37 protein-coding genes are annotated in these 47,044 nt (G+C 69.3%); 17 read left to right on the forward strand and 20 right to left on the reverse strand.

Features of this window, described 5'->3' with window-relative positions; all coding sequences use genetic code 11:
* Positions 1-187: 187 nt before the first annotated feature.
* On the reverse strand, positions 188-1,234 hold the full coding sequence (locus GF068_RS41400) for an AraC family transcriptional regulator (RefSeq protein WP_153825088.1): 1,047 nt from the start codon (positions 1,232-1,234) through the stop codon (positions 188-190).
* On the opposite strand from GF068_RS41400, the gene GF068_RS41405 reads away from it, so the two are divergent.
* The 5 genes from GF068_RS41405 to GF068_RS41425 all read left to right on the forward strand — a co-directional run bounded on the left by GF068_RS41405 (position 1,222) and on the right by GF068_RS41425 (position 9,307).
* Positions 1,222-2,292, forward strand: coding sequence for an aromatic ring-hydroxylating oxygenase subunit alpha (locus tag GF068_RS41405; RefSeq protein WP_240808179.1), 1,071 nt, complete (start codon positions 1,222-1,224; stop codon positions 2,290-2,292). The two genes, GF068_RS41400 and GF068_RS41405, sit on opposite strands and share 13 nt — an antisense overlap.
* A 519-nt stretch (positions 2,293-2,811) precedes the next feature.
* On the forward strand, positions 2,812-3,126 hold the full coding sequence (locus GF068_RS41410; protein ID WP_153825089.1) for a hypothetical protein: 315 nt from the start codon (positions 2,812-2,814) through the stop codon (positions 3,124-3,126).
* Positions 3,105-3,395: a hypothetical protein gene (locus GF068_RS41415; protein ID WP_153825090.1), complete on the forward strand. Its 291-nt coding sequence runs from the start codon at positions 3,105-3,107 to the stop codon at positions 3,393-3,395. The genes GF068_RS41410 and GF068_RS41415 overlap by 22 nt, the downstream gene beginning before the upstream one ends.
* A 151-nt stretch (positions 3,396-3,546) precedes the next feature.
* Positions 3,547-4,317: a hypothetical protein gene (locus tag GF068_RS41420; protein WP_153825091.1), complete on the forward strand. Its 771-nt coding sequence runs from the start codon at positions 3,547-3,549 to the stop codon at positions 4,315-4,317.
* Between the two features lie 100 nt (positions 4,318-4,417).
* Positions 4,418-9,307: an AAA family ATPase gene (locus tag GF068_RS41425; RefSeq protein WP_153825092.1), complete on the forward strand. Its 4,890-nt coding sequence runs from the start codon at positions 4,418-4,420 to the stop codon at positions 9,305-9,307.
* A gap of 55 nt (positions 9,308-9,362) precedes the next feature.
* Here GF068_RS41425 and GF068_RS41430 read toward each other — a convergent pair whose 3' ends face one another.
* Genes GF068_RS41430 through GF068_RS41440 form a run of 3 tightly spaced genes read right to left on the reverse strand, consistent with a single transcriptional unit; the run spans position 9,363 to position 12,948 of the window.
* A complete protein-coding gene (locus GF068_RS41430; protein ID WP_240808181.1) occupies positions 9,363-10,319 on the reverse strand; it encodes a formylglycine-generating enzyme family protein in 957 nt (318 codons plus the stop codon).
* A gap of 23 nt (positions 10,320-10,342) precedes the next feature.
* A complete protein-coding gene (locus GF068_RS41435) occupies positions 10,343-10,831 on the reverse strand; it encodes a hypothetical protein (RefSeq protein WP_153825093.1) in 489 nt (162 codons plus the stop codon).
* The gene (locus GF068_RS41440) at positions 10,828-12,948 is read right to left on the reverse strand and encodes a hypothetical protein (RefSeq protein ID WP_206079665.1); all 2,121 of its coding nucleotides are present in this window, start codon (positions 12,946-12,948) and stop codon (positions 10,828-10,830) included. The genes GF068_RS41435 and GF068_RS41440 overlap by 4 nt, the downstream gene beginning before the upstream one ends.
* A 143-nt stretch (positions 12,949-13,091) precedes the next feature.
* On the opposite strand from GF068_RS41440, the gene GF068_RS41445 reads away from it, so the two are divergent.
* Positions 13,092-14,324 (forward strand): cytochrome P450, encoded by a 1,233-nt coding sequence (locus tag GF068_RS41445; protein ID WP_170319996.1) that lies wholly within the window; start codon positions 13,092-13,094, stop codon positions 14,322-14,324.
* Between the two features lie 146 nt (positions 14,325-14,470).
* On the opposite strand, the gene GF068_RS47300 is transcribed toward GF068_RS41445, so the two are convergent.
* Positions 14,471-14,596, reverse strand: a complete 126-nt coding sequence (locus GF068_RS47300; RefSeq protein WP_338046778.1) for a hypothetical protein — start codon at positions 14,594-14,596, stop codon at positions 14,471-14,473.
* Between GF068_RS47300 and GF068_RS41450 the strand changes: the two genes are divergently transcribed.
* Positions 14,585-16,063: a PAS domain S-box protein gene (locus GF068_RS41450; protein WP_338046779.1), complete on the forward strand. Its 1,479-nt coding sequence runs from the start codon at positions 14,585-14,587 to the stop codon at positions 16,061-16,063. The genes GF068_RS47300 and GF068_RS41450 overlap by 12 nt on opposite strands.
* A gap of 38 nt (positions 16,064-16,101) precedes the next feature.
* Here the strand turns inward: GF068_RS41450 and GF068_RS41455 are convergent, their stop codons facing one another.
* The gene (locus GF068_RS41455; RefSeq protein ID WP_338046780.1) at positions 16,102-18,870 is read right to left on the reverse strand and encodes a YncE family protein; all 2,769 of its coding nucleotides are present in this window, start codon (positions 18,868-18,870) and stop codon (positions 16,102-16,104) included.
* Between the two features lie 231 nt (positions 18,871-19,101).
* On the opposite strand from GF068_RS41455, the gene GF068_RS41460 reads away from it, so the two are divergent.
* Both GF068_RS41460 and GF068_RS41465 read left to right on the forward strand, forming a co-directional pair.
* On the forward strand, positions 19,102-19,875 hold the full coding sequence (locus GF068_RS41460; protein WP_153825096.1) for an ABC transporter ATP-binding protein: 774 nt from the start codon (positions 19,102-19,104) through the stop codon (positions 19,873-19,875).
* Positions 19,872-22,007 carry an ABC transporter permease subunit/CPBP intramembrane protease gene (locus GF068_RS41465; RefSeq protein WP_170319998.1) on the forward strand — a complete coding sequence of 712 codons (2,136 nt, stop codon included), beginning with the start codon at positions 19,872-19,874 and terminating at the stop codon, positions 22,005-22,007. The genes GF068_RS41460 and GF068_RS41465 overlap by 4 nt, the downstream gene beginning before the upstream one ends.
* On the opposite strand, the gene GF068_RS41470 is transcribed toward GF068_RS41465, so the two are convergent.
* On the reverse strand, positions 22,008-22,913 hold the full coding sequence (locus GF068_RS41470) for a bile acid:sodium symporter family protein (RefSeq protein ID WP_153825098.1): 906 nt from the start codon (positions 22,911-22,913) through the stop codon (positions 22,008-22,010).
* Positions 22,914-23,036: 123 nt separating this feature from the next.
* Here GF068_RS41470 and GF068_RS41475 point away from each other — a divergent pair, with 123 nt between their 5' ends.
* On the forward strand, positions 23,037-24,014 hold the full coding sequence (locus GF068_RS41475) for a PAS domain-containing protein (RefSeq protein ID WP_153825099.1): 978 nt from the start codon (positions 23,037-23,039) through the stop codon (positions 24,012-24,014).
* Between the two features lie 9 nt (positions 24,015-24,023).
* Here the strand turns inward: GF068_RS41475 and GF068_RS41480 are convergent, their stop codons facing one another.
* Entirely contained in the window at positions 24,024-25,229 is a 1,206-nt protein-coding gene (locus tag GF068_RS41480; protein ID WP_240808182.1) for a cytochrome P450 family protein, read from the reverse strand.
* Here GF068_RS41480 and GF068_RS46755 point away from each other — a divergent pair.
* On the forward strand, positions 25,224-25,355 hold the full coding sequence (locus GF068_RS46755; protein WP_275939355.1) for a hypothetical protein: 132 nt from the start codon (positions 25,224-25,226) through the stop codon (positions 25,353-25,355). The genes GF068_RS41480 and GF068_RS46755 overlap by 6 nt on opposite strands.
* 49 nt (positions 25,356-25,404) lie before the next feature.
* Positions 25,405-26,535, forward strand: a complete 1,131-nt coding sequence (locus GF068_RS41485) for a sterol desaturase family protein (RefSeq protein ID WP_153825101.1) — start codon at positions 25,405-25,407, stop codon at positions 26,533-26,535.
* On the opposite strand, the gene GF068_RS41490 is transcribed toward GF068_RS41485, so the two are convergent.
* From GF068_RS41490 to GF068_RS41505, 4 genes are all read right to left on the reverse strand, one after another.
* On the reverse strand, positions 26,516-27,535 hold the full coding sequence (locus tag GF068_RS41490; RefSeq protein WP_153825102.1) for a radical SAM/SPASM domain-containing protein: 1,020 nt from the start codon (positions 27,533-27,535) through the stop codon (positions 26,516-26,518). The genes GF068_RS41485 and GF068_RS41490 overlap by 20 nt on opposite strands.
* Positions 27,532-28,908, reverse strand: coding sequence for an aspartate aminotransferase family protein (locus tag GF068_RS41495; RefSeq protein ID WP_153825103.1), 1,377 nt, complete (start codon positions 28,906-28,908; stop codon positions 27,532-27,534). The genes GF068_RS41490 and GF068_RS41495 overlap by 4 nt, the downstream gene beginning before the upstream one ends.
* A gap of 41 nt (positions 28,909-28,949) precedes the next feature.
* A complete protein-coding gene (locus GF068_RS41500; RefSeq protein WP_206079666.1) occupies positions 28,950-29,915 on the reverse strand; it encodes a bestrophin family protein in 966 nt (321 codons plus the stop codon).
* Positions 29,916-29,980: 65 nt separating this feature from the next.
* Positions 29,981-30,319: a hypothetical protein gene (locus GF068_RS41505; RefSeq protein WP_153825104.1), complete on the reverse strand. Its 339-nt coding sequence runs from the start codon at positions 30,317-30,319 to the stop codon at positions 29,981-29,983.
* Between the two features lie 92 nt (positions 30,320-30,411).
* On the opposite strand from GF068_RS41505, the gene GF068_RS41510 reads away from it, so the two are divergent.
* Complete coding sequence (locus tag GF068_RS41510; RefSeq protein WP_153825105.1) at positions 30,412-31,173, forward strand: YkgJ family cysteine cluster protein; 762 nt, start codon at positions 30,412-30,414, stop codon at positions 31,171-31,173.
* Here GF068_RS41510 and GF068_RS41515 read toward each other — a convergent pair whose 3' ends face one another.
* Positions 31,174-32,244 carry an alpha/beta hydrolase gene (locus GF068_RS41515; protein ID WP_153825106.1) on the reverse strand — a complete coding sequence of 357 codons (1,071 nt, stop codon included), beginning with the start codon at positions 32,242-32,244 and terminating at the stop codon, positions 31,174-31,176.
* A gap of 69 nt (positions 32,245-32,313) precedes the next feature.
* Here GF068_RS41515 and GF068_RS41520 point away from each other — a divergent pair, with 69 nt between their 5' ends.
* Positions 32,314-33,903 carry a thioredoxin family protein gene (locus GF068_RS41520; protein WP_153825107.1) on the forward strand — a complete coding sequence of 530 codons (1,590 nt, stop codon included), beginning with the start codon at positions 32,314-32,316 and terminating at the stop codon, positions 33,901-33,903.
* 24 nt (positions 33,904-33,927) lie between these two features.
* Here GF068_RS41520 and GF068_RS45945 read toward each other — a convergent pair whose 3' ends face one another.
* From GF068_RS45945 to GF068_RS41540, 3 genes are all read right to left on the reverse strand, one after another.
* Entirely contained in the window at positions 33,928-35,082 is a 1,155-nt protein-coding gene (locus GF068_RS45945; RefSeq protein ID WP_240808184.1) for a DUF4215 domain-containing protein, read from the reverse strand.
* Positions 35,079-38,402 (reverse strand): vWA domain-containing protein, encoded by a 3,324-nt coding sequence (locus GF068_RS41535; RefSeq protein ID WP_170319999.1) that lies wholly within the window; start codon positions 38,400-38,402, stop codon positions 35,079-35,081. Before GF068_RS41535 ends, GF068_RS45945 begins: the two co-directional genes overlap by 4 nt.
* A gap of 212 nt (positions 38,403-38,614) precedes the next feature.
* The gene (locus GF068_RS41540; protein ID WP_338046781.1) at positions 38,615-39,457 is read right to left on the reverse strand and encodes an NAD-dependent protein deacetylase; all 843 of its coding nucleotides are present in this window, start codon (positions 39,455-39,457) and stop codon (positions 38,615-38,617) included.
* A 72-nt stretch (positions 39,458-39,529) separates the two neighbouring features.
* On the opposite strand from GF068_RS41540, the gene GF068_RS41545 reads away from it, so the two are divergent.
* Positions 39,530-39,859, forward strand: a complete 330-nt coding sequence (locus GF068_RS41545) for an ATP-dependent Clp protease adaptor ClpS (RefSeq protein ID WP_153825110.1) — start codon at positions 39,530-39,532, stop codon at positions 39,857-39,859.
* A 3-nt stretch (positions 39,860-39,862) separates the two neighbouring features.
* Here the strand turns inward: GF068_RS41545 and GF068_RS41550 are convergent, their stop codons facing one another.
* The 4 genes from GF068_RS41550 to GF068_RS45960 form a co-directional block, all read right to left on the reverse strand.
* The gene (locus GF068_RS41550; RefSeq protein ID WP_153825111.1) at positions 39,863-40,588 is read right to left on the reverse strand and encodes a PAAR domain-containing protein; all 726 of its coding nucleotides are present in this window, start codon (positions 40,586-40,588) and stop codon (positions 39,863-39,865) included.
* A 10-nt stretch (positions 40,589-40,598) separates the two neighbouring features.
* A complete protein-coding gene (locus GF068_RS41555) occupies positions 40,599-41,045 on the reverse strand; it encodes a DcrB-related protein (protein ID WP_153825112.1) in 447 nt (148 codons plus the stop codon).
* An 11-nt stretch (positions 41,046-41,056) separates the two neighbouring features.
* A complete protein-coding gene (locus tag GF068_RS46760; protein ID WP_153825113.1) occupies positions 41,057-44,947 on the reverse strand; it encodes a type VI secretion system Vgr family protein in 3,891 nt (1,296 codons plus the stop codon).
* Positions 44,948-45,067: 120 nt separating this feature from the next.
* On the reverse strand, positions 45,068-46,051 hold the full coding sequence (locus GF068_RS45960) for a hypothetical protein (protein ID WP_170319995.1): 984 nt from the start codon (positions 46,049-46,051) through the stop codon (positions 45,068-45,070).
* 129 nt (positions 46,052-46,180) lie between these two features.
* Here GF068_RS45960 and GF068_RS46765 point away from each other — a divergent pair, with 129 nt between their 5' ends.
* A complete protein-coding gene (locus tag GF068_RS46765) occupies positions 46,181-46,600 on the forward strand; it encodes a DUF1801 domain-containing protein (RefSeq protein ID WP_338046782.1) in 420 nt (139 codons plus the stop codon).
* Between the two features lie 115 nt (positions 46,601-46,715).
* Positions 46,716-47,044, forward strand: a 329-nt coding sequence (locus GF068_RS41575) for a hypothetical protein (protein ID WP_420814160.1), incomplete at its 3' end; no start/stop codon positions are given.

Genomic DNA, 47,044 nt, shown 5'->3' on the forward strand with positions numbered 1-47,044 from the left:
AGCCGCGCGGCTGTTTTGGCTGGCAGGGTCGTCGCCGGTCTTGACCGGGCCTGCTCGATGAACTGCGCGGAGCGCAGTTCATCGACGTTGGGTCCAGCCCCTGGCTGGTCCGGGTCCAGGGGCGGACAGCCCCTGGTGGGGCCTGGGGCAACGCCCCAGCGAATCGCTTGCCCGATGAGACCAATGCTCAGCCGCGTGACGCGTGGGCCCGCCACGCTTCGGGGGGCATGCCGGTCCAGCGCTTGAATGCGCGGTGAAACACGCTCTGCTCTGCGTACCCGAGCAGATGCGCGACCTCTGCGAGCGTGAGGCGCGCGTCGAGGTACACCATGGCGCGGCCGCGGCGCACGTCGTCGACGAGGTCTTCATAAGACGTGCTTTCGGCGCGCAGGCGCCGCTGGAGCGTCCGCGCGCTCATGCGTAACGAGGCGGCGGCGGCGGCGAGCGAGAGGTCCCTCTCGGGCAGGTGATCGGAGACGAACGTGCGCACCCGATCCGTGAGCGAGGAAGAGGGGCCGAGCCGCGCGAGGGCCGCGTCGGCGTGGCGCTGGAAATACGCGTGCATGGCCTCGTTGGCGAGGGGCATGCGCTGGTCGAAGAGGTCCGCGGGCAGGACCACCTCGTCGACCGGGGAGGCGAAGCTCACGGGCGCCTGGAAGATCACCTCGTACGCTGCGCGGTCGGGCGGCGGCTCGCCTCGAAATCGTATGGCGACGGCGGAGGCCGGCTCGGCGACGAGCCGGGGCGCGTTGACGCCGACGTCGAAGGCGAACATCTGCGCCATGAGGTGGTGCGCCGGCCTCTCGGGGCCAAACGGCTCGTAACGGAGGTGCGCGCGCCCCTCCTCGACGACGAGCGAATACCGCTCGCCGTCGTTCCAGAGGCGCTGGTATTGCATGGTGCGCCCCATGGCCGCGCCGAAGGTGGGGCTCGTGAGAATGAGGAAGCCGAGCACGTCGAACACGTCGACCTCGACGCCGGACGCGACCTTCACGCCGAAGAGCGGGTCGTCCGCCATCACCCGCGCGGCCTCCACGAGCGTGTAGATCGCGGTGAGGGGCACGCGTTCTCCCGGTGATTGGAGGTCTCTGCCGGAGAGGCCCGCCGCGTGGCAGAGGGCCGCCGTGTCGACCCCGCTCGCCCGCGCGACCTCGACGATCCGGCCTGCGAGGCGCGCGTCGTGGGTCGGCTGTCGCTTGAAGTCATCGTTTCTGTCGTCCGATGTCACTGACATTCGTCCTCGGGGGGCGCATCCTCGGCGTCGAGGTCTCGAGGAACATGCCACAACGGACACGCGGCGCGAACCATCCCCTTCCCCTGCTCGAGGGCGCGGCGCCACCGCTGCCGCGTGATTGCTGGTATCCGATCGCGTCCGCGCGTCGTGTCCGCGAGCGTCCGCTCACCGTCCGGCGGCTCGGCCGGGCCCTCGTGCTCTGGCGCGACGCGGCCGGCGCGCTCGTGGCGCATGACGCGCGATGCCCGCATCGCGGGGCGGATCTCGGCCTCGGGCGCGTGGTGTCGGGCGAGCTCGCGTGCCCGTATCACGGGTTTCGTTTCGGCGCCGACGGCGCGTGCACGGCAATGCCCTGCGAGCCCGACGGCAAGCCGAGCCGGCGGGATCTCTCGATTCGAAGGTACGAGGTCCGCGAGTTTCGTGGCCTCGTATGGCTCTGGCACGGGGACGACGCTGGAGATCGGCCGCCGCTGCCGTGGTTCGAGGAGCTGCCCGCGTCGGATCGGCATGGCTGGGACCACGAGGAGGAGTGGCCGCTCCCGCAGCTCCGGGTGATGGAGGGGATGCTCGATTTGCACCACGCGCCGTTCGCGCACAGCCGTTTTCTGGGCGGCGTCGGGACGGTGCTCGATCCGTACGAGGTGACGGTCGAGGGGGACACGGTGCGCACGTTCGGCACGCTGCGCAGGCCCGGGGACGGCGCGGGGCGAGGGTTCTCTGCGGGTATGGACGCGCGGCTGCCCGGCGTGTTGCGGATCCGCTTCGGGAAACGGATGATGGGTATCGTCGCGGCCACGCCGATCGACCACGACTCGACGTGGATCTTCGCGCGGTATTTCGTCGAGGTGCCGATCCTGGGCAAGCTCTTCGCGGCGCTCTCCTTGTGGGCCGAGTTCGGCCTGGTGCAGCCCGAGGATCAGCGCATGTTGCTGTCGACGTCGCCGCGCGAGCCCGACGTGCGCGACCACAAGCTCGTCCGCGCGGATCTAGGGATCGCGCAATGGCACAAGCTGTTCTCGCGGGCGGCGCGGGGGGAGGTGCGCGAGCGCGCCTCGTGACGGGCGACGTGCGCGGGGAGGTGGAGGGGGGCTACCGGGAGAGACGCCGGACTGCGCCGGGAGGGGTCGGCGGGGGCGGGCGACTTCGGCGAGAGCGCGCGGGGAGGGGTCGACGCGAGGTTTCGGCGACACGCGAGGGCGCGGGGAGGGGTCCCCGCGGGATTTTCTTGGCGGCGAGGTCGAGGGGAGGGGGTCGCGCCCGGAAAACGGGGCGTGGTTTTTTGGGCGGGGAGGGGTCCCCGCGGGATTTTCTTGGCGGCGAGGTCGAGGGGAGGGGGTCGCGCCCGGAAAACGGGGCGTGGTTTTTTGGGCGGGGAGGGGTCCCCGCGGAGACTTGGGGCGTGGTTTTTTGGGCGGGGAGTGGTCCCCGCGAGGACGCGCGCGCGAAATTTTCGGCGGGGAGGCCTCCCCGAGGCGCGCCGCTTCGGCTCGGCGTCCTCGCGGAGGCATCGCGGCGCGTTTGTGAAGGGGCTTTCGGCAGGGTTCGGACCTCCGGTATCGTCCGTGCGGGAGAAACGTATGCGCCGTGGGCTGCTCGCTCCGATCTTGCTGCCGCTTGCCCTCGGGATGTGCGCCTCACCTGCGCGCGCGGACGCGCCGCCGAAGAAGACGCCCTGGGTCGTCGCGGCGTGTATGCGTCCGCATGGGCCGGGGATCGTTCGGTGGACGTACGATCATGCGGGCAAGCCGGTCACCGAGGAGCCTTGGATCACGCTGATTGCGGAGAGCAGCGCGCACCATCCGATCTTCGTCTTCAATCCGCGGGTGGGGTCGAAGACCCGGTACATGATCCCGACCGAATGGAGGCGGGCGTGGTCGGGCCGTTCCGGGTGATGCGGCACTTCACGGCGAAGTACAAGCGGGCGTGGCAAGCTCATCACATCTACGAGACGGCGAAGATGGAGAAGATCGGCCTCGACGCCCTGGATGGGCCGTCGGTGATCCTCTCCAGCGAGCAGCACACGCTGATGACGAACAGGCTGCGCGAGGCTACGGGAAGGATTGACCCCACGAAGCTGAAGGAACTATGGGAGGCGTACAAGAAAGTCTACGAGCTGAACCCCCACTGGCTCAAGGCGATTGCTCACTACTTCGGGGAATGAGCGCCTCAGCAGGACCACGATGCAAACCAAAAGTAAAATCATATTCAACGCGCACGATATTCCGGGGCGAGAGCAGTCCATCCTTTCGGCGGCAGGCTGTGGCCCCGATGTGTCCGTCGTCAGCGACATCGAATTGTACGGCAAACGCTCGGTGACCGTATTTGTCACCCTCGACGTCGTGGACCCTCGCTTTGCACTGCTGCAAAAGCTCCTCCTTTCATACAAAGTCGACTGGCTGGATCAGCGCTGGGACGACTACACGGACGAGGAGTACGAGGCCGCACCCTTGATCGTCGTGCAGGCGCTGTCGGAGCACCACGTCGTCGGAGGCCCTCGCTTCCACACGGAGTACGATCTCTCGAAGGCCTGCCCGGCATGCGGCGCGGGGATGCGACAGACCGGCGCGTACACGATCGACGGCGCCGGCGCGACAGCCGTGGGGCTCGGCCAATCCCGCGTCGTGCACAGCTACAGCGAGCTCCTCGTCGACCAGCCGCTCGCGGAGACGCTCGCCCGCGCGAACCTCTCCGGGCTCTCCTTCCGGAGCGTGTACGCGTATCAGCCGGACGAGGTACCCATGGAGCTGATCTGGAAGCAGTTATGGGCGCATTCCACGCTCCCCCCGATGTCGCCACGCTCGACCGGGGTCGACTTCGACAGCGCATGCAAGACCTGCAGGCGCGGTAAAATCGAGACGACGAGCCCCATGCGTATCGCCTACCGGACCCGGGACCTGGAAGGAGCCCAGGACGTCAACCGCATGTGGGAGCACTTCGGTTACGTCCGCTGGAACGGCGACCTGAAGACGGCCGTCTTGTGGCAACCGTTCTTCGTCGTCTCCCCCAAGGTCTGGCGCATCTTCCGCGACGCAGGCGTGAGCGGCTTCCGTTGGCTGCCCATCCGCGTCGTCGACGACGAATGAAGGGCTGACAAGCCTGCCCACACGCGCGATGCTGCGCTCTCCTGAGCCGCTGTCACCCCGCATGTCATGCGAGGCGTCGGACCCACAGAGCTTCTCCCGAATGATCGACATCCTCGGATACACGGCCTTCGAGCGGATCGAAGAGACCCCCTTCGTCAGCACCTTCCGCGCGCGGCGCGTCCATGATGGTCTCCCGGTCGTCCTCCAGGTCCTCTCGGCCGAGGGCGCCCGGACAGCCGAGATCGCGCGCTTCAAGCACCAGTACGAGCGGCTCTCGCGGGTCGCCTCGCCGCGCCTCGTCGCGGTGCTCGGCGTCGAGGAGCGCCCAGGCTCCCTCGTCGTCGCGCGCGCGGATTTTCCCAGCCGCGACCTCGCGCGCGTGCTCGCCGCCCGCCCCGGCCGGAAGATGCCCGCGCACGAGGCCCTCGCCGTCGCCGCGGCGATCGCCGAAGCCCTCGCGGCGCTCCATCGGGCCGGCCTCGTCCACCGCGACCTGCGCCCGCAGAACGTCCTCGTCGGCGAGCGCGGCGCCGTCAAGGTCACGGGCTCGGGCGTCGACGCCGACGTCACGCGCGCCCACGAGCAGCTCTACGCGGAGGCCGTGCTCGAGGGCGTCCTGCCCTACGTCGCCCCCGAGCAGACCGGCCGCATGAACCGCGGCGTCGACCATCGGGCCGATCTCTACGCGCTCGGCGTGATCCTCTACCAGGCCCTCACCGGTCGCCGCCCCTTCGAGGCCGCCGATCCGATGGAGCTCATCCACGCGCACCTCGCCCTCGCGCCCGAGCCGCCGTCTCGCCTCGATCCGACGGTCCCCGAGGCCGTGTCGCGGGTCGTCCTCGAGCTGCTCGAGAAAAACGCCGAGGACCGCTACCAGAGCGCCGAGGGCCTGCTCGCCGATCTCGAGCGATGCCGGAGGGGGCTCGAGAGCGCCGGGCGCGTCGAGCCGTTCACCCCGGCCCTCCTGGATCACGAGGGCGCGTTCCGGATCCACCAGAAGCTCTACGGGCGCGAGCGTGACATCGAGGCGCTCGTCTCGGCCTTCGATCGCGCGCAGCGGGGCGCGCGCGACATCGTCCTCGTCTCCGGCTACTCGGGCATCGGCAAGTCCTCGCTCGTGCAGGAGATCCTGAAGCCACTCGCGCGCGCGAAGGGCTACTACACGAGCGGCAAGTACGATCAGTACAACCGCGACACCCCGTACAGCGCGGTGATCCAGGCCTTCGACGGCCTCGTCCGGCAGATCCTCTCCGAGAGCAGCGCGCGGATCGAGGCCTGGAGGAGGTCGATCGTCGACGCGCTCGGGCAAAACGGGCAGGTCGTCTGCGACGTCATCCCCTCGCTCTCGCACGTGCTCGGCCCGCAGCCGCCCGTGCCCGCGCTCGGGCCCGTGGAGTCGCAGAACCGCCTGAACCGCTGCTTCTTGCGGTTCGTCTCGGTCTTCGCGCGGCGCGCCCACCCGCTCGTGCTCTTCCTCGACGATCTGCAGTGGATCGACCCCGCGAGCCTCGGCCTGCTCCGCGAGCTGCTCGCCGACGAGGCGCTCGAGTCGCTCTTCTTCTGCGGCGCGTACCGCGACAACGAGGTCTCGCCCGCGCACCCGTTCATCATGGCCCTCGAGGAGCTGAAGCGCGGCGGCCTGACGGCGCGCGACATCGTCCTCGGCCCGCTCGAGCGGGAGCACCTGCTCGACATGCTCCGCGACAGCCTGCGGCGCGACGACGCGGGCCCGCTCGCCGACGCCTTGCTCGAGAAGACCGGCGGAAACCCCTTCTTCGTCCGGCGCTTCCTCCAGTCGCTCCACGACCACGGCGTGCTCACGTACGCCGCGGGCGCGGGCTTCTCGTGGGATCTGCCGCAGATCGAGGAGCTCGCGTACACGGACAACGTCGTCGACCTGATGGTGCGCACCATCGGGCGGCTGCCCGCGGCGACCCAGGAGATCCTCCGGTTCGCGGCCGCGATCGGCAATCGCTTCGACCTCGGCGTGCTCGCCACCGTGAGCGAATGCTCGAGCGAAGAGGCGTACGGACGCCTCGAGCCCGCCGTCGCCGAGGGCCTGCTGATCCCGAACCGCAGCGGCTACCGCTTCGCGCACGACAAGGTGCAGGAGGGCGCCTACGCGATGATCCCCGTCGAGGGGCGGCCCGCGTTCCACCTCCGCATCGGCCGGCTCCTCGCGGACAAGGCGAACCTCGCGGACAGCCAGAACCTCTTCGACGTCGTCAGCCACCTCAACTGCGCGATCGACCTCATCGACGATCCCTACGAGCGCCTCGTCCTCGCCCGGATGAACCTCGACGCCGCCGCGCGGGCCGAGGAGTCGGCCGCGTTCGGCGCGGCGCGCAGCTACCTGGAGTCGGGCCTCGTCTGCCTGCCGGACGACGCCTGGACCTCACACTATCGCCTGCGCCTCGCCTACGCGATGAAGACGGGCCTCATGCTCTCGCTCCTCGGGCAACACGACGACGCCCTCGTCGTGCTCGCCGACTGCCTCGAGCACGCCGAGGGCCGGCTCGATCGCACCGAGGTCTTGCGGCTCAAGATGAACGTGCAGATCCTCAAGAACGACCTGCCGGCCGCGCTCGCCGAGGGGCTCGCGGCGCTCGCGCCGTTCGGGATCGTTCTGCCGGCCTTCCCCGACGAAGCCACGCTCGACGCGCAGGTCCGCGTCACCATGGACCTCGTCCGCGAGCGCTCGCTCGAGGCGCTGCCCGACCTGCCCACGCTCACCGATCCCGAGATCCGCGCGCTGCTCGACGTCCTCCAGGAGTTCTTCGCGCCCGGCTACTTTTTGAACACCAACAACTTCGTCATCTCGTTCGCCAAGATCCTGGAGCTCACCTACCAGCACGGCCTGTCGAAGAGCGCGATCTACGCCTGCGTCAACTTCGGGAGCTTCCTCTGCACCCGCGGGGACATCGAGCTCGGCTACCAGTTCGGCCGCGCCGCGGTGGACCTCATGGACAAGCTCGCGGACAAGAAGAGCGAGGCGATGCTCCACAACATGTGGGGCGGGTTCGTGCAGCACTGGCGCGAGGGCTACCCCGCCTACCGGGAGACGCTGGTCGCCGGGATGCACGCGGGGCTCGAGACCGGGCAGTACATCTGGTCGTTCTACAACACGGTCAACATCTCCACGAACAGCTTCCTCCGCGGCCTGCCGCTCGAGGAGGTCCTCGCCGAGGCGAAGAGCTTCGCCCCGATCCGGAAGCTCGACCGCTTCAACGCCATCACGTGGATGACCGGCGCGGTCGGGCAGATCGCGCAGAACCTCTCGACCGAGACCGAGCGGCCGGCGGAGCTCGTGGGGTCGTTCGTCGACATCAACGAGGTCATCGACGCGGCGCGCGGCATCGACAACCAGGCGTCCCTCTACTTCGCCAACCTCTACATCCTGCTGCTGCGCGTCTTCCAGGGCGCCTTCGAGGACGCGGCGCGCGTCGCGCTCCGGTCGAACCCCGAGATCGTGGGCGTCGCGAGCTGGCACGGGACGCCCGCCTTCCACTTCTACGGCGGGATCGCGCTCGCGAGGGCCTCGAGCCAGGTCGCGCCCGACGAGCGCCCGCTCTTGCTTGCACGCGCGGAGACCTACGCCGAGAAGGTCACGCGCTGGGCCGAGCTCTGCCCCGAGAGCTTCGCGCACCGGAGCGTCCTCCTGCGCGCCGAGCTCTCCCGCGCGCTCGGCAACGGCCGCGCCTCGGGCGACCTCTACGACCAGGCGATCGCGCTCGCGCAGCGCGGCCGCTTCGTGCAGGACGAGGCCCTCGCCAACGAGCTCTGCGCGCTGCACTGGCTCGACCTCGGCAAGACGACCATCGCGCGCGGCTACGTCGGCGAGGCCCACGAGCTCTACCTGCGCTGGGGCGCGACGGAGGCCGCGCGGCGCCTCTCGCGCGCGCACCCCGATCTCGTCCCGCGCGAGCCCCGCGGGGCCGCGCCGCTGCCCGGCGCCGCCGCGCCCGCGGCCGACGCGCTCGACATCGGCTCGGTGCTCAAGGCGTCGCAGGCGATCTCGGGCGAGATCGTCCTCGGCCGCCTGCTCGAGGCGCTCATGCGTGTGGTGCTGGAGAACGCCGGCGCGCGTCGGGGCGTCCTGCTGCTCGTGCGGGACGACAAACTCGTGGTCGAGGCCGAGCACATCTTCGGGCAACCCACGCCGGCGCGGGCCGTGACGCCGCTCGAGAGACGCGAGGATCTGCCGGTCAGCGTGGTCTCCTACGTGGCGCGCACGCGCGAGCGGGTGCTGCTCGACGAGGGCGCCGCCGAGGGCCCGTTCGGCCGCGATCCGTACCTGGCCCGCGCGGCGCCGCGCTCGGCGCTCGCCGCGCCCATCTTCGGCAAGGGCCGGCTCGCGGGCGTGGTGTACCTGGAGAACGACCTCGCGCGGGGCGCCTTCACCCCGGCGCGGGTCGAGGTCGTGGGGCTCATCTGCACGCAGGCGGCGATCGCCATCGAGAACGCGCACCTCTACGCCGACCTCGAGCGCAAGGTCGAGGAGCGCACGGCCGCGCTGCGCCACGCGAACGAGGAGATCCTCGCGCTCAGCCTCGCCGATCAGGCGCGGAGGGAGCGCGAGGTGCTCGATCAGCAGGCCCTCATCCACCGGCAGGAGGAGGTCATCCAGGAGCTCTCCACGCCGATCATCGAGGTCTGGGACCGCGTGATCGCGGTCCCGCTCACGGGCACGCTCGACGATCGTCGGGGCGAGGACATCATGGCGCGGCTGCTCCACCGGCTCGGCGGCTCGGCGTACCGCTGCGTGATCCTGGATCTGACCGGGGTCGAGGTCGTCGACACGGGCATGGCCGAGCGGATCGTGCGCATCGTGCAGGCGACGCGCCTGCTCGGCGCGAGCGTGATCATCAGCGGGATCCGGGCGGCCGTCGCGCAGACCATGATCCAGCTCGGCGCGGGCCTCGAGGGGTTGACGACGCGCTCGACGTTGCGGGAGGCGCTGCGCGGCTACATGCAGCAGCAGGGGAGATAGAACCGGGCGAGATCAGCCGGCCGGCCGAGCGTACCGGGCGCGCGGCCGACCCGGCTCAGGGCGGCGGCGCGGGGATCGCGCAGCGGACGCCGAGGAAGCCGCAGCGGTACGTCGTCTTGAAGGCGAACGTGAACCCTGCCTTGACCTCGTTTCCGCTGTCCTTCCAGCTCCCGCCGCGCCCGAAGCGGGCCGAGCTCACGACGTCGTTGCCCGTCGTGGTCCACTGGAAGACGTTGCCCGCGAGGTCGAGCACGCCTTGCGGGTTCGCCCCGGCCTTGAAGCTCCCGATCGGGCAGGGGCCGTCGCGCTTGGTGAGGCCCGACCAGCAGAGCTGATCGGTGGGCGGCTGGTTCCCCCACGGATACGTCCACGCCTCGGGGCCGCCGCGCGCCGCCCACTCCCATTCTTCGCCGCTGGGGAGGCGCTTGCCCTGCGCTTTGCAGTAATCGACCGCCTGCGGGAAATCGATGCACACGATCGGCAGGTCGCCCTTGCCCTCGACGCCGTATGTCGAGCCTTCGCAGACCTTGAGCAGGTTGTCGTTGCACTTCTTCGACTGCACGCACGCCGCGTACTGGTCCGTCGTGGCCAGGTTCACGTCGAGGCAATAATCCTTCACGGTCACCTGCGCCTTGATCGCGGCGAGCTTGAAGGAGCCGCCCTTGATGCGGACCATGCCGGCCGGGCATCCGCCGGTGTCCGGCTCGCTCGGCGGCGCCGGCGTCACCTCCGGCGCCGCGCTCGCGACCGGGGCCGCCGTGGCCTCCGGAGCGGCGGGGGTCGCGATTGCGCTCGGCGCGGGGGCTTCCACCTTTGCCTCCGTCGCGGCCGGCGGCGCGGGTTTTGGGGCCTCCGCCGCCGAGGTCGGGGGCCCCGCCGGGGGCGGCTCGGCCGTCCCGCCGCACGCGCTCACGGAGGCGAGCAAACACGCGGCCCTCCACGCGAACCGAGCCCCCGCCGCCGCGCCCGCGCCCTCTCCACGCATCCCGTTCGTCCATCGTCTCGCCGACATCGTTTCGCCTCCGACGCTCCTGCTCACATCGCCGTCACGGTGGGTGCCGCGCGATCTTCCAGCCAGTGCTCTTGAATGACCAGCGAAGGGATGGCCTTGAAGAGGCCCGCCTTGTCGAGGCCGCCGGTCCAGATCTGTATCACGCGCCGATCACCCTTCCGCATGGGGAACTGCACCTCGCCGCCGCGCCGCTCGTCCTTGTCGATCCAGAAGGACACCTCCGCCGCGTCCCCGCCGAGAACGACCATCGCGTGTGGCTTCGTCCCGAGGCATCGAATCTTGAGCCATTCGCGCACCCGGTACGCCGCGCAGGGCGCCGCGGCGGGGCCGGCGCGGGTCAGCCGGACCTTGGTCGCCTTCGACCACTCGTCGAAGCTCGGCGATTTCGTCTTTTCGTTGCCCGGCGGATCCACGTCGAGCGTCACGGCGTCCGCAGGCGCCTGGGCCGTGACCGGCGACGACACGAAGAGCGCCGCGGCGAGCGCGAAGAGGGGGAGCGGGAGGACCCTCATAACGTGCGCAAGAACGCGGCGAGCGCGTCTCGCTCCTCCCTCGAGAGCTGGTTCGTCTTGCCCATACGATCGTTGTTCTTCGTGACGACGTCCTCGAGCGTCGCCGCGCTCCCGTCGTGCAGGTACGGCCCACGTCCCTCGAGGTAGAGGAGCGACGGGACGCGGAGTTCGCCGGTCCTGGGCTCGTCGAATTCCGGGTTCCGCGCGAGCTTCGGCAGCGGATAGACCTGCCGATCCGTGTACTCCGTCTCCGGGACGTGGCAACGAGCGCATTGCACGGCGTCCTTCATGAACACCTCCTTGCCGCGCTGCTCGACCGGCGTGAGCGCGCGCTGCTCTCGCGGCGGCGGCCGGAGGCCGGTGCGCACGAAGACGGCGAGGCGCGAGGCCCTGGCGTCGAGGTTTTGCGGCTCGTGTTTCGGGATCCCTCCCCAGCGGTGCAGGCCGAAGCCCCCACGCAGCCGCGCCGGCAGATCGGGGCTCTCGCCGACCCAGCCATAAGGTCCGGGCGAAGCGACGCGCCCCGCGAGCATGGGCGTCCTTCGTGGCACGCCTTTGACGCGATCGACCTCGGGCACGTTTTCGGCCGTGCCGACGAAATTCAGGTTCGTCCCGTCCTCGGTGTTGAACTTGGCCTCGTGCCACACGTGCCCGTCGTCGCGCCCCTCCGGGTGACAGCCGGCGCAGCCGAGGCCGCCGCTCATGATACGATCGGTGGCATTGTAGAAGAGGCGCCTCCCGATGGCCGCCTCGCCGCCGAGCGGATCCTCCGCGATACGGACGAGCATCGGCGCGCTCGTCTTTTCGTGGGTCAACGCGCCCCGCGACGCGTGCCGCGCGAGCGGGACGGCCGCGAGATCGTACGTCGCGCGGCAAAAGACGTATGCCGTCGCCTCGTCCTCCGAGAGCACGACCCCCGCCGGGGCCCCGCCGCGGTTCGATATCCCCAGCGCGGGATCCCGCTCCGCGCCCACCTCGTAGGTGGCGACGACCGAGAGCGTCGGATCGGCCGCGAGCGCGTCGACCTCCACGAGCCGATCGTCCCCTTCGCCCGCGACGAGCAGCGTATCGGCGCTGCGCCGGTAGACGACGGCGCGCGGCTGCGTGAAGGGAGCGAGGCTCGCGCCGGGGATTTGCAGCTCGGGCGCCGGGCCCTCGCCTTCGGCCCGGACCAGCGTGGTGTGCCCGCGATGGAGGGGCGCGAGGGCCTTGTCTTCGCCCGTGACGAGCACGTCGACCGTGGACACGCCGAACCAGGCAATCTCGCCCAGCGCGCCGAGCGCATGTCTCGGCGCGAAGAGCAAGCGGTCGTCGGGGGAAAACGTGATCGAATACCCGAGCGACGCGTTCAGCGACTTGCCCACCGGCGTACGCAAAGGCGAAGCCGTCAGATCCACGCGCCGCGGCGACGGAGCGCTCCCCGCGAGCTCGTCGATGCGGGTCAATGCGGCGCCCGTGAGATGCGAGATGTAGGCCGAACGGCCGTCCTGGCGGATCGCGATGCCCCGCGGCTCCCGCGCGACGTCGACGGTCCAGCGGACGGCGTGGCTGCGCAGATCGACCGCGCTGACCTTGTGTGTCCAGGCGCTCGTGACGATCGCGATCGATTGGTCCGCGGTGACCGCGAGGCCCCAGGCGTCGGCCGGGAGCTCGACACGTTTCGCCTCGACGAGCGGCTGCCCGGGCTCGGCGCGGAAGTCGAGGAGCAGCCCCGGATCCCGGACGGTGACGAGGACCCGCCCCGGGAGGGTCACGACCTGCGCGGGGGGCCCGGGCATCTCCACGGCCGTGCCACTTCCGTCGGTCGACAGAGGCAACGGCACGCGCCGGAGCAGGTTGTGATCCTCGTCGGCGATGTAAAGCGCCTCCTCCCCGACGCCACGCGCGAGGACCGCGCCTTGCCGCGGGCCGATGGACGCGACGTTCGTGGTGGGTGTTCCCGTCGCGGGAGGAGCGGCCGCCGCGGAGGCCGAAGGCGCGGGCGCTGCGGCGTCGGCGGGGGCTTGTTCCGAGCCGGTGCAGGTGCAGCCGCCGGCGAGGCCGAGCGAGACGCCGAGGGTTATGCTGACGAGGCGGAGCCGGGAGGCGAGAGGGAAAGCACGGAGCGGCTTGGGCACGGAGGTGAGCAGGAGCTTACGCCTGCAGGGGGGGCGAGCTCCATGATTTTTTTCGAGCCCAGAGCGGCAGCGGAGGTGCGGCGGAAGCGAAAGCGAAATCCAATCGTGTATTGCGTCCACCCGACATGATAGTCATGTATTCCATGACGACGACGGCACCTCGAGACCTGCGCTTCGACCCGATGGATCCCTCCTACGTGAAGGATCCTTACCCCCTCTTTGCCCGCTTCCGGAAGGAGGCCCCCGTCCTGCACTGGGAGCTGGGTGGTGGCCCCATCTTTTTCCGCTATCGTGACGTCCTCGCGATCATGCGGGATCCCAGGCTCGGCAACGATCCCACCCTGGGCGCCGGACTTCATGCCGACATGAAGGCCGCCTACCCCGATTTCGCGGCCCAGGTCGAGCACAGCCTGTTCTACGCCGAAGGGGCGTGGCACGCGCGGATCCGCAAGCTCGTCAACCCCGCCTTCGGCCCCCGCGCGATCGAGGCGCACCGCCCGAAGGTGAAGGCCATCATCGACGCGCTCCTCGACGAGCTCCCGCGCGAGGGCGAGATCAACGTCTCCGCGGACTTCAACCGGAAGTTCCCCGTGCAGGTGATCTCGAGCATCCTGAACATCCCTCCGCACCATCAAGGCGATTTCATCGCCTATTCGGACGCCCTGATCGCCACGGCCCTCCCGGGGCTCCCGCCCGAGCTGTTCGCGTCGTACATGCCTGCCTTCTCGCGGGGCTGCGCGATCGTGCGCGAATGCATCGCCGCGCGCAGGGCGGAGCCCATCGAGGACGATCTCCTGAGCCAGCTCGTCGCTGCCTGCGACGAGGGGGATCGGCTCAGCGACGCCGAGCTCGTCGCCCTCGTCGGCGCCCTCCTCGCCGGCGGCACGGACACCACGGTCCACGGCACGAACAATACGATGCTCTCGCTCCTCCGGAACCCGGCGCAGTACGCGCTCCTGCGCGAAAACCCCGGCCTCGCCCGGAGCGCATTCGAGGAGGCCCTGCGACTCGAAGGCATCCAGCGTGTTCCGCTCGTCCGCTACGCAAAGGAGCCTCTCTCGTTGGAGGGCATCCACATCGAGCGCGGCAAGCCGGTCTTCTTCGCGCTTTTGTCCGCGCTCCGCGACCCGGAGTACCTCGCGGACGCCGACGTGTACGACATCCGCCGCCAGGTCCCGGGCACGACCCTCTGGTTCGGTCATGGCGCGCATTTTTGCCTCGGCGCATCCCTCGCCCGCATGGAGGCCGAGATCGCGCTGCAGGCCTTCTTCGAGCGGTATCCCAAGGTCGAGCTCGCCGGCGAGCCGGTCTACGGCTCCCAGCCCATCCTGCGCAACATCGACAACCTGCCGCTGCGCGTCAGCGCCTCCGCCTGAGCAGCGGGCGCGGCCGATCCTGGCTGGCCGGCCATATCCCTGATAGTATGCCCAGGACGTCCGTTTCCCACGGGGGGCAACCGTGAAGGTGGAAGGTGTCGGCTGTGAGTGATGATCCCAGCGTTGCTGAGAAAATAAATGATGGATCACACGAAGAGCTGCGCCGAAGGGTCGCGGAGCTCGAGCGTCGTGAGGTCGAGGCGCTCGCGAGGATTTCGCTCTACGAGCAGGTGCTCGACGCGCTCCCGGATCTCGTCGAGGTGAAGGACCACGAACAGCGAATCGTCCACGTCAACCGGGCCTATCGAGAGCACCACGGGGCGCGGCTCGAAGAGCTCGTGGGCAAGACCGAGGCGGCCCTCGGGAGGCCCGACGCCCCGCTCCACGCAGAGCGAGATGCGCAGGTCCTGTCGGGCATCTTCGTCGACATCCCTTCGACGCCCGTCCCTCGCCGCGACGGCCGGGCGATGCCCTTTCACGTCGTCTGCGCGCCCCTCCGCGACGAGCAGAATCGAATCACGGGCATCGTCCAGAGCGCGCGCCCGATCCGCGGCGACGAAATGCAGGGCTCGGACCAGCAAACCGAGCGCGGCGAAGCCCACAACAGGGCGCTGCTCCGCGTCATCCCCGACATGTATTTCCTGCTCGACCGGGAGGGCACGTACGTCGATTTCTCCGCGGGGCGGGGCATGGATACCGCGCTGCCCCCCGCGCTCTTCCTGGGCAAACGCGTGAAGGACGTGACGCCCGATCTCGCGCAGTGGGCGATGGCCTGCGTGGACGAGGCGCTCCGCACGGGTGACCTCGTGCGGCACGAGTTCCGGCTCTTCGCGCAGGGGAAGTGGATCGATTACGAGGCGCGGGCGTTCGCGACGGGCCCCGAGCACACGCTCTTCATCGTGCGCGACATCTCGGCCGCGAAGTTGACCGAGCGGCAGCTCCGCGAAGCCGAGGCGCGCGACCGGGCCTTCGAAGAGCAATCGATGTTCGGCGTCTTCATGCTCCAGGGCAGCCGGCTCGTGTACGTCAACCCCAAGCTCGCCGAAATGCTGGGCCAGGAGCGGCGGGCGCTGCTCGGCGACGACGGGCTCACGTCGCTCGTCATGAAGGACGAGCGGGCCGATCTCGGCGCATTTCTGCGTTCCATCGAGCGGGCTGCCGAGGGATCCGAGGAGGCGCGGGGGCAGCTCGCCCTCCGGGCATGTCGCAAGGACGGCGCGCCCCTCTTCCTCGAGACCTTCGGCGCGCGCGTGACGTTCGGCGACGCCCCCGCGGTGATCGGCGTCGTGCTCGACGTCACCGCGCGACGTGAGGCCGAGGAGCAGCAGCGCCGCCTGCAGGACGAGCTCATTCGCATGCAGGAGATGATGGTCGTCGAGATGTCGACGCCGCTCATCCCGATCACCGACCAGATCGTGGTCATGCCGCTCATCGGCTCGCTCGACGACCGGCGCGCCGAGCAGGTGATGGGCCGCCTCCTCTCCGGCGTCTCCGGCTGTGGGGCGCGCGTCGTGATCATGGATATCACCGGCCTCTCCTCCGTCACCACGCAAACCGCGAGCGCGCTCGTCCGCTGCGCGCAGGCCGCGCGGCTCCTCGGAGCGACGGTGCTCCTCACGGGGATGCGCGCCGATGTGGCGCAGACGCTCGTGGAAATGGACGTTGATCTATCGGGGGTCGTGACGCTCGGGACGCTTAAGGCGGGGATCGCGCACGCCATGAGGCGAACCGGAGGATGAAGGCGGCGAAGAGGTGAGGCCTCTCCGCCGCCGGCGCGTCACGGATGGTTATCGGGATCGGCGGGGTTCTTGCCGGCGTCCATTTCGTCGCCGTCGAGGTATCCGTCGAGATCCCGATCGATCGCCATCCGCGCACCCGATCCGGGCGGCGCGCACGTATACGTGACGGGGGTCAGCGGGTTCCACGCGAGCGCTCGGAGATGGGCGTCGGAGATGGGCGGGAATGCCTGTCGATTCCCGAGGAACTGGCCGCCGCCGACGTGGAGGAAGCCGAGCTCGGCCTTGAAGAACCGCGTCTTCGCCACGAGGTCGCATTCGTTCGCGGCCGCGCGCGAGAGCAGCAGATCGATCCGAGGCCCGGCGAGAGGCGCATTGTGGCTGTGGAGCGTCACCTGCTGGCCGACGATGGGGGCGAGGTTCGAATCAAACGCGAACATGAACGCCTCCACCTGCCGCTTCAGGAGGTCGCCCTCGGGGCCGAACGGAAACCCGGTGGGGTTCCCGGGGGTCTCTGCGAAAGCGACGAGGCTGAAGAAGCGGAACATCGTATCGAATGCTCCATCGTGGGTGAAGCCGAAGCCGCGCACCTGATCGCCCTGGGGGCCCTCGAGGCCGGGGACGAGGATCGGGGTGGGCGGCAGGCCGAACATGCCCACCCTTTGATACATGTTGCGGAGGTGCGGGATCTTGAGGAGCTGCGAGATGAACGAGAACGACGATCGACCATCGGTCCCGAAGAAGCCGGGTTTCGCCGCGCTGGGGTTCGCCTCCGGATCGAGGCGGTGGCAGCTCTCGCAGTTGAGGTTGTGGAAGAGGAGCGAGGGCGGACCAAAAAAGAAGTCTCGCCCGGCCTGCTGATCCGGCGTGAGCGAATTGTCCAGGTTGCGGATCGGGTTGGGCGGGTAGGTGACCTGCAAGATGAAATCTGCGAAGGCCTGCATGTCCGCCGGGGCGATCTCCGCGTGGCGCCCGAGCAGGCCCTCGAAGGCGGCGTTGAACTTCAAGAATGCGGCATTCTCGTCGAAGGCCCCGCTGTCCGGCTGCGCCGTGGGCGCGTCATTGCCGCCCGTGCGATCACCGCGCCAGTGCATCGCGCCGTGGTTCGCCATCCCGCGCAGGCTCTGCGTCAAAAGCGGCCCCTTCATGGGGTGGAAATCGAGCGTGAACGTGGGATCGAGGAACGGGTTCGCCGGGTCGAACGGGTCGGCGCCGGCGATCGGCTGCGGGTTGTTGAGCACCGTCCCGTCCGGGTCCCCGAGGTCCCACGCGAGGCTATCGACGTCGCCGTAGACGTGGCAGGTCGCGCAGGACGAGTCGCCGTGGCTCGAGCTCATCTGCGCGTCGTACAGGAAGCGGCGACCTCGCACGACGCTCTCGGGCTCGGGGCTCCACATGGCGACGTGGTGCTTCTCTTTGCGCGATTTCACGTCGACGACCGAGATCGCGTTGTCGAATCGGGTGAGCACGTAGAGCTGCTTTCGTGCCTCGTCGAGCACGATCCCCGTGGGCCCGCCCCCGCTCACCTGGATTTGATTTTGCGTGCTCGGGACGAAGGTGTCCGTCTCCAGCGCGGCCGTGTCGTAGATGCCGATCTTGCTCGATCCGAGCGCCGCCACGTAGAGCTTCTTTCCGTCCTTCGAGACGGCCATTTCTTGCGGCAGCGCGAGGCTCCTCGTGTTCTCTGCATTGGGGATCGGCGCGCAGCAAGTCGCGTAATCGATGTGCTTGTTCAGGTGCCGCGGCAGCACGGCGCCGGTCGCGGGGTCGAGCACCGTGATCCGGCTCTCGTGCAGGTGGCCGCGCACGGTATGCCCCGCGAAATCGCCGGGGCCCTCGAACCGCTCGTGGTTTTGCGCCTCGGTGTTCGAGACGTAGACGCGCCCGGTGACCGGGTTGACCGCCATGTTGTAGAGGATGGTGCCCACGGACGTGAAAAACCCGTCGCCGCCGGGGAGCTCTGCCGGCGGATCGGACATCGCGTCGATGACGAAGACGTCCTTGTCGGGCAACGAGAAATAGACGGAGTCGTCCCACCATCGGCCGAGCTCGTCGACCCAGTGGGCGCCGTCGTGCTTGACGATGAGGCCGACCTCCGGGGCCCCGATGCCCTGGAAATTGGTGTGGGGCCCGGGCGAGCCGCCGTTGGCCTCGCCGCCGTCGGGGACAATGGCGTCGAAGACGGTGGTCGTGCGGTTGCCCGAGTGGAATGCGGCGGCATACACGCGGCTCTTGTCCGGGCTCACCGCGAGCGCGCGCGGGGTGTCGCTGAAGACGGTGAGGATGCTCAGGGGGTCGCCGCCGAGCCCTGCGCCGGGATCCTCGGCGTCGAAGACCCATACGTCGGCGCGACCCACGCCCGGGGTGGTCAGCTCCGGGTCGAGCGGGCTGTTCTGGCCTCGGTGCGCCGTCGTCACGAATGCGCGGCGGCTCCCCGCGCCTGCGAAGACGATGTCCCGGGGCTCGTCGCCCACGAGCAACGTCCGAATGACCCTGCCGCCGCCTCCCCCGGGGTCGATACGGACCACGCTCACGCTGTCGGACAGGTGATTGACCACCCAGACCTCGCGGTCGTCGCGGGCCGCCACCGCGACCGGCTCGAGCCCGACCGGCACCGAGGCGAGGGGGATCAATCGGTGCTTCGCGACGCGGAACACCTCGAGCCGGTTGTCCGGGGTATTTGCGGCGAAGAGGAGCTTTCCGTTTGGCGAGAGCGCGAGCGGGCGGACCTGCCCGCTCTCGAACAGCGTATACGAGGGAGCGGCTCGAGCCGCGTTTACGGCAAGGGAAAGCGCGAGCGCGGACGACACGACGCCGCATAGATGTCGAAAATTCGACGCCACGGAGCACCTCACGTGTCTCCCAAGACCACGAAATGCGTGGACTCGAGGAACGGTGACAGTTGGTGGGATCCCCCCTGTGGATGAGAATACATGGCGCCGCACATTTGTAAATACAAACTCGGCGGGGCCTCGCCTCGGCTTCCGTTCCGGCCACGAGTTCCGCTACCGCTTCCACTTCCATCCGCTAAAGTCCCCCCGATGCCCCCGGACGCTCCTGCATCCCCGCCCGCCCTCTCCGCCGAACGCCTCGTCAAGCATTACGGCTCCACCATCGCCGTCGCCGGCCTCGACCTGTTCGTTCGTCCTGGCGAGGTCGTGGGCCTCCTCGGCCCCAACGGCGCGGGCAAGACCACGGCGCTCCGCATGCTCGCCGGCATCCTCCGCCCCACCTCGGGACGCGTGCGGATCGGCGGCGTCGACATGGCCGAGAGGCCGCTCGAGGCCAAGGCCCTCCTCGGCTTCCTCTCCGGCGACACCCAGCTCTACCAGCGCCTCTCTCCTCGCGAGACCCTTCAATACTTCGGCCGCCTCCACGGCCTCTCCGAGGCGCGCCTCACGGCTCGGATCGACGAGCTCGTCCGGGACCTCGAAATGGCCTCCTTCGCCGATCGCCCCTCGGCCACCCTCTCCGCCGGCCAGAAGCAGCGCGCCAATATCGCCCGCGCCTTCCTCCACGAGCCCCAGGTCCTCATCCTCGACGAGCCCACGAATGCACTCGACGTCCTCTCGGGCCGCTTCATCGTCGAGTCCATCCGCAAGGAGCGCGCGAAGGGCCGCGCCATTCTCTTCTCCACCCACATCATGAGCGAGGCCGAATACTTGTGTGATCGAATCGCCCTCATCCACGAGGGCCGCGTCGTCGACGAGGGGGAGGTCCCGGCCCTTTGCGCGCGCGCGGGGGGCGCTCGGAACCTCACGGATGCGTTTCTTTTTCACGTCGAGCGTGGCTCGGCGCCCGGAGATGTGGCGTGAGGCTTTCCATCGTCCTCGTCATCCTGCGCAAAGAGCTCGTCGAGACCCTCCGGGATCGCCGCACCTTCGTGAGCCTCGTCCTCTTGCCGATGCTGCTGTATCCGCTCTTCGCGCTCCTCATGAGCCGCATGGCGGGCGCGGAGATGGAGACCCTCGAGGCGCGCGCCTCGAAGGTCGCGGTCTGGGGCGAGCTCTCGCCCGAGGTATCTCAGGCGCTCGCGTCCGCGGAGAACAAGATCGAGGTCCTGCCCTGGCACGGCGCCCCCGAGCCGCTCCGGCGCGACCTCGAGGCCGGCAGCATTCCACCACCCACCCCCGCGCCACACGCCCCGCCTGGGCCGCCCCGGAAAAATTCTTCCACCGAAGGCGCCGACGCCGAGGCAAAAGCCGGCGCCAAAAACCGCGACGCGGACAGGCCCGACGCCGCGGTCGCCCTCGCCGCGCGTGCGCTCGTCGACGCTCGGGAGGCGCACGCCGTGCTCGTCCCCTGGCGGGGTTTTTCCGAGGACCTCCGCGAAGGCAAGGCCGCTCGTGTCACCATCTATTACGACTCCGTGTGGGGCGACTCCGACTTCGCGGCCGATCGGCTCGATTACGCGCTCGCCCGCGCCCGCGATCGATTGCTCGTCTCGCGCGAAAGTGAAAAAGGTTTGCCCGAGGGGTTCACCTCCGCGCTCGAGGTCACCTCTCGCAACGTCGCGCCCGAGGAGCGGCGGGTCGGCAAGGTCCTCGGCACGCTCATGCCGATGATGCTCATCCTCATGTCGCTGCTCGGCGGCTTCCTCCGCGCGGCCGACATGACCGCTGGCGAAAAGGAGCGCGGCACCATGCAGACCTTGCTCTGCGCGCCGCTCCTGCCCATCGAGATCATCACTGGCAAATTCCTCGCCGTCTTCGTCGTCTCCCTCTTCACCGCGCTCGTCAACGTCGCGAGCCTCGGCTTCACCCTCCGCCGCATCCTCCCCGGCGAGATGGACGTGCCCTTCTCGGCGCACGCCCTCACCTTCGCGCTCCTCATCCCGGTCACGCTCCTCTTCTCGGCCCTCTTCCTCGCCGTCGCCGCCTTCGCCCGCGATTTCAAGGACGCGCAGAACCTGCTCACCCCCGTCTATCTGCCCGTCATGCTCCTCTCGATGGTCACGTCCTTGCCCGGGATGGAGCTCACGCTCGCCACGTCGTTCGTGCCGGTCCTCAACGTCGCGCTCCTCATCAAGGCGATTTACCTCGGCGACGTCTCTCCCGATCTCGTGCTCTTCACGCTCGGCTCCTCCACGCTCTTCGCCGCGCTCACGCTCGTCTTCGCGGCGCGTGTCTTCGAGCGCGAGGACGTCCTGCTCGGCGGTCGCGGCTCTTTCCGCGCCGTCTTCTCGTTCGAGCGGCAGAAGGGCGGGATCCCGAGCCTCGGCTTCTCCCTCGGCGCCTTCGCCGTCATCCTCGTCGTGATGTTTTATGCGAGTCTCCTCGTCGAGAAGACCACGAACAAGACCGCGCAGCTCGCCTTCACCCAGCTCGGCCTCTTTTTCCTCCCCGCGCTCGCCGCCATTTTCGTGTCCGGCGCCTCGATGCGCGAGACCCTCGGCCTGCGCCTGCCACGCCCGCGCGCCCTCGTCGGCGCTGTCCTCGCGGGTTTGTCCGGGGGCGCCGTCGTGAGCGCGTTCGCGACCCGCCTCGTGCCCGTCCCGCGCGAGTTCGCGGACAAACTCGGCGATGCCCTCCTGCTCGACGGCCAGCCCCTCTGGGTGCTGCTCGTCGTCATCGCCGTCCTGCCCGCGCTCTGCGAGGAGACGCTCTTCCGGGGCCTGCTCTTCTCGGGCCTCTCGCGCGCCGGGTTCGTCGTGGCGCTCCTCGCCTCGTCCCTGCTCTTCGGCCTCGCGCACGGCTCGATTTACCGCCTGCTCCCGACGTTTTCGCTCGGCCTCCTGCTCGCGTACGCCCGCCACACGACGCGCTCGCTCCTGCCCGGCGTCGTCGTGCACGGGCTCAACAATGCCCTCGCCATCACGGTCCTCGCCGTGCGGCCGGCCTGGCTGGAAAAACTCTTGCGGGACGATCAGGTGCCCCTCGGGGTGGGGGCCGCCGCGGCGCTCGTGCTCGGGCTCGGCGTCTACCTCATGCGCGAGCCGCGCGAGTGACTACGCCGCCTTCGGCTGCTCCGCTTCGGCCGCGGGCGCGGCTTCCTCGTTCGTCCGGGCCACGATGCTGCCGAAGGCCGCGGCCGTGAAGAACATGATCAGGCTGTAGATGGCCGGCGGAATGGCCATCGTGGAGTTGTTGAGCAACGTCGGCGCCGAGGCGATCGCGATCGCCAGCGTCCCGTTGTGGATCCCGATCTCCATCCCGATCGCGGTCGCCTGCCGCTTCGGCAGCCGCACGAGCAAGGGGACGACGTAGCCGAGGCCCATGCTGGCCAGGTTGAACACGAGCGCCGCGAGGCCGACCTGCCTGAAGAAGGTCACGAGGTTCGCCCGCTCCTTCAGCACCGCCGCGACGATGATGAGCACGAGGAACACGGCCGAGGTGATCTTCACCGGCTTCTGCAGCCGCTCCGAGACGGACGGGCGTTTGGCGCGGACGAGCATCCCGATCCCGACGGGTACGAGCACCACGGCGAAGACCTGGATCACCTTGTCGAACTGCAGCGGAATGCTCTTCTCGGTGCCCATGAACGCCTCGAGCGACAGGTTCACGATGAGCGGCAACGTGAACAGGCTGAGGATCGAGTTCGTCGCGGTCAGCGTGATGTTCAGCGCGACGTCGCCCTTTGCGAGGTGGCTGAAGAGGTTCGCTGTGGCGCCGCCCGGCGAGGCCGCGAGCAGCATGAGCCCGACGGCGAGCTCGGGCGGGAGCGCGAAGCCCTTCGCGATGCCGTAGCAGGCGAGGGGAAGGAGCACCGTCTGGCAGAGGAGCCCGACGAAGACGGCGCGTGGATACACCACGACGCGGCGGAAATCCTCGAGCGTGAGGCCGAGCCCGAGGCCCAGCATGATGACGCCCAGCGCGAGGGGCATGAACACGGCCGTGAAGACATTCGACTGCATGAGGCCTGCGATGGTGGCACGATCGCGACGATCGACTCAACCGCGGAGCGCGAGCGCCGCGGCGCCCTTGCTCCACCCTTGCTCCAGGTTCGGTCGACGGTGTAGGAATACAGCCGGGGAACCATGGCAGACGAACGAATGGCTGGTGGCGCCGACGGCGCCGACGTCGCCGCGCTGAAGGCGGAGATCGCGGCGCTGCGAAAAGAAAACGCGGCGCTCAAGGCGCAGGTCATCGCGCTCGAGGGCGCGCTCGTCGATGGTCGGAACGAAGCGCCGCGGCCCATGGCCCCGACGATGCGCGCGGCCGTGATCGAGCGCGTCGAGCTCGAGCGAAGGCGGCTCTTGAACGCGGTCATCGACCATTCGCCGAGCATCGTTTTCGTGAAGGATCCCGACGGTCGATATCTCCTCGTGAACCGCCAGGCCGAACATCGCTACGGCAAGACACGAAACCAGCTGCTCGGCCGGACCGACGGCGAGTTTTTCCCGCCGGATGCCGTGCGGGTCATGCGGGAGAAGGACGCGGAGGCGGCTCGTCGCGGCGAGCCCATTCAATTCGACGAGACTCTCGAGTTCGACGGCGAGCCCCGCCATTTCCACACGATCAAGTTTCCGATCCTGAACAGCCACGGCGCGCTCATGGGTGTCTGTGGTATCGTGACGGATATCACCGATCAAAAGCGGCAGGAGGAGGAGCGCTTGCTCTTGCGCGAGCAGGTGATCGCCGCGCAGGAGGAGGCGCTCCGCGAGCTCTCCACGCCCCTCGTCCCGATCGCCGACGGCGTCGTCGCCATGCCGATCGTGGGCAGCGTCGACCAGGCGCGCGCCGAGCGGATCATGACCACGCTCCTCGACGGCATCGGCCACCACGGCGCGCACGCGGTGATCCTCGACGTCACGGGCGTGCGCGCCGTGGACACGAACGTCGCGAGCGCGATCGTCTCGGCGGCCCGCGCGGTCAGGCTCCTCGGCGCGCGCGTGGTGGTGACGGGCGTCCGGCCCGAGGTCGCGCGGACCTTGATCGAGACCGGCGTTGATCTCGAGGGGATCGTCATGCGGGGCAATTTGCAGAGCGGAATCGCCATTGCGATGCGCCGCTGAGCGCGCTCGTCAAAACACGATCGGCAGCCGCTTCTTCGCGTGCAGGAGGAGCAACATCGAGCTCGGCTCGAGCTCCTCGCGCGGGATCGCGAGGCGCATCCGCGGCAGGCGCCTGAGGAGCGTCTCCACGGCGATCGCCGCTTCCAGCCGCGCGAGCGGCGCGCCGAGGCAGAAATGGATCCCGTAGCCGAAGGCGATGTGTTTGTTCGGCTTGCGCCCGACGTCGAAGCGGTCGGGATCCGGGAATCGTGATTCGTCGTGATCGGCCGAGAGCAGCGAGGCCACGACGAGCTCGTTTTTCCGGATGGTCACCCCGCCGAACTCCAGATCCTCGAGCGCGAAGCGGTACGTCGTCGTCTCCACCGGACCGCAGTATCGCAGCATCTCCTCCACCGCCGATTCGAGGAGCGAGGGATCCGAGGCGAGCCGCTCGTGCTGCTCGGGGTGGTCCATGAGCGCGAGCATGCCGTTCGTGATGAGGTTGACCGTGGTCTCGTGGCCCGCCACGAGCAGGAGGAAGAGCATCCCCACGAGCTCCTGGGTGCTCAAACGATCTCCGCCCTCCTCGGCCGCCACGAGCCCGCTCACGAGATCGTCCTGCGGCTCGGCCCTCCGGCGCTCGATGAGCTGCATGAAGTACTGGAAAAATGCAAAGCCGGTGGCGCGCAGGTGAGCGAGCTGCTCCTCGGTGTCCGCGGGCGTGAAGAGCACCGTGGTCCAGCGGCGGAAATCGTCCTGATCCGAGGCCGGCACGCCGAGCAGCTCGGCGATGACCGTGACGGGCAGGGGATACGAGAACTGGGAGACGAGGTCCATCCCGCTCGCGTCTCTCGCGAGGGCGGCCGAGACGAGGTCCTCTGCAATCGTGGCGATGCGGCCCCGGAGCCCCTCGACGATCTGCGGCGTGAAGGCCTTGGCCACGAGGGACCGGAGGCGCGTGTGGTCCGGCGGATCGGCGCTCAGCATGTGCTTTCCGAGCGCTTCGAACTCGTCGGAGACGCGCAGGCGTTGCCGCTCCTCGGGGCTCCATTTCGTGAAATCCTTGCCGAAGCGAGGATCCCGCAGCATTTCGGAGCAATCGGCGTACCGCGTGAGCAGCCGGAAAGGTATCTTGCGGTAGGGCTCGACGATCCGCGTGATGGGCTCTTCGGCCCGGAGGCGTCGGTAGATGGGGTGAGGGTCCTTGCGGCCCTCGCGCGTGAACAGGGGGTGCATGGGCGCCTCCATGATGCCTGCACCACGGACGCGTGCAACCCGCAAACGGGCTGTAGCACGAGCGTGTACACGTCCGGGAGCTGGAACATCGACGATCTCCGCCTCGTCGCGGCGCTCTGCCTCTGATTCCCCGCCCGCCCTTCACGCCCCGGCCGCGTTTCGGTAGTCTCGGCGCATGAGCCGCCTCGAGACGAATGGTTACTACGCGCTCGGGGTCCCCTTTTACCTCGCCGTCATCGCCCTGGAGATCGCGCTCGCGCGTCGAAAGGGCAAGCGCGTCTACGGCTTCGCCGACACGCTCTCGAGCTTCTCGGCGGGGCTCGGCGAGATCCTCCTCGGCCTCTTCCTCGGGCCCCTGCTCCTCGGCCTCTACGATTTCGCCTACGACAGGCTCGCCCTCGTGCGCTGGCCCGAGGGCTCGATCGTCCCGTGGATCCTCGCGTTCGCCCTCGGCGACCTCGGGTATTACTGGTACCACCGCGCGGGGCATTCCGTGGCCGCGCTCTGGGCCATTCACGGCGTCCACCACCAGTCCGAGCATTTCAACGTCTCGGTCGCCACGCGCCACCCCTGGTTCTCGGACACCTACGCCTTCCTCTTTTATGCGCCCATCCCCATGCTCGGCGTCCCGCCGGTGCATTTCTTCGTGGCGATCTCGATCATCTCGTTTTACGCGCTCACCGTCCATTCGCAGGTCTTCCACCGCCCGGGGCTCTGGTTTCTGGTCACGCCGGCGACGCACATCGTCCACCATTCGAGAAACCGCCGGTATTTGAACAAGAACTTCGGCGCGATGTTCACGGTGTGGGATCGGCTGTTCGGCACGCACGTCGAGGTCGATCCGGCCGACCCGCCGGTCCTCGGCACGCCCTTCGGCTACCAGACGCACGACGGCGCCCGCGCGCAATGGGTGTTTTTCCGCGACCTCATCGCCGTCGCGCGGCAGGCGAAGACGCTCGGCGACAAGGTCCGGACGTTCGTCCGCCACCCGGGCTGGACCCCCGAGGGCGTCGCCTTCCCGCGGCACGCGCCCGCGCGGCCCGACGCGGCCATTCCCTTGCGCACGAAGGTATATGCCGCGCTCGCGTTTGGCGGGACGCTCGCCTTCGCGCTTCATCTCCTGTGGCTCCGGGATCGGCATCCCGTCTGGCAGCTCGCGGCCGGGGCGCTCGTCGTGCTCTGGGGCCTGTCCACGATGGGCGGCCTGCTCGACGGCCGCGACGGCGCGGCGCGGCGGGAGGGCGTGCGGGTCGCCGCGACCGCGGCCCTCGGCCTCTGGATCGTGTTCAGCTCGTCCGCATCCTAGTGCCGAGATCGAGCAGGCTCCGCGCGGAGCCGCCATTGCCGAGCGCCTGGTTGATCCCCCGGCACGCGGTCCAGCATCGCTGGCATCGCGTGATCTCGGCCTGCTTTGCCTGAAGACGCCGATGGAGCTCGCCGAGGCTCGCCTCCCGCACGTTGCCCACGCTCTCGTCGATCCGCTCGATGCAGGGCGAGACGTTGCCCACGTGATCGATGTTGAACCCCGTCTTGCCCGCGCTGCACGTGGGCATTTCGCCCCCCGAGAGGAACGCGTCGATGCGCGCGAAGTAATCGCGAAAATACCTGAGGTGCGGGTATTTCTCCCATAACGAGAGGACGTGCTCGGACACGCCCACAGGCGGCATCTCGTCGGGCCCGCCCTTGCCGCGACGATACCCCGAAATCGAGAGCAGCGTGAGCTGATGGCCGACGCCGCGCGCCTCGCTTTGCCGGAGCAGCGCCTCGAGGTCGCGCCAGTTGTCCTCCATCAGCACCGTCATCACGTGCACCTGTTTGCCCCCGCGCGGGGCCGTGTCGCGCAGGATGTCGACCGCCCTCCAGGCGCGATCCGTGGTGCCCGCGAGCCTGCGCTTGCCGTCGTGCCGGCTCGCCTCGGGGTAATCGATGGAGACGTTGCCGTGCGTGAGCCCCGCGTCCCAGAGCGCCTTCGCCTTCTCCTCCGTGACGAACCAGCCGTTCGTGAAGAGCGCGGTGATGTGTTTCTTCGATAGGATTCGAACGATCTCCACGATGTCCGGCCGCGCGAGGGGCTCGCCGCCTTCGACCGAGATCACGAACGTGCCGAGCTCGGCGAGCTCGTCCGCGACGCGGCGGTATTCGGCGAGGGAGAGCTCCTGCTTCGGCGGCGCGGGGTTCGGCCAGAAATCGCAGAAGCTGCACTCCATGTTGCAGCGGTTCGTGACCTGGATCAGGCAGGAGAACGGGCGCCTGCGGAGCAGCGTCGTGGCGAACGCGGCCTCCTTCTTCCACGTGGCGAAGCTCATCCGAACCTCCAGCCGCCCGCGAACTGCTGGCCGAGCCGCGTCGTCGCGTCACGCACGATCGGGGCCACGTCGCGGTATTCGTCGAGCAGCGCGCCGATGCAATCGACCACGCGGTCGATCTCAGCCTCCGTCACGGTGAGCGGAGGCTCGAGCTTGAGCACGTTCCATTGCTGGCTCGCGGGCTGCGCGACGATCCCGCGCTCGAGCAGGCGCACGCTGAGCCATTGGCCGAAGATGCGGCGCGAGACCGCCTCCACGAGCCCGGGCAAGGCCCGGTGCAAGAGCCCGCCTTTTTCGGTCGGCCCGAGCTCGATCCCCACGAAGAGCCCGCGGCCCCGCACCTCGCGCACCAGCGGGTGCGCTCCGATGCGGCCTCGCAGCGCGCCGATCATCCGCTCGCCTTTCTCCCGGCTCGCGCGGACGAGCTCCTCCTCGTCGACGATCGAGAGGATCGCCCCCGCCGTGCGGCAAGCGAAGGCGTTACCCGCGTACGTCGAGCCGTGCAGATCGAAGCGCTCCGCGGTGCCGAACGCGCGCTTGCACAGGTCGGGCGTGGTCAGCGTCGCGGAGATCGGCGCCATCCCGCCGCCGAGGGCCTTGCCGAGCACGAGGACGTCCGGGAAAAACCCTTCGGCCTCGCAGGCGAAGAGCGAGCCGGTGCGGCCGATGCCGGTCTGCACCTCGTCGAGGACGAAGAGCGCGCCGCGCTTCCTGCAGAGCTCCTGCGCGGCGCGCAGGTATCCTCTCGGCGGCATGATCATGCCACCCTCGGCCTGGATGGGCTCGACGAGGAAGGCGGCGGCGCGGGTCTTTCCGAGCACCTCGTCGAGGGCGTCGAGGTCCCCGAACGGGACCTCCTGGCAGGCGGGCAGGAGAGGCTCGAAGAGCTCGCGCATGCGCGGGATGCCGGAGATGGAGAGCGTGCCGAGGTTCAGCCCGTGATAACCATTCTTGCAATACACGAGCGTCTTCTTCCCGGTCGCGGCGCGCGCGAGCTTGAGCGCGGCCTCGACGGCCTCGGCGCCCGTGCACGAAAAGAGGCACATCGAGAGCGGCCCGGCGCGCCTCGCGAGCTCGGCCGCGAGCTCGGCCGCGTGCACGGGCGGGCCGACGTGTACCAGGTTCGGCACGTCGTCCGCGAGGAACTCGGCCATGCGGGTCCGGAGCTTCGGGTGGTTGTGCCCGAGGTTGTGGGCGCCGAAGCCGGACAAAAAATCGAGATATTCGCGCCCCTCGTGATCCCAGAGCGAACAGCCGCGCGCGCGGACGAAGACGCGGCCGTACCCGAAGGCGCCGAGGAGCTTCACGAAGGCGGGATTGACGTGCTCCGCGTACTTCGCGACCGCGGGGTGGGAGGAGGGCGAGGGGGGCATCTGCGGGGATTGTCGCCCCCGGATGCGGCGCGACGCAAGCGCTAGTGAAGATTGCCGCCCTTCGGCTTGAGCAGGGGCGGCAGGTCGGTCTCGTCGAGGCGTTGCCTCAGGTTCACCTCGATCATGCGCGAGATCGTTGAGAGCGGCAGGTCGTTCGGGTCCGTGCCGAAGGGGTTCTCGATCTCGTCGCCGATCGCGTCGAGGCCGTAAAACGCATAGGCCACGATGCCCACCACCACGGGCGTGAACACCCCGACCGTCTTCACGATCCCGAACGGCAGCGCGAAGCAATAAAGGGCGACGAGCTGGTGGATCAGCGAGGTGTACGAGAGCGGGATCGGCGTGCTCTTGATGCGCTCGCAGCCGCCCTGGAGGTCCGTGAGGACGGAGAGGCTCTGCTCCAGCACGGGCAGGTGGTAGGCGTGGATCCAGCCGCGTTGCCAGGCGTCGCGCAGGCGGAAAGACATGGATTGGAGGATCGCAATGGGCCGGTTCAGCTCGCCCTTCAATGCCTCGACCTCCGTCGCCGAGAGGAACGGCGCGAGCTCCTCCAGCCGGTCCTGATCTCGCAGGTGCAGCCGCAGCGCGTGGGTGTAGCCGATCACTCGATAGACCATCTCCCGGCGAAACGTGGCGATCGCCTCGCTCTCGGCGGGACGCCCGGCCTCGTCTTTCCGCGCCTCCGGCTCGTTCACGAGCGTGAGGATCTGGCGGGTGACGGTGCGGGTCGTGTTGACGAGCCCACCCCAGAGCTTCCGGCCTTCCCAGAAGCGGTCGTAGCTCGTGTTGTTCCGGAAGCCGAGGAAGATGCTGAGCGCGAGGCCGATGAGGGTGAAGGGGATCGTCGTGAGGTCCGGGTGGAAAAACCGGACGTTGAGGTCCACCGCGGTCACGCCGACGGCGAGCAGCGTGGTGAACGCGAGGCGTCCCTGCATCCGCGGCAGCGCCGTTCCGCGGTACTTGAGCAGTAGGCGCAGCCAGGAGTACCGTTTTTCCGGGACCATCATGGGGGCAAGCTCTCCTGCTTCGGGCCGCCGGCTCTAGCACGGAGCCGTAGGTGCACCAAAGGCAATCAGGCGTGCCCGAGCGGCCGAGCGGCGGGGGCGAGCGCGGCGTCGATGAGCCGCTGCTCCGAGGCGCCGAGGGCGCGGCGCAAGGCCGAGACGCGGCTCGGGAGCTCGTCGAGCACCGCGGGGAGCTTGCCCGCGGGGCCGAGCTCGCCGAGGTTCGCCTCGGCCACGTCGAGCCGCGCCCGCGCCGCGGCGTGCGCGTCCTCGGCGGCCCCGAGCAGCCGCATCTGCCAGCTCGACCCGGCGGCCTTCTCGGCGCGGCCGAGCCAGAGCGCGGCGGCGTCGAGGTGCTGCCCGGCGTCGCGGATCGCCGAGATGATGGCGTCGAGGTAATGGGTCATGGCAAAACCTCGGGCCAGTCTACACGGGAAAGGCCGCCCGCGCCCGAGAGGCGCGCGTGGCGCGGCCCGCGCGAGGCTGGTATCTCATGTGCATGACGGACGAACGGCGCTCCTTGCCGCTCGCGAGCTCGAGCCGGTATTCCCCCGAGATATTCGTCGCGATCGCGGAGGGCGAAGCAAAGGCGCTCGCGCCGCGGGTCGCCGAGGGCCCGGAAGGGGCGATCGAGGCGGCCCGGATCGCGAGTGAACGAGCCGTCGCCCTCACGGACGCCGCGCACGCCCACGAGCCGCCCGACCGCCCGATCGCGTGTCAAAAGGGCTGCTCGACGTGCTGCCAGGCCAAGGTGCTCGTCGTCGCGCCCGAGGTCCTGCGCATCGCGGCGCACCTCTCGGCGACGTGTTCGCCCGAGAAGCTCGCGGCCCTGCTCGTCCGCGTGCAGGCGGCCGACGCCCGGACGCGCGGCCTCACGCGCGCCGCGCGGGCCGAGGCGCACGTGCCTTGCCCGCTGCTCGACGCGGACGGCGGCTGCGGCGTGCACCCGGTGCGGCCGCTGGTTTGTCGGAGCTGGACATCGTACGACGCGGGCGCCTGCGAGCGGTACTGGGAGGCGCCCGCGGGAAAACCCACGCCGCCGCAATGGCCGATCGGCTACGAGCTCGCGCAGGCCGTGCTCGCGGGGCTCGGCAAGGCGTGTTTCGACGCGGGCCGGGACGGCACGCCCCTCGAGCTCATCGCGGCCCTGCGGATCGCGCTCGAGCGACCCACGGCGGGCGAACGCTGGCACAAGCGGCTGCCGGTGTTCTCGGGGGCGAAGGACGCGGAGTGGATCGAGGCGAACGTGCGGTCGGGGTAGTCAGGAAAAACCACCCCGCAATGCCGCCGCCGCCTCGCGGATGATCTGCGACGAGGCCTCGCGGCAAGCGGACGCCGCGCCTCCCATGAGGATGTAGCCGTGGATCATCGCCTCGTGGCAGACGTGCCGCGCGGGCACGCCCGCGGCCGTGAGGCGCTCGACGTACGCGACGCCCTCGTCCCGCAGGGGATCGAAGCCCGCGGTGTAGACGAGCGCCGGGGGCGCGCCTTCGACGCTCGGCGCGAGGAGCGGCGAGGCGTCGGGGAGGCGCCGCGTCGCCGGATCGGTCCCGAAATAATGGTCGTGATACCAGTCGAGCATCCCCTTCGTGAGCATCCAGCCGTTCGCGTACACCGCGTGCGAGCGGTGACCGCAGGTCGCGTCGACCGCGGGGTAGACGAGCACCTGCAGCGCGGGCCGATGCGCCTCGCCGCGAGTCTTCAGCGCGACGACCGCGGAGAGGTTGCCGCCGGCGCTGTCGCCCATGACCGCGATTTTGGCTCCATCCACGCCGAGGGAGGCCGCGCGCGCAGCGACGTCGCGGAAGGCGGCGACCGCGTCGTCCACGGCCGCGGGGAAGGCGTGTTCGGGCGCGAGGCGGTAGTCGACGGCGATGACCCGCACGCGACCCTCGACGGCGAGCTGCCGGCAAAACGTGTCGTGCGTGTCGAGGTCTCCCGTGACGAACCCGCCGCCGTGGTAAAACAGCACGCACGGCGAAGGCGCGTCGAGGCCCTCGGGCACGTACCTCCGGGCCGGGATCGGGCCTGCGTCGCCGCGCAGGGCGAGACCTTCGGCGGTCACGCCGGAGACGCGCGGGATCTCCACCATACACACCGACTCGGCGAGGCGCGCGCGGGCCTCGGCCGGGGCGAGGCGGCGCAGATCGCTCGATTTCAAGAGGTCGTCGAGCGCGAGCATCACGGCGACCTCGGGGTCGACGATGCAACCCTCGACGGGCCTCGCGCGCCAGCCGGCGAGGCGCGAAGAGAGGCCTTTCGAGCGGCGAAGGGCGTCCGCGAGGGTGCGGGCGACCTGGACGCGGACGCGGGCCAGCGGGGAGAGCAACATCACGCGTGATGGTAGCGGCGGTGGCGGCCGCTGTCATCACGGTGATACGCTCGGGATCGGACGAACGTCATGCGAGAGCTCCGAGGTTGCCTGTTCGTCGCCGCCCTGCTCGCGACCGCGTGTGGCAAACGCGAGCCCGCGCGGCAGGATCCTCCGCCTGCCGCGGCGGCGCCAACGACGGCCGCGCCCGTGACGAAGGCGGCGCCTTCGATTGAACCGCCCTTCCTCGACATCGCCCCCGAGCGAGCGTTTGCCCGGGCGCGCGACGAGGGCAAGCTGGTCTTTCTCTACTGGGGCGCGGCCTGGTGCCCGCCCTGCAACGATCTGAAATCGGAGGTCTTCTCGAAGCCCCGCTTCGCCGAGATGATGCGTGATTTCGTGCCCGTCCACCTCGACGGCGACACCGAGGACGCGCAACACACGGGCGAGGCGCTCGCCGTGTCCACCTATCCGACGATCCTCGTCCTCGGCCCCGCGCGGGAGGAGCTCTTGCGCTTGAACGGGAGCGTCGACATCGACGAGCTCGATCGAGCGCTCGGCGCGGTGCGCGGCAAGGCGCAGAGCTTCCGGGCGGCGGCCGCGCGCCTCGACGAGGGCAAACCGAGCGCGGAGGATTGCCGCACGCTCGCCCACGCCGCGTGGGAGCTCCTGCCCGAGGAGGTTTTCCCCCGCGCGCGGGTCCTCCTCGCCTTGCGCAAAACGATCGAGGTTTGTCCCTCCACGATGATCCGCGAGCGCGCCCTCCTCGCGGGCACGCTCCTCGGTCTCGCCTCGGCCCATCGGCGCGACCCGACGCTCGCCGAGGCGACACGCGTGATCGAGCCGGATGCCCTCTCCCTCCTCGACCTCGTCTTCTCCGACCCCGAGGCCACGTGGGCCGCGCGCGCGCTCGTCAATCACCGCGCGGCGGATCTCGCGGCCTGGCTCGCCCCGGATCCCAGGGCCGCGGCGTTCGCCTCGTGGAAAACGAAATGGCTCGCGGCGGCGGCGTCTCTTCGATCACGCGAGGGGGCGTCCGTCGACGTCCGGCTCGCGGCCGTGGGGCCCTCGATCGATTTCTTCCGCCACGAAGACCCCACGGGCCCCGTGCCCGCGCCGCTCCGCGCCGAGGTCCTCGCCGCGGCATCCGCGGCCGAGCGCGAGGCCAGGACGAAGGAGGAGCGGTATTCCGTGGTCTCCACCGCGTCCTACCTCTTGCGGCGCGTGGGGGCGCACGACGAGGCGCGCAAGATGCTCCTCGCGGAGGCCGAGCGCTCGGACACGCCCCATTACTGGTTCTCGATGCTCTCGGCGCTGGAGCAGGAGCTCGGTCGTATCGAGGAGGCGCGGGCCTTCTCGCAAAAAGCCCGCGAGGGCGCGGGGGGGCGCGCCACGCGGCTCCAGTGGATCGCGAACGACATTCTCTTTCAGGCGAAGCTCCAGGGCCCGCTCCCGCGCGCCTACCTCCTCGCGCAGGCCGAGGCGTTCTACGAGCTCGCCATGTCGCTCGGGGACGGGTTTCACGGCAGGAACCGCGCGCGCGTCGTGCAAGTCCGGAGCGCGCTCGCCGTCCTCGGGGACGATCCCGGATACACGAAACTATTGTCACGTCTTCGTGATCGCTGCGCCTCGCTCCCCGCGGGCAGGGCGGAGGCTTGCCGGGGCAGCTTCGAGCCGTGAAGCTGCCTGCGGACGCGGGCGAGATCACTGCAGGACGAGCTTCAGGCCGTACGGGCTCGGGTTCGTGGCGAGGGAGCCTCCGCGGATGCGCACGAAATACGCGCCCGCGGCGAGGTTCTGCGCGGACGCGGAGCCGCAGTTTCCGACGATGTCGTCGCCCGTCGCGAGCACGGTCGTGCCGTCGGGCGCGAGGATGTCGACGATCGTGTCGAGCGTCTTCGCGGCGCAGGCATTCGTGCCTTGATCGGTCGTGGTCGCCGTCAGGGTCGCCACCGGCGCGGCGAGGACCACGGACACCACGTCGACGTCGCCGAGCGGGCTGAGCACCCCGCTCCACGGCTCCGAGAACACGTCCGCGATTGCGGCCGTGCCATTCGGCTCGGTCTCGGTGATCTCGATCGAGCAGGTCGAGCTGCACCCGTCGCCCGCCGCTGTATTGCCGTCGTCGCATTCTTCGGCGGGTGTCTTTTCGCCATCGCCGCACACGTCCGCGACCGGGTCGACGCGCAACCGGTACACGAACGTCGGGGTCCTCGTGATGTCGGAGGCCACGACGCGCACGAAGTAGGCCCCGGGCGCGGCGCTCGGCAAGACGGCGCGTGAACAATACCCTTCGCCCCCGTCGTCGTCGCTCGCGAGCACGGTCGTCCCGTCCGCCGCGCGGATCTCGAGGAGCGTGTCGATCACGCCCGCCGCGCAGCCGCCGTCGCCGATATCGAGCACCCGGGCGACGAGGCTCGTATTCGCGGCGTCGACGGTGAAGGAGACGAAATCGACGTCCCCGGCCGGGTCGATCTTCGCGGGGAACGGGTTCTTGTACGCGCTCGCCTGGCCTGCGGCGTCGTTCGGCTCGGTCTCGCCCGGCTCGATGAGGCATTCGGCGGTACAACCATCGCCGGGATCGTTGTTTCCGTCGTCGCACTCCTCGCCGGGGTCGATGACGAGATCGCCGCAATAGGGTTCGGGCTTGCCGCCGCCCTCTCCACCCTCTCCCGCGGCGCCGCCTTGCCCTGCGGCGCCGCCTTGCCCTGCGGCGCCGCCTTGCCCCGCGGCGCCGCCTTGCCCGCCGCCGGAGCTGCTGCTCGTCGTCGGGTTGCGGCGCGGCGGCAGGCCCGCGCCCTCGCCACACGCGGCGAGGGCCAGCACGAAAAGACCAAGATGGAGCGTCGCTCGTTTCATTCGGAATCCGGGCACGAGTAGGTGATGTCCCAGCTCTTCACGATGGCCGCCGCGCTCTTGTTCGACGCCGGGTTCAGCGTGATCGAGAGCTCGAGGTGGCTCCGCCTGGCGCCCGCGGCGCCCAGCTCGTCGAAGAGGGAGACCGGGCACGGCGCCGGGCCGCCCATCGGACAAACCTGCGTGTCGGGTGAGGCTTGCGCCGTCGCGAGGGTCTCGAACGTCGCGGCGCCGAGGGCGGCTTGCGCGTTCGCCGTGCGCGCCTTCCAGACCACGTTCGTATCGGCCGCCGTGAGGGTGTCGTAGGCGAGGAAGCCCCATTGCACCTTCGTCCCCGGCGGGCAATCGGCCTCGTATTCGTACGTGAACGTCGCCGGGTCGTATCCGCCGGGGCAGCCGAGGTCGACGGCGAGCTTGGCGCCGGTGTCCCCGAGGACCGTCTGGCACGTCGAGGGGCAAAGCTTGAGCTGCGCGGGGTTCGCGGGGTCGTCGTAATACCAGCCCGCCCCGCAGGCCGCCGCGGAGCCGACATTGCCGAGCAGCACCGGCGCGCCCGCGCTCGGCGTGAACGTGACCTTCGCCGCGCTCGGATCGTAGACGCCGCCGCTCGGGACCACGAAATCGCAGGAGAGAGTGTCGCCCTTGATCTGGATCAGCGCCGAGAGCAGCTCGTTCTCGACGTTGCCGCCGGGCGCGACGAAGAAGCCCTTCTGCGTGCCGCCCTTCGACGCGATCTGGTTCATGAAGCTCTGGTTCGCGCCCTGGATCCCGATGGCGTACGTCTTGACCCCGTGGTCCTGGAAAGCGGCGCCCGCGAGGTTCGAGATCGCGGTCTCGCTCTCGTTGCAGCCGACCGGATCACCGTCGGTCGCGAAGACGACGAACGCCTCCTCGTCCGGGTGGTTGGCCTTGTACTCGATGGCCCATTGCGTGGCCCCGTCGAGCGCCGGATACATGGGCGTGTTGCTGCCCGGCGATTTCGCGTCGAGGGCGTCGACGAGCTTCTTCTCCTGCGCGTCGGCCGGCGCGGACTGGAGCGAGAGCACGCCGACGTCGACGAGGGGCGCCTTGCAGGCCGTGGCGCTGCACGAGATCTCGTTGCAGCCATTCACCGGCTGGTTGTCCGCCCAGAACCGGAGCGCGACGCCGAGGCCGGCCGAGCCCGGATCCTTGAAGAACTTCTTCAGCGCCTTCACCGTGGCCGTCCAGCGCGTCTCGCCGCTGCCGACGCTCGTCGTCATCGAGCCCGAGCGGTCGAGCGCGACGAACATGTTCACGCGCTTGACGGTCGCCGTCGTCGTATTCGAGCAGCTCGGCGAGCCGCAGGCGACGTTGGGCGCGAATGACGCCCAGTTGTCGAGGCACTGGCACTCGGGGAGCTGCGTGTATCCGCCGTGGCTCGGTGGGTTCACCATGAGCTCGCGCTTCGAGCCGCCGAGGTTGCAGCTCGCCGCCGGGACGTTGATACATTTCCCGGGCGGGATGGGGCTCGGCGTGGTGCAGCTCTGCGCGCCCGCGACCGCCTGGTTCGGGTTGCATCGGCCGAACTGACCGGAGCCCGCGGGCAAGCTCAGGATCTTCACCCCCGCGGGCACGACGGTGTTTCCGTGGTTGCACACGGGCACCGAGCCGTCGCAGGGGACGCCGATCGACATGTCGTGGCCGGCGCAGTCCGGATCCGTTTGGCCGGGCAACCAGGGCACGCAATCACCCTTCACCGGACAACCCTCGCCGCAGAGCGTCTTCACGCGGTCCACGCAGAGGTTCGTCCAGGCCACGTCGCAGCAGTCCGGCAGCTCCTGGCAGATCGTCGCGACGCACGCGTCGCAGGCGGGGTCGAGCTTCTCGCCCGAATCACACTTGTTGTGGGAGCAAGGCGGATCCGGGTAACATTTCGCGCCGCAGACGCTGTCGACCATACCCACGCACGCGCCGTCCCACTGGAACGGGCCGCAGGATTTGCCGCAGACGCTCCCGACCTTGTCCACGCAGGACGTGGTCCAGCTCGCGTCGCAGGACTCGCCGCAGAGCGTGTCGACCTTGTCCACGCACCGCTGCTTCCAGCCCGAGCTGCACGAGTTCCCGCAGACGCTCTCGACCTTGTCCTCGCACGCCTGCGACCATTTCGGCGACGGGCACTTGTCGTTCTGCTGGCACACGCTGGCGACGAGGTTCACGCACTGCGAGTTCCACGCGTTGCCGTTCCCGGTGCAGCAGCTCGGCTTGACCGTGCAGACCGCGGCCACGCAAGGATCGCAGTTCGTGTTCAGCCTGGAGCCCGTCGAGCAATAGTCGTGCGCGCAGGCGACCGAGCCGGGCGTGTCGTCGCAACATTTCGGATCCGCGGCGCAGATCTTGTCCACGCACGGGTGACAGCCCTTCTCGAGCGCCGCGCCCGACGAGCAGTAGCCGTGCGAGCAGGTGCCGGTCGAGGAGATGTTGCAGCACTTCGGGTCGTCCTCGCAGATCGTCGTGACGCAGGAATTGCAGGCCTTGCTCAGCGAGCTGCCCGTCTTGCAGTAATCGTGCGAGCAGGAGCCCCACGTCTTCAGGCCGCAGCACCTCGGCTCGACGTCGCAGATGGCCGTCACGCACGGATCGCAGCCGTCCGTGAGCTTCGTGCCCGTCTCGCAATAATCGTGCGCGCACGACCCGCCGTACGTCGCCTCGCAGCAGGTCGGGTCGATCCCGCAGATCTCGTCGACGCAGGGATCACAGCCGTACGCGAGTGGATCGCCGACGGCGCACTTGTTGTGGTTGCAGGTGCCGAACACCGGCGCCGAGCAGTACTGGTTGAACTGGCAATCCGCGCCCTCGTCGCAGGGCTGCCCGATGCCCTGCTCCACGAGATCCGGGGGATAGTCCCCGACGTCGCCCGTCTGCCACGAGAAGATCGGCGTCTGCGAGAATGGCTTGAGCCCTCCGGGCGGATCCTCGTCGAAGACCTGGCAGGAGGGATCACAAGGGTTGTTCGCGCAATCCGCGAGGGCCCCGCTCGTCGGGGCGGAGGGCTTCTCGTTCGAAGCGGAGCCTCCCGGCGCGAGCGCCGCCTCGTCCTCCTGGCAAGGGCCCCACGCGCCATTCTTGCAGATATGGACGCCCTTGAAGCACGACACCACGCCGTTGTGCTCGCCGAGCTGCACGGTGCACGTCTTCTTCTGGCCCTCCTGGCAAAGGATGGGCGCCCCCCCTGTGCCCTCGCCGCCGTGCCCGCCGCCGCCCTCCCCCTCGCCGCCGGCGCCATTGTCGCCGCCCATCGACGGATCCGTCCCCCGGGGCGGCAGCTCGCCTCCACCCTGACTGCAGGCGACGAGCAAGGACATGAAAACCACCACGAAACTCGCGAGCCCGAGCGAGCCTTTCGCTGACGGTCTTCTCGCCGTCCTGCGATGATGAATCATGGTAAAGCGCCTCCAGTGCCAACCTTCCATAATGCATGAAGTGGTTCTGGAATCAAGCGCTTTGGTCGGTCGAGTTACCAGTGTGAGCCCGACCGGGAGCCCAGGCGGCGTGTGCGCTCTGTCGCGGCTCGAGGTTACGCGCCGAGCGTCGAAGCGAGCCGCGGCAAGAGCTCCCCGAGGCGCGCGTCCACGCGCACCGCCGCGTGCGCGTCGCCCCGCGTCGGCCCCAGGTTCACGATGGCCACGGGCACGCCACGCTCGCTCGCGCGCCGGACGAATCGATACCCCGAATACACCGTGAGCGACGAACCCACGACGAGCAGCACCTCCGCCTCGTCGAAGAGCGCCCACGCCGCCTCGGTGACGGGCGCGGGCACGTTCTCGCCAAAAAAGACGACGTCGGGCTTCAGCGTGCCGCCGCAGCCGAGACAAGCCGGGACGTGAAAATCGGCGAAGGCGTCGTGCTCGAGGTCGGCGTCGCCGTCGGGCGCGAGGGCCGTGCCCCACTGGTAAAACGAAGGGTTCTCCGCGATGAGCCGCTCCTGCAAGGACGCGCGAGGCTCGATCACGCCGCAGCCGAGGCAACGGACGCGGGCGAGCGCGCCGTGCAGCTCGATCACTCGTTCGCTGCCCGCGGCCTGGTGCAGCCCGTCGACGTTTTGCGTGATCGTCCCTGCGAGGCGTCCTGCCCGCTCCAGCGCGGCGAGCGCGACGTGGGCCGGGTTCGGCCTCGCCGCGGCGATCCTCGGCCAGCCGTTCATGCTGCGCGCCCAGTACCGCGCCCGCGCCGCGGGATCGTGGATGAACGCCCGCGCTTGTATGGGATTGCGCGCGCGGCGCGCGGTCTCGGGGCCGCGGTAATCGGGGATGCCCGACTCCGTGCTCATGCCCGCGCCCGCGAGCGCGACGGCCCGCCGGCCGGCGAGCAGCCGAGCGAGGGGCTCGGCGAGCGCGAGGTCGATCCCTTCGGAGGCCACGCCCCAGCGTAGCGCACGTGGTGAGCCGAGGCTTGTGGAGGGCGGGCGCGCGGATAAGATCCCGCGAGGCCCATGGCGAACGACCCGAAGCGGCGCGAGGACACGGACTCCGATCTCGCCGTCGCGCAAAAACGCAAGGTCGAGAAGGCGAAGCGCTGGCAGGTCGTCTTCCACAACGACAACTACACGACGAAATGGTTCGTCGTCGACGTGCTCGTCCGCTTCTTCCACATGGATGAGACCTCGGCGCTGAGCTTCATGCTCGTCGTGCACAACACCGGGCGCGGCGTGGCCGGCGTCTACACGAAGGACATCGCCGAGACGAAGGCCAAGCTCGTCCAGGAGCACGCGCGCGAGTACGGCATGCCGCTGCGAGTGACGGTCGAGCCGGACGACGACTGAACGCTATTTCCCGCCGCCGGAGAGCAACGCGCCGCCGAGGATCCCTTCGAGCGCCCCGCCCACCGAGCCCACGAGATCCCCGACCTTGCCGAGCGTCTCGTCGACGGCCCCCGTGACCTCGTCGGCCGCCGCCGAGACCTTCTCCGCGCCCGTGGCGAGCGCCGCGCCGAGCTCGTTCAATCGCTCGATCGCCCCCGTCTTCGTGAGCACCGCGCCGAGCACGACCGCGCCGAGCGAGCCCGCGAGCTCCTCCAGCGATACCAGCTTCGGCGCCGCCGCCGCGCCGCCCACGACCACGGTCTTCACCCCGTCGCAGACCGTCGCCCCGCAGCTCGTCTTGTCGCCGACCCGCACGAGCTGTTTCCCGCGCACGAGCACGCTCGGGCTCCCTGCGATGATGGGCTGCGCGACGTGCGGCCCGCACGGCTGGGGCAGGGAAGGGGCGAGCACGGCCATCTGACCCGGCCCGAGCATCACGTCCGGCGCGCCCGTGGCCACCACGCCCGTCGTCAGGATCGGGACCATGTCCACGAGCGAGATCGACGTCCCCGCGGGCGCCGCGCCCATCCCCGCGCCCAGGCTCGCCGCGCCCGCGCCGCCGAGCCCCGCCGGCCCCACGACCGCGCTGCCGAGCGCCTGCGCGACCATCGCCCCGCTCGGCGTCACGAGCGGCATCGCCGCGTGCGCGAGCCTCGAACCGACCTTCGCCGCGAGGTGCCCCGTGCTCATGTACGCCTCCTCAAGCCTCCTCCCCCGGCCGGGGGAAGCGCACCGTCGACAGGATTCGATCGAAGAGCGGGTTCATCTGATCCGCGTCGACCCTCGCGGCCGTCGCATTGAAGCAAAACACCGTGCGCCGCCGCCCGAGGGCCATCGCGAGCCTCTGCTCGAGCTCGCCGCTCTGCGCGCGCCACGTGAAATGCAGCTCGATCCCCGGCTGCCCGCCCAGCGTGCGCTCCCTCCGGTCCTTCAGCTCGAACCCCTCGAGGCGCTTGCCGAGCTCCGCGAGCTGTTTGTCCGCGTAGGACACGAGGGTCTCCTCGGGGGAGAGCACGTCGCGCGTCATGACCACGTTTGGCGCGGTCGATTGTCCGGGCCGCGGCGTGGCGGCGAACGCCACCATCGTCCGGTCTTCCCAGTGGCGGGGTACGTCGAAGGAGACGTCTCGGCTCTCGTATCGCGACATTCGCTCTCTCCTCAGATGACCGCGGCGCGCTTCACGAAGGCCTCGGCGAGCTCGCCCCAGGGCCGCTCGTAGACCACGTAGCCCTTCTTCGTGAGGGTGTGGACGAACGCGTCGTTCGAGGAGAACCCGTTCATCTGCGCCTCGACGAGGTGCGCCTCGAGCTCGGGGCCCGAGACCGGCATCGCGCCTTGTGTCTTCATCACGAAGAGCTGCCCCTCGCCCGGGCTCTGCAGGATCGTCGCGCCCTTCGAGCCACCATTCAGCGCGGAGGCCACGTCCTCGCCCGTGAACCCACCGGCGCGCGACACGAGCTGCCCGAGCGATTGCCCCTCCGGCGCGGCGCCTTGCCCGAGGTTCAACTGCGGGCCGGCGAGCGCATTCGATCCGCCCGACCCATTCCCACCGCCGAGCGCATTCTGGAGCGCCTGCTTGGCTTGCCCGAGCGCGTCTCCTGCTTGCTCGCCGCTCGCGCCGACCGCGTCGCTCGTCGCCTCCGCGGCGTCCTTGCCCTTGCCCGTCAGCTCGCCCCAGAAGTCCTCGGCCTCGTCCTTGATGTCGCCCCAGGCCTCCTTCGTGTCGCCCTTGACGTCCTTCCAGGCCTCTTTTGCGTCCTTCCCGGCCTGCTTCAGCTCGTCCTTCGTCTGGTTCCAGGTCTCCTTCGCCTCGACCTTGGTCTGCTTCCAGGCCTCCTTGGCCTCCTCGACCGTCTGCTTGGCGTCCGCCTTCGTCTGGTCCCAGGTCTCCTTCGCCTCGGCCTTGGTCTGCTTCCAGGTCTCCTTCGCCTCTTCCCAGGTCTGCTTCGCTTCGGCCTTGGTCTGGTTCCAGCTCTCCTTCGCGTCGGTCTTGACCTCGTTCCACGCGGCCTTCGTCTCCGCGACGAACTCCTTCGGGATCGCCTTCACGTCGGCGATGAGATCCTTCGCGTCCGCGATGGTCTGCTTGACCGTCTCCTTCGCGCTCTCGATCTGGCCCTTCACCTCATCGACGACGGCCAACGCTCGCGCCTTGACCTCCTCGACCTTGGCCTTCGCCTGGGCCTTCCACTCCTCGACCTTGCCCTTCCACTCCTGGACCTTCTGCTTGACCTCTTCCTTGGCGCCCTCGATCCGCGCCTTGAGCTCCTGCACGCGCGCCTTCGCGGCCTCGACCTGCGTCTTGGCCTGCTCGATGATCTCGCCCGCCTGCTTCTTCATCTCCTGGAAGCGCTCGACGGCCTGATCCTTCAGCGCGATCACGCGCTCCTTGATCTCCTTCACGCGGGCCTTGGCCTGCTCCTTGAGATCGTTGATGCGGCCCTTGATCTCCTCGATCTTGGCCTTGGCCTGCTCCTTCACGGCCTCGACGCGGCCCTTGATCTCCTCGATCTTGGCCTCGACCCGCGCCTTCGCCTCGGCGAACTTCTCCTTCACCTCGGCGACCTTGCCGAGCACGGCCGCCTTCGCCGCTTCGAGCTTGCCCTTGAACTCCTCGACGATCGCCACGGCGCGCGCCTTGGCCTCCTCCAGCTTGCCGCGCAGCTCCTGGATCTTCGCCTGCACCTGCGCCTTCGCCGCCTCGAGCTTGGCCTTGACCTCCTCGAACTTGGCGATGGCCATCTGCTTCGCGGCTTCTGCCCGCGCGCGCAGATCCTCGACCGCGCCGCGGATCTTCTCCTGCACGTCCCCCACGACCTCGCCGGCCCGCGCGCGGATCTGATCGATACGCTCCTGCAGCTTCTTCTGCTCGAGCGCCACACGATCGAGGATGTCGTCGACGATCGCGCCCGGCACGTCGAGCACCTTGTCGATCGCCGCCTGGATCTGCTCGTTGATGGCCTCGGGCATGATCAAATACCCCGGCGCGTCCGCGATCGACGCGGGTGGCTCCTCGAGCAAGCGCCGCAGCGCGCCCTCCACGGCCTCCTCGTCGAAGCCGCCCGGGATCTCGTCGAACACCTTCGCCGAGAGCGCCTTCGCCGCGTTGTTCACGGCCTCCGGGAACGCGAGATCCGCGAGGTTGATCTCGGCCGCGCCGAGCGACATCGGCACGGGCGAGCTCGCGCCCGCGGTGTTCAGAAGAACGTTCGGCGCGCCGTCGATGTGCACCTCGCGCCCCGCGAGCCCCGCGAGCCCTGCGGCGCTCACCTTGATGCTGCCGCTCGCGTCGAGGAAGATATCGCCGCCCGCGATCGTGAGCGACGCCTTGCCCGTCGAGAGCACGACGCGATCCCGCGACAGCGAAGCGCCCGTCTCGCCGACCTGGATGTGGCACTCGCCGCCGACGACGAGCACGTCGCTCCCCTCCACGCGCGACGTGCGATTGCCGACGACGTGCAGCGCCTGATCCGCGCCCACCTTTCGGCTCTCGCGCTCGCCGACCTGCACGTCGAGATCGGTGCCGACCTGGAGCGTGTGTTTCTCCCGGACGATCTCCTCGCGGTCCTTCTGCGCGTGCATGAACACCTTCTCGCGCCCCTTGGCGTCCTCGAAGGTGATCTCGTTCGAGCCGCCGGATCCTGGCGAGCTATCGCTCTTCCACGAGGTCTTCGTCTTGTGATCGGGCAGCTTGTACGGGTGCGGCGAGGTGCCGTTGAAGACGCGGCCGACGATGATCGGCTGGTCGGGGTCGCCCTCGAGGAAATCGACGAGCACCTCCTGCCCGACGCGCGGGATCGCGACGTTTCCATACCCGCGCCCCGCCCAGACCTGGCTCACGCGCATCCAGCACGAGCTCTCGCCCTCGTACTTGCCCTCGCGATCCCAGTGGAACTGCACGCGCACGCGGCCGTACTCGTCGACGTGGATCTCCTCGCCGGGCGGGCCGACGACGACCGCGCTTTGCAGACCGCCCATGCGTGGCTTCGGCGTGACGGGCGCGGGCCTGTACGGATCGTCGGCGAACACGGCCATGCCCGTGCTCGACCAGTCGCCCTCGCTTGTCCCTTCGAGCGTCCGTTGCACGAGCAGCAGGCGCTTGTCCGGGGCGAGATCCTCGCGCGGATGCGCCTCCATGCAGAACACGTCGCCCGGCGAGAGGCCGAGCGCGGTCGTCTGGAAATGCACCTTGCGCCGCCCCTGCCGCATGCCGTCGAGCCTGCGCGCTGCGAGCGCCTTCGCCTCGCGCTCGTCGACGCGCCCGGGATCCACCACGAACGCGCCGGGCACGTAGCTGTAGCTCTCGTATCGATCTTCCATGTCGATCGTCGACTTGGCCTCGGCGATGAGCTGGAAGTCGGGCCGCCTGCGGAAATCGTGATCCCGCAAGGTCATGCGGCCCTGCCGCACCTGATGCGAGACCTTCACGTTCGTGATCGCGTCGCGTGACTTCGCGTGCTCGAGGTTGTTCACGTAGAGCAGCGGCGGGCCGGCTTCCCGCACGGCGGGGTCGAGGACGAGCACGAGCTTGCTCGGCGTCTCGGTGCCCGGCTCCGGCGGCCGGAAGTGATAGCTGATGCCTGCCTCTTCGAGCAGCCGCGAGAGGAACGTGAAGTCGGTCTCGCCGTACTGCACGCGGTACTCGAGCCTCGGGAACGTGGCCGCGTCGAGCTCCATGACGGGCTCGATCTCCCAGTCCGCGAGCAACTTCTTCGTGATGTCGGGGATCGACAGGTGCTGGAAGATGCGCTGATTCCTGCGCTGCGAGGTGCGCCAGAGCGCCGGCACGATCCGCAGGAAGTACGTCGAGAGCCCGTCCGGCTCGACCTCGATCTGCTCGGCGTACTGCACGACGCCGGTCCAGGCGAGGCCCCCCGCGACCTTGAACCCGGCGCCGTTCCCGACGAGGGCGTCGAGGTCGATGTCCTCCTCGGCCGAGCGAGCCACGAGTGAGACGTCGAAGAGCGTCGACATCTCCTCGACGACCGAGAAGCTCCGCACGGAGAGGTTGATGTCCTTCGCGGCGAACCGAAGCTCTAGGTTTTCCATGGGACAGCGCCCGAAACGATACGCGAGGGGGAGGCGGGCGGGAAGGGGTGCCCGACGTCGGGGCCGGATCCTGTTCAGCGGGTGAGGGGGGCGCTCGACGTTCGTGGGCGGGAGCGCCCGTCAGAGGAAGAGGCGGCTCTGCGGGTCGCCGATCGCGAGCGACAGCTCGTAAATGGCTCGCCACTCCTCGTACAGGCGGAAGCGCAGGTGGTTGAGATCCGCCTTCGACTCCGGGAACCCGCCCTTCGAGTCGAGCTCGGCATTCGCGACGTAGGCGACGAGGACGTTCCAGAGCAGCCCTGAATCTGTCTTCGTCTGGGGCACGTTCCGCATGATCTCGTAGAGGTCCTCGAGCGGCAGCGCCGTCAGCCTCTCGATGGTCCCTTGGTGCCCTCCGGACGCCGAGCGGAGGGCGTCCTTCAGACTCCAGGGCTCCTGGAACATGATCTGGTTCATCTGGGCGATGCACGAGAGGTAATTGAAGGTGGCCCCGAAGTGGTTCATGGCCTTCTCGCGATAGTGGAACGACACGCGGAGGTAGACGAGGTGCACCGCCAGGTTCTCCTGGTCGGTGGGGGACGGCGCGGCCCCCACGGGCACGGTCAGATCGAGCGTGAAATCGGTACTCTTGAACCAGTCCGGCGCGTACCCCGATTCGAGCACGTAATGCTTCAGCACCATGTCGATGAGTCCGCCGCTCTTCCTGATGTCGTGCTCGGCGAGGAGGCGGAAGAAATTCGGCGTGCCGTCGTAGATCTTCCGGAAGCCGCGCTGGATGCTCGTGATGAGCGCGCCGTCGTCGTTGGTCCAGGTGTTGACCGAATAGCGGCGCTCGCCTCGCGGCGTCACGTACGTATGGAGGGCGTGGGTGGTCTGGGAGAAGTCGGTCAACTTTCCGCCTTTGACGTTCACGTGGAAGCGGCACGTCGGCGAGCCGCGGACCTCCACTATTTCCATGCGCTGCACGGCGCCGGCCGGCGCCCCGCGCGGCGCGGCGACCTTCGCGGGGTGCGGCGCCTTGCGCTGGAGCACGGTGGCGGGGTGCGGAGCCTCGCGCTGGAGTACGGTGGCTGGGTGCGGCGGCGGGGTGGGTCGGCGGTACATGCGCCGAGCACTATCCGTGGTCCGGCGGGAGAGACGCAAGTTCGGGGCGGCTCCCTGCGCGCGGCGAGGGACGCGACGAGCGCTTTCGACGCGAGCGGGGCTCGTGTAGGGTGTCGCGAGGAGAGACGCGTGGCATCGAAGAACCCCACCAGGACCCCCCAACGCTCCGCGCCCGCGGAGGGTGGCGTCGAGGCGTTCCTCGCGACGCTCGATCACCCCTTCAAGAGAGAGATCGTCGAGCTTCGCGGGGCCATCCTGGGGGCCGACGCGTGTATCGGCGAGGGCATCAAGTGGAACGCGCCGAGCTTCCGGACGTCGTCGGAGTACTTCGCGACGTTTCATCTGCGCGCGAAGGAGGGCGTGCAGATCATCCTGCACCTCGGCGCGAAGAAGCGAGATACGGCCGGCGTGTCGATTGCCGATCCCGAGGGCCTGCTCGAATGGCTCGGCAAGGATCGGGCGTCCGTGAGGTTTCGAGATGCGAAGGACGTGAAGGCGAAGCGCGCGGCGTTCGTGGACGTCGTTCGGCAGTGGATCGAGTACGTGTAGCGACCGCCTCGGATTCCGTTCCCGCTCTCGCCGCCGCCCCCCAGGGTTTTACCCAGGGCACGCGGGCAAACGTTCGTCTTGACCGCCCGGCGGGAGCGGGGGTAGGGTTGCACGCATGAAGCAGATCCTCCTCGCAAGCACGGTCCTCCTCGCAGTTTCGGTCTCGTCCTCGGTCGCTCGGGCCGACGACAACGCCAAGGTGGACGCCGCTCCGACCGAGCCTCCCAAGATCCCTTTCGCCTCCTACGATTCGGCGCGCGCGGTGCGTGCCCTGCACGTCGAGACGCGCAAGATCCTCAAGGAGGCCCAGGCCCTCGAGAAGGCTGGCAAGATGGACGAGGCCCTGGAGAAGTATCGGGACGCCTGGCGAGATGCGCCCTATGTCGAGATGCAAGCGGAGCTGGGGCTCGCGGAGGCGCGGGCCGGGCACATGCTGCCGTGCGC

The sequence above is a fragment of the Polyangium spumosum genome, from assembly GCF_009649845.1.
Lineage (GTDB): Bacteria > Myxococcota_A > Polyangia > Polyangiales > Polyangiaceae > Polyangium > Polyangium spumosum.

What these genes read in the sequence shown, in the direction of transcription:
- GF068_RS41405 (WP_240808179.1), top strand. Translation starts at nt 1,222, where the DNA reads ATGTCACTGACATTCGTCCTCGGGGGGCGCATCCTCGGCGTCGAGGTC.
- GF068_RS41400 (WP_153825088.1), bottom strand. Translation starts at nt 1,234, where the DNA reads ATGTCAGTGACATCGGACGACAGAAACGATGACTTCAAGCGACAGCCG.
- GF068_RS41410 (WP_153825089.1), top strand. Translation starts at nt 2,812, where the DNA reads ATGCGCCGTGGGCTGCTCGCTCCGATCTTGCTGCCGCTTGCCCTCGGG.
- GF068_RS41425 (WP_153825092.1), top strand. Translation starts at nt 4,418, where the DNA reads ATGATCGACATCCTCGGATACACGGCCTTCGAGCGGATCGAAGAGACC.
- GF068_RS41430 (WP_240808181.1), bottom strand. Translation starts at nt 10,319, where the DNA reads ATGTCGGCGAGACGATGGACGAACGGGATGCGTGGAGAGGGCGCGGGC.
- GF068_RS41435 (WP_153825093.1), bottom strand. Translation starts at nt 10,831, where the DNA reads ATGAGGGTCCTCCCGCTCCCCCTCTTCGCGCTCGCCGCGGCGCTCTTC.
- GF068_RS41445 (WP_170319996.1), top strand. Translation starts at nt 13,092, where the DNA reads ATGACGACGACGGCACCTCGAGACCTGCGCTTCGACCCGATGGATCCC.
- GF068_RS41460 (WP_153825096.1), top strand. Translation starts at nt 19,102, where the DNA reads ATGCCCCCGGACGCTCCTGCATCCCCGCCCGCCCTCTCCGCCGAACGC.
- GF068_RS41470 (WP_153825098.1), bottom strand. Translation starts at nt 22,913, where the DNA reads ATGCAGTCGAATGTCTTCACGGCCGTGTTCATGCCCCTCGCGCTGGGC.
- GF068_RS41475 (WP_153825099.1), top strand. Translation starts at nt 23,037, where the DNA reads ATGGCAGACGAACGAATGGCTGGTGGCGCCGACGGCGCCGACGTCGCC.
- GF068_RS41480 (WP_240808182.1), bottom strand. Translation starts at nt 25,229, where the DNA reads ATGCACCCCCTGTTCACGCGCGAGGGCCGCAAGGACCCTCACCCCATC.
- GF068_RS41485 (WP_153825101.1), top strand. Translation starts at nt 25,405, where the DNA reads ATGAGCCGCCTCGAGACGAATGGTTACTACGCGCTCGGGGTCCCCTTT.
- GF068_RS41490 (WP_153825102.1), bottom strand. Translation starts at nt 27,535, where the DNA reads ATGAGCTTCGCCACGTGGAAGAAGGAGGCCGCGTTCGCCACGACGCTG.
- GF068_RS41495 (WP_153825103.1), bottom strand. Translation starts at nt 28,908, where the DNA reads ATGCCCCCCTCGCCCTCCTCCCACCCCGCGGTCGCGAAGTACGCGGAG.
- GF068_RS41500 (WP_206079666.1), bottom strand. Translation starts at nt 29,915, where the DNA reads ATGATGGTCCCGGAAAAACGGTACTCCTGGCTGCGCCTACTGCTCAAG.
- GF068_RS41505 (WP_153825104.1), bottom strand. Translation starts at nt 30,319, where the DNA reads ATGACCCATTACCTCGACGCCATCATCTCGGCGATCCGCGACGCCGGG.
- GF068_RS41510 (WP_153825105.1), top strand. Translation starts at nt 30,412, where the DNA reads ATGACGGACGAACGGCGCTCCTTGCCGCTCGCGAGCTCGAGCCGGTAT.
- GF068_RS41515 (WP_153825106.1), bottom strand. Translation starts at nt 32,244, where the DNA reads ATGTTGCTCTCCCCGCTGGCCCGCGTCCGCGTCCAGGTCGCCCGCACC.
- GF068_RS41520 (WP_153825107.1), top strand. Translation starts at nt 32,314, where the DNA reads ATGCGAGAGCTCCGAGGTTGCCTGTTCGTCGCCGCCCTGCTCGCGACC.
- GF068_RS45945 (WP_240808184.1), bottom strand. Translation starts at nt 35,082, where the DNA reads ATGAAACGAGCGACGCTCCATCTTGGTCTTTTCGTGCTGGCCCTCGCC.
- GF068_RS41535 (WP_170319999.1), bottom strand. Translation starts at nt 38,402, where the DNA reads ATGTCCTTGCTCGTCGCCTGCAGTCAGGGTGGAGGCGAGCTGCCGCCC.
- GF068_RS41545 (WP_153825110.1), top strand. Translation starts at nt 39,530, where the DNA reads ATGGCGAACGACCCGAAGCGGCGCGAGGACACGGACTCCGATCTCGCC.
- GF068_RS41550 (WP_153825111.1), bottom strand. Translation starts at nt 40,588, where the DNA reads ATGAGCACGGGGCACCTCGCGGCGAAGGTCGGTTCGAGGCTCGCGCAC.
- GF068_RS41555 (WP_153825112.1), bottom strand. Translation starts at nt 41,045, where the DNA reads ATGTCGCGATACGAGAGCCGAGACGTCTCCTTCGACGTACCCCGCCAC.
- GF068_RS46760 (WP_153825113.1), bottom strand. Translation starts at nt 44,947, where the DNA reads ATGGAAAACCTAGAGCTTCGGTTCGCCGCGAAGGACATCAACCTCTCC.
- GF068_RS45960 (WP_170319995.1), bottom strand. Translation starts at nt 46,051, where the DNA reads ATGTACCGCCGACCCACCCCGCCGCCGCACCCAGCCACCGTACTCCAG.